57 protein-coding genes, 2 tRNA genes and 1 riboswitch (1 of these 60 running past the window's edge) are annotated in these 57,671 nt (G+C 39.9%); of the genes, 19 read left to right on the top strand and 40 right to left on the bottom strand.

What is annotated here, in order from left to right; all coding sequences use genetic code 11:
- Positions 1 to 180 carry the 3' end of a chemotaxis protein CheX gene (locus tag P20480_RS07760; protein ID WP_006792077.1) on the top strand. The gene continues 288 nt to the left of window position 1, outside the view, so 180 of the gene's 468 nt are visible here — the last part of the coding sequence; its start codon lies off the left edge, out of view; it ends in the stop codon at positions 178 to 180.
- The gene (locus P20480_RS07765) at positions 177 to 605 is read left to right on the top strand and encodes a secondary thiamine-phosphate synthase enzyme YjbQ (protein WP_008130265.1); all 429 of its coding nucleotides are present in this window, start codon (positions 177 to 179) and stop codon (positions 603 to 605) included. Before P20480_RS07760 ends, P20480_RS07765 begins: the two co-directional genes overlap by 4 nt.
- A gap of 222 nt (positions 606 to 827) precedes the next feature.
- On the opposite strand, the gene P20480_RS07770 is transcribed toward P20480_RS07765, so the two are convergent.
- From P20480_RS07770 to orn, 3 genes are all read right to left on the bottom strand, one after another.
- Positions 828 to 903, bottom strand: a tRNA-Gly gene (locus tag P20480_RS07770).
- A gap of 38 nt (positions 904 to 941) precedes the next feature.
- Positions 942 to 1,017 (bottom strand) — tRNA-Gly (locus P20480_RS07775).
- Positions 1,018 to 1,185: 168 nt separating this feature from the next.
- Entirely contained in the window at positions 1,186 to 1,731 is a 546-nt protein-coding gene (gene orn / locus P20480_RS07780) for an oligoribonuclease (protein ID WP_008130263.1), read from the bottom strand.
- 162 nt (positions 1,732 to 1,893) lie between these two features.
- Between orn and rsgA the strand changes: the two genes are divergently transcribed.
- Together rsgA and asd are read left to right on the top strand one after the other, a co-directional pair.
- Positions 1,894 to 2,952, top strand: coding sequence for a small ribosomal subunit biogenesis GTPase RsgA (gene rsgA / locus P20480_RS07785; protein ID WP_008130261.1), 1,059 nt, complete (start codon positions 1,894 to 1,896; stop codon positions 2,950 to 2,952).
- A 15-nt stretch (positions 2,953 to 2,967) separates the two neighbouring features.
- Positions 2,968 to 3,846 (top strand): archaetidylserine decarboxylase, encoded by an 879-nt coding sequence (asd, locus tag P20480_RS07790; RefSeq protein ID WP_008130259.1) that lies wholly within the window; start codon positions 2,968 to 2,970, stop codon positions 3,844 to 3,846.
- 147 nt (positions 3,847 to 3,993) lie between these two features.
- Here asd and P20480_RS07795 read toward each other — a convergent pair whose 3' ends face one another.
- The 8 genes from P20480_RS07795 to P20480_RS07835 all read right to left on the bottom strand — a co-directional run bounded on the left by P20480_RS07795 (position 3,994) and on the right by P20480_RS07835 (position 11,610).
- Positions 3,994 to 4,743 (bottom strand): HesA/MoeB/ThiF family protein, encoded by a 750-nt coding sequence (locus P20480_RS07795; protein ID WP_008130255.1) that lies wholly within the window; start codon positions 4,741 to 4,743, stop codon positions 3,994 to 3,996.
- Positions 4,736 to 6,262, bottom strand: a complete 1,527-nt coding sequence (thiE, locus tag P20480_RS07800) for a thiamine phosphate synthase (protein WP_008130253.1) — start codon at positions 6,260 to 6,262, stop codon at positions 4,736 to 4,738. The genes P20480_RS07795 and thiE overlap by 8 nt, the downstream gene beginning before the upstream one ends.
- A 13-nt stretch (positions 6,263 to 6,275) precedes the next feature.
- Positions 6,276 to 7,067 (bottom strand): thiazole synthase, encoded by a 792-nt coding sequence (locus P20480_RS07805; RefSeq protein WP_008130252.1) that lies wholly within the window; start codon positions 7,065 to 7,067, stop codon positions 6,276 to 6,278.
- Positions 7,068 to 7,071: 4 nt separating this feature from the next.
- Positions 7,072 to 7,266 carry a sulfur carrier protein ThiS gene (gene thiS / locus P20480_RS07810; protein ID WP_008130250.1) on the bottom strand — a complete coding sequence of 65 codons (195 nt, stop codon included), beginning with the start codon at positions 7,264 to 7,266 and terminating at the stop codon, positions 7,072 to 7,074.
- Positions 7,267 to 8,274, bottom strand: coding sequence for an FAD-dependent oxidoreductase (locus P20480_RS07815; protein WP_008130248.1), 1,008 nt, complete (start codon positions 8,272 to 8,274; stop codon positions 7,267 to 7,269).
- Between the two features lie 105 nt (positions 8,275 to 8,379).
- Positions 8,380 to 10,332, bottom strand: coding sequence for a phosphomethylpyrimidine synthase ThiC (thiC, locus tag P20480_RS07820; RefSeq protein ID WP_008130246.1), 1,953 nt, complete (start codon positions 10,330 to 10,332; stop codon positions 8,380 to 8,382).
- A gap of 144 nt (positions 10,333 to 10,476) precedes the next feature.
- Positions 10,477 to 10,585: riboswitch (TPP riboswitch) on the bottom strand.
- Between the two features lie 100 nt (positions 10,586 to 10,685).
- Positions 10,686 to 11,084, bottom strand: coding sequence for an META domain-containing protein (locus tag P20480_RS07830; protein ID WP_033025531.1), 399 nt, complete (start codon positions 11,082 to 11,084; stop codon positions 10,686 to 10,688).
- 121 nt (positions 11,085 to 11,205) lie between these two features.
- Positions 11,206 to 11,610: an acyl-CoA thioesterase gene (locus P20480_RS07835; RefSeq protein WP_008130241.1), complete on the bottom strand. Its 405-nt coding sequence runs from the start codon at positions 11,608 to 11,610 to the stop codon at positions 11,206 to 11,208.
- 147 nt (positions 11,611 to 11,757) lie between these two features.
- Here P20480_RS07835 and P20480_RS07840 point away from each other — a divergent pair, with 147 nt between their 5' ends.
- Complete coding sequence (locus P20480_RS07840) at positions 11,758 to 13,857, top strand: TonB-dependent receptor (protein WP_008130239.1); 2,100 nt, start codon at positions 11,758 to 11,760, stop codon at positions 13,855 to 13,857.
- A gap of 189 nt (positions 13,858 to 14,046) precedes the next feature.
- Here P20480_RS07840 and epmA read toward each other — a convergent pair whose 3' ends face one another.
- Together epmA and efp are read right to left on the bottom strand one after the other, a co-directional pair.
- The gene (gene epmA, locus P20480_RS07845) at positions 14,047 to 15,021 is read right to left on the bottom strand and encodes an elongation factor P--(R)-beta-lysine ligase (RefSeq protein WP_008130237.1); all 975 of its coding nucleotides are present in this window, start codon (positions 15,019 to 15,021) and stop codon (positions 14,047 to 14,049) included.
- A gap of 100 nt (positions 15,022 to 15,121) precedes the next feature.
- Positions 15,122 to 15,688, bottom strand: coding sequence for an elongation factor P (gene efp, locus P20480_RS07850; RefSeq protein ID WP_006792061.1), 567 nt, complete (start codon positions 15,686 to 15,688; stop codon positions 15,122 to 15,124).
- Positions 15,689 to 15,729: 41 nt separating this feature from the next.
- Between efp and epmB the strand changes: the two genes are divergently transcribed.
- Positions 15,730 to 16,743, top strand: coding sequence for an EF-P beta-lysylation protein EpmB (gene epmB, locus P20480_RS07855; protein ID WP_008130235.1), 1,014 nt, complete (start codon positions 15,730 to 15,732; stop codon positions 16,741 to 16,743).
- An 8-nt stretch (positions 16,744 to 16,751) separates the two neighbouring features.
- Here epmB and P20480_RS07860 read toward each other — a convergent pair whose 3' ends face one another.
- Positions 16,752 to 16,961, bottom strand: coding sequence for a hypothetical protein (locus tag P20480_RS07860; protein WP_006792059.1), 210 nt, complete (start codon positions 16,959 to 16,961; stop codon positions 16,752 to 16,754).
- A 71-nt stretch (positions 16,962 to 17,032) separates the two neighbouring features.
- Between P20480_RS07860 and P20480_RS07865 the strand changes: the two genes are divergently transcribed.
- On the top strand, positions 17,033 to 17,323 hold the full coding sequence (locus tag P20480_RS07865; protein WP_008130233.1) for a hypothetical protein: 291 nt from the start codon (positions 17,033 to 17,035) through the stop codon (positions 17,321 to 17,323).
- A 40-nt stretch (positions 17,324 to 17,363) separates the two neighbouring features.
- On the opposite strand, the gene P20480_RS07870 is transcribed toward P20480_RS07865, so the two are convergent.
- A complete protein-coding gene (locus P20480_RS07870) occupies positions 17,364 to 17,855 on the bottom strand; it encodes a DUF3016 domain-containing protein (protein ID WP_008130229.1) in 492 nt (163 codons plus the stop codon).
- Positions 17,856 to 18,126: 271 nt separating this feature from the next.
- Here P20480_RS07870 and galE point away from each other — a divergent pair, with 271 nt between their 5' ends.
- Positions 18,127 to 19,143 carry a UDP-glucose 4-epimerase GalE gene (gene galE, locus P20480_RS07875; protein ID WP_008130227.1) on the top strand — a complete coding sequence of 339 codons (1,017 nt, stop codon included), beginning with the start codon at positions 18,127 to 18,129 and terminating at the stop codon, positions 19,141 to 19,143.
- 44 nt (positions 19,144 to 19,187) lie between these two features.
- On the opposite strand, the gene zapE is transcribed toward galE, so the two are convergent.
- Positions 19,188 to 20,297, bottom strand: coding sequence for a cell division protein ZapE (zapE, locus tag P20480_RS07880; protein ID WP_008130225.1), 1,110 nt, complete (start codon positions 20,295 to 20,297; stop codon positions 19,188 to 19,190).
- A gap of 59 nt (positions 20,298 to 20,356) precedes the next feature.
- Here zapE and rsuA point away from each other — a divergent pair, with 59 nt between their 5' ends.
- Complete coding sequence (gene rsuA / locus P20480_RS07885; RefSeq protein WP_008130223.1) at positions 20,357 to 21,055, top strand: 16S rRNA pseudouridine(516) synthase RsuA; 699 nt, start codon at positions 20,357 to 20,359, stop codon at positions 21,053 to 21,055.
- A 27-nt stretch (positions 21,056 to 21,082) separates the two neighbouring features.
- Here rsuA and P20480_RS07890 read toward each other — a convergent pair whose 3' ends face one another.
- Both P20480_RS07890 and P20480_RS07895 read right to left on the bottom strand, forming a co-directional pair.
- Positions 21,083 to 21,856 (bottom strand): YggN family protein, encoded by a 774-nt coding sequence (locus tag P20480_RS07890; protein ID WP_006792053.1) that lies wholly within the window; start codon positions 21,854 to 21,856, stop codon positions 21,083 to 21,085.
- A 147-nt stretch (positions 21,857 to 22,003) separates the two neighbouring features.
- Positions 22,004 to 24,433 (bottom strand): zinc-dependent metalloprotease, encoded by a 2,430-nt coding sequence (locus P20480_RS07895; protein WP_008130218.1) that lies wholly within the window; start codon positions 24,431 to 24,433, stop codon positions 22,004 to 22,006.
- 154 nt (positions 24,434 to 24,587) lie between these two features.
- On the opposite strand from P20480_RS07895, the gene P20480_RS07900 reads away from it, so the two are divergent.
- On the top strand, positions 24,588 to 25,556 hold the full coding sequence (locus P20480_RS07900; protein ID WP_008130217.1) for a class 1 fructose-bisphosphatase: 969 nt from the start codon (positions 24,588 to 24,590) through the stop codon (positions 25,554 to 25,556).
- A 64-nt stretch (positions 25,557 to 25,620) separates the two neighbouring features.
- On the opposite strand, the gene P20480_RS07905 is transcribed toward P20480_RS07900, so the two are convergent.
- Positions 25,621 to 25,947: a hypothetical protein gene (locus tag P20480_RS07905; protein ID WP_008130215.1), complete on the bottom strand. Its 327-nt coding sequence runs from the start codon at positions 25,945 to 25,947 to the stop codon at positions 25,621 to 25,623.
- A gap of 43 nt (positions 25,948 to 25,990) precedes the next feature.
- On the opposite strand from P20480_RS07905, the gene P20480_RS07910 reads away from it, so the two are divergent.
- Positions 25,991 to 26,350 carry a DUF5522 domain-containing protein gene (locus P20480_RS07910; RefSeq protein WP_008130212.1) on the top strand — a complete coding sequence of 120 codons (360 nt, stop codon included), beginning with the start codon at positions 25,991 to 25,993 and terminating at the stop codon, positions 26,348 to 26,350.
- A gap of 159 nt (positions 26,351 to 26,509) precedes the next feature.
- On the opposite strand, the gene P20480_RS07915 is transcribed toward P20480_RS07910, so the two are convergent.
- Positions 26,510 to 27,343, bottom strand: coding sequence for a sulfurtransferase (locus P20480_RS07915; protein WP_008130209.1), 834 nt, complete (start codon positions 27,341 to 27,343; stop codon positions 26,510 to 26,512).
- 223 nt (positions 27,344 to 27,566) lie between these two features.
- On the opposite strand from P20480_RS07915, the gene P20480_RS07920 reads away from it, so the two are divergent.
- Entirely contained in the window at positions 27,567 to 28,307 is a 741-nt protein-coding gene (locus P20480_RS07920) for a glycosyltransferase family 2 protein (protein ID WP_008130207.1), read from the top strand.
- Positions 28,308 to 28,419: 112 nt separating this feature from the next.
- On the top strand, positions 28,420 to 29,166 hold the full coding sequence (locus P20480_RS07925) for a glycosyltransferase family 25 protein (RefSeq protein ID WP_008130205.1): 747 nt from the start codon (positions 28,420 to 28,422) through the stop codon (positions 29,164 to 29,166).
- 37 nt (positions 29,167 to 29,203) lie between these two features.
- On the opposite strand, the gene P20480_RS07930 is transcribed toward P20480_RS07925, so the two are convergent.
- The 5 genes from P20480_RS07930 to P20480_RS07950 all read right to left on the bottom strand — a co-directional run bounded on the left by P20480_RS07930 (position 29,204) and on the right by P20480_RS07950 (position 34,646).
- Entirely contained in the window at positions 29,204 to 29,629 is a 426-nt protein-coding gene (locus P20480_RS07930; protein ID WP_008130204.1) for a group I truncated hemoglobin, read from the bottom strand.
- Complete coding sequence (locus tag P20480_RS07935) at positions 29,629 to 30,435, bottom strand: DUF3034 family protein (protein ID WP_008130202.1); 807 nt, start codon at positions 30,433 to 30,435, stop codon at positions 29,629 to 29,631. Before P20480_RS07935 ends, P20480_RS07930 begins: the two co-directional genes overlap by 1 nt.
- Positions 30,436 to 30,449: 14 nt before the next feature.
- Positions 30,450 to 32,765: a bifunctional diguanylate cyclase/phosphodiesterase gene (locus P20480_RS07940; RefSeq protein ID WP_008130200.1), complete on the bottom strand. Its 2,316-nt coding sequence runs from the start codon at positions 32,763 to 32,765 to the stop codon at positions 30,450 to 30,452.
- On the bottom strand, positions 32,755 to 33,420 hold the full coding sequence (locus P20480_RS07945; RefSeq protein ID WP_008130199.1) for a methylamine utilization protein: 666 nt from the start codon (positions 33,418 to 33,420) through the stop codon (positions 32,755 to 32,757). Before P20480_RS07945 ends, P20480_RS07940 begins: the two co-directional genes overlap by 11 nt.
- Before the next feature lie 122 nt (positions 33,421 to 33,542).
- On the bottom strand, positions 33,543 to 34,646 hold the full coding sequence (locus P20480_RS07950) for a phosphoribosylaminoimidazolesuccinocarboxamide synthase (protein WP_008130197.1): 1,104 nt from the start codon (positions 34,644 to 34,646) through the stop codon (positions 33,543 to 33,545).
- Between the two features lie 200 nt (positions 34,647 to 34,846).
- On the opposite strand from P20480_RS07950, the gene P20480_RS07955 reads away from it, so the two are divergent.
- From P20480_RS07955 to P20480_RS07970, 4 genes are read left to right on the top strand one after another with little or no spacing between them, the layout of a single operon-like run.
- Positions 34,847 to 35,920: a CDP-glycerol glycerophosphotransferase family protein gene (locus P20480_RS07955; protein WP_008130195.1), complete on the top strand. Its 1,074-nt coding sequence runs from the start codon at positions 34,847 to 34,849 to the stop codon at positions 35,918 to 35,920.
- An 8-nt stretch (positions 35,921 to 35,928) separates the two neighbouring features.
- Positions 35,929 to 36,615, top strand: coding sequence for an ABC transporter ATP-binding protein (locus P20480_RS07960; RefSeq protein ID WP_008130193.1), 687 nt, complete (start codon positions 35,929 to 35,931; stop codon positions 36,613 to 36,615).
- On the top strand, positions 36,612 to 37,892 hold the full coding sequence (locus tag P20480_RS07965) for an ABC transporter permease (protein WP_008130191.1): 1,281 nt from the start codon (positions 36,612 to 36,614) through the stop codon (positions 37,890 to 37,892). The genes P20480_RS07960 and P20480_RS07965 overlap by 4 nt, the downstream gene beginning before the upstream one ends.
- A gap of 14 nt (positions 37,893 to 37,906) precedes the next feature.
- Positions 37,907 to 38,407: a DUF3299 domain-containing protein gene (locus tag P20480_RS07970; RefSeq protein WP_008130189.1), complete on the top strand. Its 501-nt coding sequence runs from the start codon at positions 37,907 to 37,909 to the stop codon at positions 38,405 to 38,407.
- Between the two features lie 78 nt (positions 38,408 to 38,485).
- Here P20480_RS07970 and P20480_RS07975 read toward each other — a convergent pair whose 3' ends face one another.
- From P20480_RS07975 to P20480_RS07985, 3 genes are all read right to left on the bottom strand, one after another.
- On the bottom strand, positions 38,486 to 38,830 hold the full coding sequence (locus P20480_RS07975) for a four helix bundle protein (RefSeq protein WP_008130187.1): 345 nt from the start codon (positions 38,828 to 38,830) through the stop codon (positions 38,486 to 38,488).
- Positions 38,831 to 39,015: 185 nt separating this feature from the next.
- A complete protein-coding gene (locus tag P20480_RS07980; RefSeq protein WP_008130185.1) occupies positions 39,016 to 39,489 on the bottom strand; it encodes a peroxiredoxin in 474 nt (157 codons plus the stop codon).
- A 361-nt stretch (positions 39,490 to 39,850) separates the two neighbouring features.
- Positions 39,851 to 41,397, bottom strand: a protein-coding gene (locus P20480_RS07985) for an IS3 family transposase (RefSeq protein ID WP_086007396.1) whose coding sequence is annotated in 2 segments (ribosomal slippage) — positions 39,851 to 40,917 and positions 40,917 to 41,397 — 1,548 coding nt in all. Because the reading frame shifts where the segments join, the coding sequence is not laid out codon by codon here.
- Positions 41,398 to 41,580: 183 nt separating this feature from the next.
- Between P20480_RS07985 and P20480_RS07995 the strand changes: the two genes are divergently transcribed.
- Complete coding sequence (locus P20480_RS07995) at positions 41,581 to 41,919, top strand: helix-turn-helix transcriptional regulator (protein ID WP_008110891.1); 339 nt, start codon at positions 41,581 to 41,583, stop codon at positions 41,917 to 41,919.
- On the top strand, positions 41,909 to 43,156 hold the full coding sequence (locus tag P20480_RS08000) for a type II toxin-antitoxin system HipA family toxin (protein ID WP_008130178.1): 1,248 nt from the start codon (positions 41,909 to 41,911) through the stop codon (positions 43,154 to 43,156). The genes P20480_RS07995 and P20480_RS08000 overlap by 11 nt, the downstream gene beginning before the upstream one ends.
- A gap of 560 nt (positions 43,157 to 43,716) precedes the next feature.
- On the opposite strand, the gene rfaH is transcribed toward P20480_RS08000, so the two are convergent.
- The 12 genes from rfaH to P20480_RS08050 form a co-directional block, all read right to left on the bottom strand.
- Positions 43,717 to 44,199, bottom strand: coding sequence for a transcription/translation regulatory transformer protein RfaH (rfaH, locus tag P20480_RS08005; RefSeq protein ID WP_008130177.1), 483 nt, complete (start codon positions 44,197 to 44,199; stop codon positions 43,717 to 43,719).
- Between the two features lie 298 nt (positions 44,200 to 44,497).
- Entirely contained in the window at positions 44,498 to 45,853 is a 1,356-nt protein-coding gene (gene glmM / locus P20480_RS08010; protein ID WP_008130175.1) for a phosphoglucosamine mutase, read from the bottom strand.
- A gap of 130 nt (positions 45,854 to 45,983) precedes the next feature.
- Positions 45,984 to 47,936, bottom strand: a complete 1,953-nt coding sequence (locus tag P20480_RS08015) for a polysaccharide biosynthesis protein (RefSeq protein ID WP_008130173.1) — start codon at positions 47,934 to 47,936, stop codon at positions 45,984 to 45,986.
- Positions 47,937 to 48,047: 111 nt separating this feature from the next.
- Positions 48,048 to 49,223: a DegT/DnrJ/EryC1/StrS family aminotransferase gene (locus P20480_RS08020; protein ID WP_008130170.1), complete on the bottom strand. Its 1,176-nt coding sequence runs from the start codon at positions 49,221 to 49,223 to the stop codon at positions 48,048 to 48,050.
- 38 nt (positions 49,224 to 49,261) lie between these two features.
- Positions 49,262 to 49,879, bottom strand: a complete 618-nt coding sequence (locus tag P20480_RS08025) for an acetyltransferase (protein WP_008130169.1) — start codon at positions 49,877 to 49,879, stop codon at positions 49,262 to 49,264.
- Positions 49,872 to 50,468 carry a sugar transferase gene (locus P20480_RS08030; protein WP_008130167.1) on the bottom strand — a complete coding sequence of 199 codons (597 nt, stop codon included), beginning with the start codon at positions 50,466 to 50,468 and terminating at the stop codon, positions 49,872 to 49,874. The genes P20480_RS08025 and P20480_RS08030 overlap by 8 nt, the downstream gene beginning before the upstream one ends.
- Positions 50,465 to 51,019, bottom strand: coding sequence for a glycosyltransferase family 4 protein (locus tag P20480_RS19655; protein WP_008130166.1), 555 nt, complete (start codon positions 51,017 to 51,019; stop codon positions 50,465 to 50,467). Before P20480_RS19655 ends, P20480_RS08030 begins: the two co-directional genes overlap by 4 nt.
- 101 nt (positions 51,020 to 51,120) lie before the next feature.
- Complete coding sequence (locus tag P20480_RS19650) at positions 51,121 to 51,681, bottom strand: glycosyltransferase family 4 protein (RefSeq protein WP_202946051.1); 561 nt, start codon at positions 51,679 to 51,681, stop codon at positions 51,121 to 51,123.
- Positions 51,682 to 51,683: 2 nt separating this feature from the next.
- Positions 51,684 to 53,498, bottom strand: coding sequence for an alginate lyase family protein (locus tag P20480_RS08035; RefSeq protein ID WP_008130164.1), 1,815 nt, complete (start codon positions 53,496 to 53,498; stop codon positions 51,684 to 51,686).
- The gene (locus tag P20480_RS08040; protein WP_008130163.1) at positions 53,495 to 55,636 is read right to left on the bottom strand and encodes a bi-domain-containing oxidoreductase; all 2,142 of its coding nucleotides are present in this window, start codon (positions 55,634 to 55,636) and stop codon (positions 53,495 to 53,497) included. The genes P20480_RS08035 and P20480_RS08040 overlap by 4 nt, the downstream gene beginning before the upstream one ends.
- Positions 55,633 to 56,502, bottom strand: coding sequence for a glycosyltransferase (locus tag P20480_RS08045; RefSeq protein WP_033025523.1), 870 nt, complete (start codon positions 56,500 to 56,502; stop codon positions 55,633 to 55,635). The genes P20480_RS08040 and P20480_RS08045 overlap by 4 nt, the downstream gene beginning before the upstream one ends.
- A gap of 17 nt (positions 56,503 to 56,519) precedes the next feature.
- Complete coding sequence (locus tag P20480_RS08050) at positions 56,520 to 57,650, bottom strand: EpsG family protein (protein WP_008130159.1); 1,131 nt, start codon at positions 57,648 to 57,650, stop codon at positions 56,520 to 56,522.
- Positions 57,651 to 57,671: the final 21 nt, after the last annotated feature.

Below are 57,671 nucleotides of genomic sequence, written 5' to 3'. Positions count from 1 at the left end.
ACCGGTGGTGCAAAAAACCTGTTAGGCGAAAAAGGGTTTGATTTTGATATGGCTACACCTATTGTTGTTTCAGGTGCGGGCCATACAATAACACATAAAAGCCAAGGCAAAAAAATCATAATGCCATTTAGTAGCGACGCTGGCACAGCCAATATAGAAGTTAGTTTCGATACACTATGAGTTGGCAACAAAAAACAATTTCACTGAAACCTCGTTCTCGGGGTTTTCACTTAATTGATGATGACGTTTTAAACCAACTCCCCGAAATTACCCACTACAAAGTAGGCTTACTGCATTTATTTATTCAACACACATCAGCAAGTCTAACGATTAACGAAAATGCCGATCCTACTGTGCGTATGGATATGGAAAGTCACTTCAATAAATTTGTACCTGAGCGACAGCCCTATTATCGTCATGATTATGAAGGCGACGACGATATGCCTGCCCACATAAAAACCAGCACACTTGGTTGTGAGTTAAGTATTCCAATTTCAAATGGATACTTAGCTTTAGGAACTTGGCAGGGTATTTATTTAGGAGAGCACCGAGATGTTGGTGGCGCAAGGCGCATTATAGCAACTATTCAAGGTGAACTGCTTTAACTGAAATTTCAAAACTTCTCAGTCAAAAAGTATCCCCCTCTTGCTTCAACTATACGACCTCAGGATAAAATATCGCTTTATTAATGAAAAGCTGGCTCTGCGCAAAAGTGATAACGTCAAATAATCAAAGCCTGAATGCTGAATATTATAAATAGGAAAAATTAGGTAATAACGGTTTGAATTATGCTTTTTAATGTAGATATTTTGAAGGGATAAAAATATTGGAGCGGTACACGAGGCTCGAACTCGTGACCTCGACCTTGGCAAGGTCGCGCTCTACCAACTGAGCTAGTACCGCATTTCTAAATTTTAACTCCAATTTCTTTGGTGAGAAATTGGAGCGGCACACGAGGCTCGAACTCGTGACCTCGACCTTGGCAAGGTCGCGCTCTACCAACTGAGCTAGTGCCGCATTATGGTTAGTCAGTAATTTTCCGTTGGTGCGCGACAAGTCGCGTTCAACATTCCGGCAACTGGCTAGTGCCGCATAATCGCTCGCTCAAGCGCACTAACCCCGCAGGGGTTATCGTCTTGAGCGGGGCAGGATTCTACAATAATACGATGTGTTTGCAAGTGTTTTTTACAAATTAAAGAATTTTTCTCTGTATACCTTCAATTCCATAATCGAATCTTTAATGTCGTCTAAGGCAAGGTGAGAGCCTTTTTTATTCACTTGAGCGAGCACTTCTGGTTTCCAACGTCTAGCAAGTTCTTTAATCGTACTTACATCAAGGTTGCGGTAATGGAAAAAATCTTCGAGTTCACGCATATATTTATTCATAAAGCGTCTGTCTTGCCCAATTGAGTTACCGCACATTGGGGATGCACCGGCTGGCACCCATTGCTTTAAAAACTCTAATGTTTGCGCTACCGCATACTCTTCATCAAACGTACTTGCTTTACAACGCGCAGTTAAGCCTGATTTACCGTGCTGAGTAGTACACCACTCATCCATACCATTAAGTAATTCATCGCTTTGATGAATAGCAATAGTTGGCCCCTCGGCTAATATATTAAGGTCTGCATCAGTGACAACAGTTGCAATTTCAAGTATTTTATCGGTCGCAGGTTCAAGTCCGGTCATTTCCAGATCGAGCCAAATTAAGTTTGATTTATTAATAGTCATAATTACCTTAAACGGTGCTTTTCTTTAGATCCAACGCATTTCGATATATCATATTAGCATCAACCGTCGAGCTAAAGCTTTTTTTATACCAACTCGGTTAAGTATTATTGCGAATTGGTATTATGTTCAGAGCCGACATTTAAACAAGGTTATAGGCCAAACGTGGCAAAACAGAAAAAATTAAGTAAAGGCCAATCGCGTCAGATCAAGGCCAATCATCAAAAGCGTATTAACAGCGCAGGTTCAAAACCAGCTAAAAAAGGTGCCCAAGAGTGGCAGGCAGATAATTTAGGTCAGGTTGAAAGCGCCATTGTAATCAGTCGATTTGGTCAGCACGCTGATGTTGAAACGCAAAATGGAGACGTGCTTCGCTGTAATATACGCCGAACTGTATCTAATTTAGTATGTGGCGACGAAGTATTATTTCGTCGCGCTAAAGTAAGTGAAGGCGATTTAGCCGGAGTTATTGAAGCAACACAAGAGCGTCGCTCGCAACTTACTCGCCCCGATTTTTACGATGGGGTAAAAGTAATTGCTGCAAATATTGATCAAATACTTATGGTTTCTGCTGTATTACCTGAGTTTACCCCTAGCATTATTGATCGCTATTTAATTGCCTGTGAAGACATGGGTATTGAGCCTATTTTAATCCTCAACAAAATCGATTTAATCGACGAAGCCGGCCTAAAAGATATTCAAAACGTGCTCGATATTTATCGCAAATTAAATTATCGCGTACTGCTTGTCAGCAATATAACCGGTGAAGGAATTGATGAACTTAAAAACATGCTTGTTGGTAAAAATAATATTTTTGTAGGTCAAAGTGGCGTGGGTAAATCAACCCTAGTAAATACTGTACTGCCAAATGCCGAAATATTAACGAAAGAGGTATCCGAAAACAGTGGCTTAGGCCAACACACCACAACGGTATCACGCCTTCATCACTTACCCACTGGCGGTAACTTAATTGACTCGCCGGGTATTCGTGAATTTGGGTTGTGGCATTTAGACGTTGAGCGTGTGACTTGGTGCTTTAAAGAATTTAGAGAATTTATAGGTGGATGCCGCTTTAGAGACTGCAAACACTTAAATGACCCGGGCTGTATAATTAAAGAAGCCGTAGCCAATGGCGACATTTCGCAACTACGCTTTGACAGCTACCACCGAATTTTAGAATCAATGGCCGATGGCCGTGCCGGCGCTCGTGCGCCGCGTGTATAATTAAGGAAAAATACCGTGAGCTTAGACAAATTTAAAATCGCAATGCAGTACGCAATGCCAAAACACTTTATTTCGCGCGTTGTGGGTAAATTAGCAGCTGCAAAAGCCGGTGCGTTAACAACAACGCTTATTAAACTGTTTATCAAGCAATATAAAATAGATATGAGTGAGGCTAAATATTCAGACCCGTCTCATTACAAAACATTTAACGAGTTTTTTACTCGTCCACTCAAAGACGGCGTTCGTCCAATGGTTGAAGACGCTGATACAATAATTCATCCAGTAGATGGTGCAATTAGCCAGCTAGGCGACATAGTTGATGGGCAGCTTATTCAAGCCAAAGGCCACGACTATAGCTTGCAGGCACTTCTGGGTGGGTCTGAGGACGATACTACTGCGTTTTTAGGTGGTAAATTTGCAACTATTTATTTAGCACCGAAAGATTACCACCGTATTCATATGCCTATTGATGGCACATTAAGCAAAATGATTTACGTACCGGGCGATTTATTTTCGGTAAATCCGCTTACAGCGCAGAATGTTCCCAACTTATTTGCGCGTAACGAGCGTGTAGTGGCTATTTTTGAAACGGAAGTAGGTCCACTCGCTATGGTATTGGTAGGCGCAACTATTGTCGCTAGCATAGAAACTGTTTGGGCCGGTACTGTTACTCCACCAGCAGGTAGTGATGTATTTAGTTGGAATTACCCGACCAGCGGTGAAAACGCAATCACACTTAAGAAAGGCGAGGAGATGGGTCGCTTTAAATTAGGCTCAACGGTAGTGCTTGCATGGGGTGCTAATAAAGCAAACATACTAGACGATCAACTACCAGAAGTGGTTACTCGCTTAGGGACTGCGTTTGCAAAAATTAAAGGAAGTGAAGAGCTATAAGTTTTTAGTTTTTAGTTAAAGATTAAAAGCACCGCGTTTATGACAAATGCGGTGCTTTTTTATTGGTAGACGAAGAGCTTGCTCATGTTAGAAGCGCAGCTTCTCATGGCTTAATCCCAAGTTTAGCCCCGCGAATTACCTCTTATTTTATCCACCACACTCTTTACAGTTTAAATCTTTAACTACTTTAAAATGTTGCTGCTTTAAACTCAGCGCATCAAAGGTAATAAATGCACTCCCCTCAACATGCCCGAGTAAAAAATTAAGCGTAAGTTGTGCCTGCATAGAACCAACAATCCCTAATAAAGGGCTTATTACCCCCGCATTACTACAATTAATAGCGGGTGCTTCACTCGTTTTTGGAAATATACAGCCGTAGCAAGGGCTTTGAGTCTGTGTAAAATCAAAGCCCATTAACTGCCCGCTTGTCGCGATAGCAGCGCCAGCTATTAAACGCGTTTTATTCGCTAAGCAATACCGGTTAACTGCATAGCGCGTGGTAAAATTATCTGAGCAATCAAGTACTACATCGGCATTGCTTAAAAGCTCAGCGCAATTCTCCTCATCAAGCTTTTTACTGTGCGTCACTATGTGTATTTGATTATTGAGGCTCGTTAACACTTTACCAGCGGCCGCTACCTTGCTTTGCCCTAAATGATTAACTTTATAAAGCACTTGGCGTTGTAGGTTTGAAAGCTCAACGGCATCATCGTCTATTAAAATAAGCGTTCCAATACCTGCCGCCGCTAAATACAAAAGTGCAGGACTGCCTAAACCACCTGCACCGACTACAGCAACAGTGGCAGACTTTAGTGCTAACTGCCCTTCAAGCCCCACTTCTTTTAATAATAAGTGGCGGCTATAACGCAGGGTTTCTTTATCGCTGAGCTTATCCATTTGGCTGGTTTATAGCGCTTTGTAGCGAGCTAATAGCTGCAATATAGTCATCCGCTTCACTAATGGCCCTTACTACCGCAACACTACCGACGCCTGTATTAGCAACTTCATTTGCGCGGGTTAAATCTATTCCGCCAATGGCAACCGTTGGGTAACTTTGCATTAATGGTACACACTTTTTAAGTTTATCGAGCCCTTGTATTTGCCCTGTCATATCTTTGGTCGTGGTAGGATAAATTGCACCAAATGCCATATAACTTGGTCGGTAATTATGCGCACGCAGCATTTCATAAAAACCATGAGTCGAAAGCCCAAGCCTTAAACCCGCCTCTTTAATGGCGGCTAAATTAGCAATTTCTAAGTCTTCTTGGCCTAAATGCACGCCATAAGCACCGTGCTTTATTGCTAACTGCCAGTAATCATTTATAAATACGTGAGCGCGGTACTTTTTACCCAGTTCAACAGCCTGTTTTATGAGTTCATCAAGCTCAGTCTCAGTTTTATTTTTAACACGTAATTGCGCTGTTTTGATCCCTTGCTGTAAGCACTTTTCTAGCCAGTCATTACTATCAACAATCGCGTACAAGCCTAATTGTTTACTTTCACAAGGTGCAAAATCAGCGGCCATATTAAACTCAAGCGGCACATCAAAATCAAGTTCATCACCAAGCCAGCTACCTGGCTCTATAACTTGAGGATAGTCATCTAAATGTGTAGGAAATGATGTTTGCGCTACAGGCCCTATTCCTTCACCGTATCTAACCGACTGCTTTAAACCTTGGTTTATATAAGCTTTGGCTAAAATAAAGGCATCTTTTAGTGGGTAATCTTTTGCTAAACACGCTGCAATAACCGACGCCATACTGCACCCCGTACCATGGTTGTGTGGGGTTTGAATTTTTTTATTACCTAGCCAATATTCTTCATTATTTTGTATGCAGTAATCAATACAGTAACCACTAGGGAAATCCCAATGCCCACCTTTAATAACCACTGACTTTGCTCCCCAACTTAGCAGTTTATTTGCAGCGTCTTTAACGGCGCTTGGGCCAATTAAATATACGCCGGTTAATAATTGAGTCTCGTGCGTGTTAGGTGTTATTACATCCACCAGCGGCAATAAGCACTCTTTAATAGCGCTTACGGTATCTTCTTCGGTTAATACATCACCGCTTGAGGCAATAGCAACGGGGTCGTAAACAATCACTGGTGGAACTGGCCATTTAGCTTTGTAGTGGCTTATGTGTTCACTGATTAATTGAATTTGCTGCACATTTGCTAACATGCCAATTTTAATTACTTTGGCCTTCATGTCTTTTTCAAGTGCCAAAAGCTGTGATTCAATAATATCGGTAGACACCGCATTAATAGTTTCTACACCTAAACTATTTTGCGCCGTAAGCGCGGTAATTGCGGTACAGCCATGTACACCAAAACTTTGCATCGCCTTTATATCGGCTTGAATACCTGCGCCACCGCCAGAATCAGATCCGGCAATTGTCCACACTACGTTATTCATATATTTTATTTCCTTACTGCTGATGCCAAAACGGCATGCCCATTGTAGGAGTTGAGGGTGCTGCGAGGTCTTTTTCGGGCATTGCTTTAGCGTTATAAGCAAAGCGCCCTGCCTCAACCGCCGCCTTAAATGCAAGGCTCATAGTTTTTGAGCAACCCGCCCCAGCAATGGCTGAATTTAATAATACAGCATCATACCCTAATTCAAGCGCTTGGCAGGCATGCGACGGTAGACCTAACCCTGCATCCACGATAAGTGTTGTATTTGGTAAGCGCTCACGAATCGTTTTTAAATTGTAACTATTTAACAAGCCTTTTCCTGTGCCTATTGGTGCCCCCCATGGCATAAGCACTTCGCATCCTAGGTCATTTAAACGCTGACAAAGCACTAAATCATCGGTGCAATAAGGCAGTACTTTAAACCCATCGTTAATTAGTATTTCTGTGGCTTCAAGCAAAGCAAATGGATCAGGTTGCAAGTTATAGTCATCACCTATCAGCTCAAGCTTAATCCAATCGGTAGCAAATACTTCACGACACATTTGAGCAAGGGTTACCGCTTCTTTTACGCTGTGACACCCGGCCGTATTGGGCAATATTTTTAAACCCGTATTTTTTATCAATTGCCAAAAGTCATCACCTGCTTCTGCACTTTGCTGGCGCCTTAGTGATACCGTGACAACCCCCGCTCCGGATGCTTCAATTGATTGCGTCATAATATCTGGCGATGGATACAAAGCAGTGCCAATTAGTAATCGGCTATTAATTGCTTCACCATAAATATTTAACGTGTCTTTTACTTGCATGCGCCTACCCACCTTGAATGGGCGATAACAATTCAATGCTATCCCCTTCATTTATAACAAAACCGTTATGCTGACTTTTTGGTATAAATACGCCATTAACAGCCACCGCATAAGGTGCACTTGCTTCATACTCTTTTAATATCTCAAGTAACGCATGAGAGGTTAAATCTAAAAGCTCACCGTTTAACGTAATCTTCATTTAATACTCACCTATGTACGATAGCGCTTGTGCAACAAGAACAGGGGCTAACATATAGCCATGACGATACAAGCCATTAATGCTAATAACATTTCCTGATTTTTTTACTTGCGGTCTGTTGTCACTAAACGCAGGGCGGAGCCCTGTTTGAACCCCTAATAAACGCCCTTCTGCAAACCCACTATGCACCGTGTAAGCTGCCGACAATAGTTCTAGTGTTGAACGTACAGTGGCTGGGCCGCTGTCTTGCGATTCAATTTCAGTTGCACCAATGACATATTCATTATTAGGTTTTGGTGCAATATAAATAGGATACCGCGGATGCATTAATCGCACTGGGCGCGTTAAATTAACTTCTGGTGCATAAAGTCGCGCAACCTCACCTCTTACACCACGAAGCAGTTGCTCCTTTTTTGCCCCCAGCCCTCTGCAATCAATAATAAAATCAAACGGGCGATTATTAATTTCACCATTTTTGATAGTTACCCGCTGATTAAACACAAACTTTACTTTTCGCCTGTTAAGCATGCTGTAGCTTGCTTTATAAAAGGCTTGGTTATCTATTTGCCCTTCACAGGGTAAAAACACACCTTGGCTAAAACGATTCGCAAGTTCTGGCTCTAACTGCGCTATTTTCTGAGCATTTAAAGCCTCAGCATTGTGCCCAGCTATGGGTTTTATTCGCTGGGTAAAGCTTTGTAGGTCGCCTTTATCTTGCTGATGTGCAACCACTAATGTGCCTTGCTGCTGAAAAAACACATTGTGTTCAAGCTCTTCTATTATTTGTGGCCAGCGATTAATCGAATCCAATCCCATTTGCGCTAAATCGGCTTCACACAATACCGACTCAGCCAATGGCGCAAGCATAGCTGCTGCAACTTTGCCTGCGCTATTGAGAGCATGTTCATCATCGGCCTCAAACACACTCACATTGTGCTGCTTACTTAGCTCAAGTGCAGCAAGCCTTCCTGCTAAACCAAATCCAACAATGGCAATATGGTACTGCATAAAAAATCCTTCATTGGCTGGCCGCGAGTCACAAACTACATGCAATCTTGTGCTAAGGTAGCCACCTCATTGCACGTAGATAGATATCCGCAGCCTAAGGTCGAGTTATATCGCTTTGTGATAAATTTCAGAGCCCGTTTGCTTAAACTCCTCTGATTTAGCTTTCATTTGCGCTTCTACATCAATCATTTTAATTTCAATAGCCTCACCCGCGTTATTGGGATCAATACCACGCTCCTCTAAATCGTTAGCGTAATCGCGTACTTCTTGGCTGATTTTCATAGAGCAAAATTTAGGGCCACACATAGAGCAAAAATGAGCTACTTTGCCCGACTCTTGTGGCAGTGTTTCGTCGTGATATTCGCGGGCACGTTCAGGGTCTAAACCAATATTAAATTGGTCATGCCATCTAAACTCAAAACGCGCTTTTGACAAGGCATTATCGCGCTCTTGCGCGCCTGGGTGTCCTTTAGCTAAATCGGCGGCATGCGCTGCAATTTTGTAGGTAATTAAACCTTCTTTGACGTCTTCTTTATTGGGCAAGCCTAAATGCTCTTTTGGCGTTACATAACACAACATAGCACAGCCATACCACGCTATTTGCGCCGCTCCAATACCCGATGTAATGTGGTCGTACCCTGGTGCAATATCGGTTGTTAGTGGGCCTAGAGTATAAAATGGCGCTTCGCCACAATGTTCTAGTTGCTCATCCATATTAGCTTTGATCATATGCATTGGCACATGCCCTGGCCCTTCAATAAATACTTGTACGTCATGCTTCCATGCTATTTGTGTTAGCTCGCCTAATGTACGTAACTCACTAAATTGTGCTTCATCGTTAGCATCAGCAATAGAGCCTGGGCGAAGGCCATCGCCTAATGAAAAACACACATCGTATTGTTTTAAAATTTCACAAATATCTTCAAAGTGCGTGTATAAAAAGTTCTCTTTATGGTGCGCTAAACACCATTTGGCCATAATAGAGCCACCGCGCGATACAATACCTGTAACACGTTTTGCCGTCATAGGTACGTAGCGCAAAAGCACACCGGCATGAATAGTAAAGTAGTCAACGCCCTGCTCTGCTTGTTCAATTAAGGTATCGCGGAATATTTCCCACGTTAAGTCTTCAGCTACACCGTTTACTTTTTCAAGGGCCTGATAAATGGGCACAGTACCAATGGGTACAGGCGAGTTACGTACTACCCACTCACGTGTTTCATGAATATAGCGCCCTGTTGATAAATCCATTACGGTATCGGCGCCCCAACGAGTCGACCACACCATTTTTTCTACTTCTTCTTCAATAGATGAAGTGACCGATGAATTACCTATATTAGCGTTCACTTTAACCAAAAAGTTACGGCCAACAATCATTGGTTCGGTTTCTGGATGATTGATATTGTTAGGTAAAATTGCGCGGCCACGCGCTATTTCGTCACGTACAAATTCAGGGGTTATAAAATCGGGAATACTCGCGCCAAATGACTCGCCCTTATGCTGCGCAGCTAATAACTCTTCGCGAATCTTTGCACGCCCCATATTTTCTCGCACTGCAACGTATTCCATCTCTGGCGTTACAATACCTTGGCGAGCGTAATGCATTTGTGTGACATTTTTGCCCGCTTTACCACGGCGAATTTTTGGTAGGTGATCAAATCGAATATGATCAAGTCCATCATCAGCCATACGCTGCTGTGCAAACTGCGAGGTGACCGAATCGAGTACTTCTGTATCGTTGCGCCCTGCAATCCATTGCTCACGAAATTTTGGTAACCCTTTGCGTACATCTAATTCAAAATTTGGGTCAGTGTACGGGCCCGATGTATCGTAAACACGAAGGGGCTCATTAGATTCATACACCGGATTTTCGTCGGTGCCACCAATAAACGTATCACTGAGTGTTATTTCGCGCATACCCACACGCACGCCTGGCTGGCTACCTTCAACGTACACTTTTTGAGAATTTGGAAATGGCTGCCCTGTTAAATTATAAATATATTCAGATGCAGCTGCGCGCGTTTCGCGACGCGATGATTTATTTGTGGTGTTTGACATGACTTACCTCATAACTAAAGGGTTGTCTTGTCAGATATTCCAAAAGGAATAGAGAAAGATCGTAAAGTAGCTTCATGCCACTTTGCAGCCTATAAAAATGGGTATCGCTTTATTGCACGCATAAAAAAAGACGCACAAGCGTCCCGTTTAAGGCAGCTTGTTCCCTACGCAGGTATTAACCTGATCAGGTTCACGGATCCCGCTTTCGCGATCTCAGCCTAAGCAACATACTTAGGCACTCCGACAAGTATATAAATTGTTCGTTGATTTAATAAACAATCTCATTAAATCTGCGTTGAGTGTACGCCAGTTAAAAAAGACCCGCAAGGGGGCATTTTTTAAAACTCTAAAATTTATTTAGCAACAAATACAAACTTTTGCTCGCCTTGCATAACTAATTTTTGACCTTGCATGCTAAGCGTTGCACCTTGCTTTAACGTTTTTAAAAACTGCTGTTCAAACTTATCTGTTTTTTCGCCGCAAGATTTTCGGGTCATTCCAACTTTTTGCACACTAAGGCTACTTTCGTTAAGTTCACCCTCACCAAAAAATCGGTTACATCCTGCAAATCCATTTACTTGAAGCGCTTCTATAAAGCTAACGGAGGCCGTGTATTGTTCCTCTAAGGCTAAATCATCAATTGTCGATAACTGCCATTGTGTGTACTTTAGCTGCTCACTGGTAACGGTCCCTGTTGATGCGCAACCAACACATAAACCGATTAAAAGCATCGGTATTGCTGCTAATTTCATACTGCTACTAACTCATTGTCTAATTAATGTCATAATAACAATATTTATGCGATTTATCCGTTAAATTTGCATGTTTTAAATGTAATTTTTTGTTCATAAAACGTTATTTATAGAATATGAGTTAGCTTAAATCATTATTGTTGAATAGGGTTTGCATTTCGGGTGGTAAAAAAGGACGCCCTTTTTCGTTCACCGCAGTACCTATTACTTTTGCTTTAAGCATCACTTGCTGGTCGTGTTTACGTACAATAGTTTGCTCAAACGCAAACTTTAATCGACTTAGACGAACGGGCTTTACAGACACATAAAACTCATCTTCTGGCACCAATGAGTGCTTGTAATCAACTTCACTACGAATCACAACTAAATTAACTTTTTGCTTAGCAAGTAATGCAAAGTCAACACCGTTCGAAAATAGGAATTCATGGCGGGCATGTTCTAAATAATTAAAATAAACACTGTTATTAACGATCCCTTGTAAATCGCATTCGTAATGACGTACTTTAAAATCAACTTTAAAAGTCATATTAGTAATCCTAGTTTTTTTACGTATAATCGCTGCGTTATAACACAGGTATAAAAATAATTACTAGGGTCAGTTTGTCTTTTAAGATTAATACTAAAAGGTCAACAGACCCCAGCATAAGCCCCTAAAATGGAGTTAAGTAACAAAATGAACTTACGTTTGTCTTTAATCACTACCGCACTTTTGCCGCTAATGAGTGCCCCTTTTTCAGCTAATGCTGATGATAGCGACATAGAAAAAATAGTGGTCACCGGTGACTTTCAACGAGAAACTATTCAAACTTTAAGTGCCAGTGCAAGTTTACTCAGTGAAGAAGAAATAAGCCTACGTGGTGCAAGTTACTTAGACGAAATATTAGGCAGTGCCGCTAACGTAAACTTCACTGCGGGTGCGTCTCGTGGGCGTTTTATACAAATTCGCGGCGTGGGTTTACGCTCACAATTTGTTGACCCTATTAACCCTTCGGTTGGTTTAGTTATTGACGGCATTAACTACTCCGGCCTTGGTGGCAGTTCATTATTATTTGATATTGACCAAGTAGAAATTTACCGTGGACCACAAGGAACACGCTTTGGTGCAGATGGCATGGCCGGTATGATCCAAATGCAATCAGCTAAAGCAACTAGCGATCCGAGTTTAAAACTGCACTTAGGTGCTGGCACATACAACAGCCATGAAACAGGCCTTGCAGCAAGCACTGGTTTGACCGACGATACAACGGCTCGTGTTAGTTACTTTCGCAGAAAATCTGACGGCTACGTAGACAACTTATACCTGAACGAGTCAACACAAAATCAAGACGAGCAAGTTGCACGCTTTAAGTTAAACTCTCAGCTTACTGAAAACCTAAACACTGAGTTAAATTTTCATTATATTGATATAAACAATGGTTACGATGCCTTTACGCTCGACAACAGCCGCGACAGCGTTGCGGATGAACCAGGTCAAGATAACCAAAAAAGTTACGCGGTAGGTATTGCTAACACTTACACGGGTTTCGATAAATTTGATGTAAGCCTTAATGTTTCAGCAATCGATAGCGAGTTACTTTATAGCTACGATGAAGACTGGGTTTGTAATGATATTAACGAGCCGCAACTTTGTGCTGCAGGCTTACACCCTTGGGGTTACAGCTCTACTGATATTTACAATCGCGATCGCGATGATCAATCAGCTAACTTACAGTTTAACGATAAAACCGATAACTGGGTTGCGGGTCTTTATTATCAAAACCGCGATGTTGATTTAGAGCGCCAATACACATGGCTTGCAAGCCCATTTGCCTCTACTTATGAAACCAGCAATATTGCATTGTATGGTCAAGTAGCAACCCCTATTGGCCCAAAAACCACTTTAATAACAGGCCTACGTGTTGAGCAATACCAAGGTGATTACACCGACAGTAACGGTTTTATACAAGAAACCGACGATGTTATGCTCGGTGGTAAAGTCGCGCTTGAGTATCAAGTAATAGATCGCACTATGATCTACGCAAGTATTACGCGCGGTTACAAAGCCGGTGGTATTAACTCTGAAGCGCTTGCAAAAGCAAAAGATGAAGGCTTAAACCTAGACGCTAACTTTTTTCAACAACACACCAGCTTCGACCCTGAATACTTATGGAGCGGTGAGTTTGGCGTTAAAGGATCATCACTCGATGACGCTTTAACACTTCGCCTAGCGGCATTTTATATGCACCGCGACGACATACAGTTAAAAGCATGGCAAGTTGAAGGCCAGCAGTTTACAGGCTACGTTGATAACGCAAGCTCTGGTAGTAACTACGGCCTTGAAATTGAAGGTAACTACCGACTCACCGACAACCTATTATTAACCGGTAGCGCTGGTTACTTAGACACAGAAATAGATAACTTTGTAACGCAATCTGGTTTAAACCAAGATGGCCGTGAACAAGCACAATCGCCTAAGTACCAATATGCATTTACTGCACGCTACAATTTTACCAACGCTTTTTATGCCATGGTGGGTATTGAAGGGAAAGACGATTACTATTTCTCAGACAGCCATAACTCTAAAGCGCCTAACAGCAACTTAGTTAACTTAAGCTTTGGTTACGACGCTGACATGTGGTCAGTTCGTGCATGGGCACGCAACGTGTTTGATGAAGCTGTGCCGACGCGTGGCTTTGAGTTCGGGAACGACCCACTTGATGGCTACGAAACGCATACCTACACACAATTAGGTGAGCCAAGAGTAGCAGGTATAACATTTACGTTAGAGCTGTAAGTTGTCAGTTAAAGATTAGAAAACACCGCGCTTAATTAAAGCGCGGTGTTTTTATTTAAGACATCAAGCTTGCTCACGTGAGAAGCAACGCCTCTAATGACTTTAATTTAAGTACAATCGATATAATCAAACAACCTTTCAAAACCTTGCTTTAACGCGCCAGCAAGCTGTGCGCTTACAGGGCAAGTATCAGGCTCTATCTACATCAAAGGCAATTACATCTTTAATTTTGTCTTTGTTAGTTGCTAGCATTACCAGCCTATCAATCCCCAATGCTACACCTGAACATTGCGGTAAACCGTGTTCCAATGCAGCAATTAAGCGCGAATCCATCGGAACTTGTTTTAAACCGTGCGCTTCACGATACTGGTTATCTTCATCAAAGCGTTTAGCTTGTTCAATTGCGTTGGTTAGCTCGTTAAAGCCATTCGCAAGCTCCATATTTTTATAATAGAGTTCAAAACGACCAGCGACTCGCTCATCGTGTTCACAAATTTGCGCTAATGCCGCTTGTGAGGCAGGAAAGTGATAGACAAAACAGGGTTTAGTTTGCCCAATGCTCGGTTCTACTTTCATACAAAATAACAGCTGTAGCAAGGTATCTTTATGAGTTTCGTTTTTAGCTATGTCAGCAAAGCCGTGCTCACAAGCATGCGCCTTTAGTTGATCTAAAGATGCTGTCAGTGGATCCAGGCCTAATACTTGTTTAAATGCATCCTGATAAGTAATACGCGTTGCTGACTCCACATTAAGTACGCACTGCATTAGCTCATCCATTTCATCCATCAATGCAAATTCGTCAAACCCAGGACGATACCACTCAAGCATCGTGAACTCAGGGTTATGATGACTGCCCGCCTCTTCATTTCTAAATGCTTTGCAAAGCTGAAAAATAGAACCTGAACCGGCCGCTAACAAGCGTTTCATTGCAAACTCGGGGGATGTTTGTAAATAAAGAGGCAAACCACCAGCATGCCCGGGGCCCATAAATGAAGTATTAAAACTTGCCAAGTGAACATCAGTGACACTAGCAGCACTTAAGCTCGGTGTTTCTACTTCCATTACATCTCGTACGTAAAAAAATTCACGAATTGTGCGTAAAATTTCTGCGCGTTGTTTTAATGTTTTTATATTTGCGCTGGGCGCCCAAAGTGTTGCTGACATATTTTCTCCAAAAAAAATCCCAGCATAGGCTGGGATTTATACCAATTCGCTTAGGTCGTGTTGCTCTTTGCGAATTGGTATTATTAAGCTACGTTAAATATTACTTAACACGGCCTACGTACTCACCACTGCGTGTGTCTACTTTAATTACTTCGCCAATTTGAACGAATAATGGAACACGAACTACTGCACCCGTGCTAAGCGTTGCTGGTTTACCACCCGTGCCCGCTGTATCACCTTTTAGGCCAGGATCTGTTTCAGTGATCTCAAGCTCTACAAAGTTTGGTGGAGTAACTGCAATTGGGCTGCCATTCCATAGTGTGATAGTACATACATCGTTTTCAACTAACCATTTGCCAGCATCGCCTAAAGCTTTCTCGTCAGCAGCAATTTGCTCAAATGTTTCGTTATTCATGAAATGCCAAAATTCACCGTCTGTGTAAAGATACGCTAAGTCCGTATCCATAACATCAGCACCTTCAACCGATTCACCTGATTTAAAGGTTTTTTCAAGTACCTTGCCAGAAATAAGCTTGCGGATACGAACACGGTTAAACGCTTGGCCTTTACCAGGTTTTACCATTTCATTTTCTAAGATACTGCAAGGCTCGCCGTCCATCATAATTTTTAGGCCGCCCTTGAACTCGTTGGTGCTATAATTCGCCATCGTTTCCTCTATTTTAATTTTTTCGAGTAATCTACGTACCAATGATACAAAGAAATGAAGCAAATTTGCATAAAAACTGGCAAAAAGAATTAGCAAATGTAGTTACCTGTCCAAAAACCTTGCTTGAAATGGTTGGTTTATCGAGCCAAGTCCATGAAAACGACCTAAAAGCTCGCAGTTTATTTCCGGTACGGGTGCCAGTGCCCTTTATAAAAAAAATGCGCAAAGGTGATGCAAACGATCCTCTATTGCTGCAAGTTATGCCTCGTCATCAAGAGTTTTTAAAAAAATCGGGGTTTAATAAAGATCCCTTGCTTGAGCAAGACAACGATCAACCCGGGATTTTACATAAGTATAAATCGCGTGTTTTAGTTATGTTTAAAACCGGTTGCGCGGTAAATTGTCGGTATTGTTTTAGACGTCATTTTCCATATCAAGAAAACCAACTTAATAAAAAAAGCCTGCTAGATGCTCTTTGCTATATAAAATCAGATACCAATATAAACGAAGTGATCTTAAGTGGTGGCGACCCGCTTATGGCCAAAGACGATGCCATTAGTTGGTTTTTAGATGAGCTTGAAAAATTACCACAAATAAAACGTATGCGAATACACAGCCGTTTGCCTGTGGTAATACCTGCGAGAATTACCGACGAGCTATGTGCCCGCTTACAAAAATCACCGCTAAAAATTGTATTTATAAACCATATAAATCACGCCAACGAAATAGATGATGAGTTTAAAGACGCAATGCAAAAGCTTAAACATGCAGGCGTTATGCTATTAAATCAAGCGGTTATTTTAAAAGACGTGAACGATACGGTTGACGCACAAATAAATTTAAGTGAAGCGTTATTTGATGCCGACGTGCTGCCGTATTATTTGTATTTGCTAGATAAAGTTGAAGGCGCAAGTCACTTTGATATTAACGAAGAGCAAGCAATAAAAATAATGGCAGAGCTTTTAAAAGCTCTGCCCGGATTTTTAGTGCCTAAACTAGTAAGAGAAATAGGCGGTCAAAAAAGTAAGACCCCTATCGACCTCAAACTTATTTAGGGCGACATTTAAACGTATACGTTTATGTTATTACCAAGTGTTGCAGTCACCGATTTAGCCGGTGTTTGCGCACTTGATGATTGCGCAGCACCTTCAATTAGTGCAAGCGCAGCTGCGCCGTCTGCCTGTTGCTGTTTTTTAGCCAAAGAAGCGCTGTAAACTTCACCACTTTCGCTAGCCCCTGACATAACGGGTAAACTTGAACCTGATATATTCATATTACTAACCTGACTTTTAAATGTAATCCACGTATTATATCGGCCATGCAGTACAAAGCTTTAGGAAAACCATGGATTCTATAATTGAACAACTCAACGCTAACTTAAAAATTGTTTATCGTCAGGCACTTGATGCCGACAAAAAACTAGACGAATTACAACAACAAGGCCATGGTAAATTTAAAGCCTTATTTGGAAAAGACGCTGGTTTTGACTTTGAAGCAAAGCGTTTCAAACCCTATGTACTAGACGTTGCAGCCGACGTAGAAAGTTTATCAACCGATGGCTTTAACGAAGAAAAGTTAAAAACAACCGTCATTAAATTACAACAGTTACTCACTTTACTTGCCACGTTTAAATAACCAAAGTTAATCACTTGCCGCTCTTAAGCGGCAAATTAACTCAATCAATACTTGTTAATACTTGTTCGCCAAACCACTGTGTGAGTAATCTTTTTTCGTGGTCAAATGACTCCTCTCGGCCTCTTCTTATTCTATCCATAAAGCCCATGTCTTTGAGTTCAACATCATTTGCTTCACTTATTACATCCCCTTCTTTATTAACTAACGAATAGTTCAGGTTAATACGTGGGAAAAAAATAGGTTCAACAACGCGAATTTCACTTGTGCCACTAAAACGTACATCACCAGCTAAATCAATATCTGTAATTTCGACATTTAGCTTATAATCTTTTGGCAGTTGCTCAGCAAGCTTGGAGAAATGTTTTTCAAACTGCTTCGTAATTTGCTTATGGTAAGACGCTTTAGTTTGGTTTGATGCACGCACATCGCGATAGTCTTTAAAGTCATGCCACTTAACTGCAGACTCGCCAGCATGTGTAAATAGTGGCAATACAACACACAGTGCCATCGAAATTTTTGTAACTGAGTTCATAGCTATCTCCAAAAAGTAATCCATAACACAATGTATATGGTGTGACTTTGTTGCTTACCTTAATTAAATAATCCTAACAGATATATATTAACTATAACTTAATCATAGTTGTTAAATGTAATTATAAACGAACAAAATGTAATCTGATGTACCTTTTAAAACTACTTTAAACCATCTTATTTGCAAACTAAAAATTAAATATAAAGCATGTAAACTATGCCATTTTATGTTGAAATTAAAACAACTGAATAAAGAACCCTACGGAGCTTTCATGACTATTTTAGTAACCGGTGGCGCAGGCTATATTGGCTCGCATACCGTTTTAGAACTTTTGCAACAAGGAAGTGATGTTGTTGTTATCGATAATTTAGCAAATTCATCGCAAGAGTCCCTGGCTCGCGTTAAACAAATTACGGACAAAGAAGTAACTTTTTATCAAGGTGACATACTCGATAAAGCTTTTTTAGATTCAGTATTTGCAAAGCATACGGTTAACAGTGTTATTCATTTTGCAGGCTTAAAGTCGGTTGGCGAATCGGTTGCTAAACCAGTAGAGTATTACCAAAATAATGTGCAAGGCACGTTAACCTTAGTTGATGCTATGCGAGATGCGGGCGTATTTAAATTAGTATTTAGCTCATCAGCCACCGTTTACGGCGACCCGGCAAGTTTACCTATTAAAGAAGACTTTCCTGTTGGTGGCACAACTAACCCATACGGTACCTCAAAATTGATGGTAGAAATGATGCTCCAGGATATTGCTAAATCTGACGAGCGCTTTGCGTTTGCTATTTTGCGTTACTTTAATCCAGTAGGTGCTCACGAATCGGGCCTAATTGGTGAAGATCCTAATGGCATTCCTAATAATTTATTACCATTCATTGCTCAGGTAGCAGTGGGCAAACTCAAGCAGTTAGCCGTATTTGGTGATGATTACGACACCATTGATGGCACAGGCGTACGCGACTACATTCACGTTGTAGATTTAGCCATTGGCCACTTAAAAGCGCTTGATAAAATAGCTACAAATACGGGTGCACTTGTATATAACCTTGGCACTGGTAATGGCTATTCTGTTCTGCAAATGGTTAATGCATTTATTAAAGCAAGTAACCAAGCAGTACCATACCAAGTATCACCTCGTCGCCCTGGCGATATTGCTGCATGTTACGCCGCACCAGAAAAAGCCCTTAATGAGCTGGGCTGGGAAGCTAAACGCGGAATTGATGCCATGATGCAAGATACATGGCGCTGGCAGTCAAACAATCCAAATGGCTACAGTAAGTAAAGTAATTAGATATGCGCTTAGCCATAAACCGTTAAGCGCGTTTTTTACCAATTTTGCATTTCTACTAGCCGCGATTGCGTTCGCGCATATTCAAAGCTTAGCTTTTTACCCACATATAAATGCTCTATATTTACCTGAGCATTTATAATCAGTAATTTTTGACAGTCATAAAATTCATCCACTAATGCAATAAAGCGCCGAGCCTCGTCGTCTAAAGTGTGCTCTTCAAGCGTTTGCTTTTCCCGCTGGTAGCTATCTTCTATTCCATGCACAATCGTTTTACCCGTTGCGGTTTCACCCATTTTAGGCACATTATTAACGTACAATACATCAAACTGGGATGCTAAAAACATATAGTCGTTTGCACTACGTGGGCCTGAACATAAAGCCATAAAATCAATGATTACGGCTCTAGGCGCTTTTAATTGGTAGCTAAGTTTACGGCCGTGAATCGTAATTACATCTGAAAAAGTAACCTGTGAATTCGCTTGCACAAAAATAGCTTTAAAATCATCACTCGGTAAGTTGATATAATAGTGGCGGTTATTTTTACCGTATCTAAAGCGATGATCCTCCTCACCGGCCACATTGACTATGTGGCAGTGGTTGTTAATTAAATCGATAGTAGGTAAAAATCGCGTGCGTTGCAGGCCGTTGCTATAAAGCAGTTCTGGTTTTGCATTAGAGGTAGCCACCAGCACTAAACCTTGCTCAAACATCGCTTTAAACAATCTAGCCATAATCATGGCATCGCCAATGTCGCTGACAAAAAACTCATCAAAACATAATACTTTAATGTTTTTAGCCCATTTTTTCGCTATCAATGTAAGCGGATTAGCGTGGCCTTGTAGCTCAGCTAATTGGCTATGAACATGTGCTATAAAATGATGAAAGTGAAGTCGCTGTTTTTTTACCACTGGCACATTGTTATAAAATAAATCCATTAACATTGATTTACCGCGCCCTACCGGCCCATACAAATAAACTCCGTTTATATTTGGTGTTTTTTGCCACCATTTTACCGGTGTCTGAAGTTGTAGGCTTAAGGTATTTAATGCCATAACCGCACGTTGCTGGGCAGCATCGTACGTCAGCTCACCAGAGGCCACTTTGGCCTTATATAGGTTTAAAATTAGTGTGCTGTGCACTGTCATGGTATTTCACTATCGGCTATAATCGCGCCCATTGTAGCCGACTAAAAATGTGAACCAAAATGAAATTCCCTTGCCGTTTAGATAAATTTATTAGCCATTTAGCAGAAGTACCGCGCACGCAAGCTCGCGCCAGTATTAAGCGTAAAGAAGTAAGCGTAAATGGTGAGGTGATCACAGCACATAACTTTCAGTTAGCAAAAGAAGATGCCGTATTACATAACGGTGAGCCATTAGTATTTTTAGGTAAACGTTACTTTATGCTAAATAAGCCTGTTGGTTATGTGTGCGCAAATAGTGACGACTTACACAAAACAGTTTTTGACTTACTTGATGAGCCAAATATGAGTGACTTTCACGTAGCAGGTCGATTAGATATAGACACAACAGGCTTAGTTATTATCACTAACGATGGCGACTGGTCACATAAAATTACCTCACCACGCAGTAATAAATTTAAAACATACCTAGTTGAAACCCAAGAACCAATTACCGACGAAGCGCTTGAGCAATTACGCGAAGGCGTTATGCTACACAATGAAAAAGATGCCACCCGCCCTGCTATTGCTGAGCGCTTAGCTAACTACGGTTTACGCTTATCAATTAGTGAAGGAAAGTACCATCAGGTAAAGCGCATGCTTTACGCCGTTGATAACAAAGTGGTTGAATTACACCGTGAGCAAATTGCGGGTATTAAGTTAGATGAAAACTTAGCGCCAGGCGAATACCGCTTGTTAACCGAGAATGAGATAAAACTATAGGACGGTCTGATCACTAACCACTTTCCCTTACGATTTAATTTGCACTAAATCAAAGTCTGCCATGCCCGGTACAATCGCTTGTAAGCGAGATTCGGTGACATCTAAGGTGTTGAGGTATTCGCAATATTCTGACGCTTTTAGCTCTAATTGGTCTGCTTTTTTTTGCAATGACTTATCAATCTCTTTCGTGATGATATCCATGCGTTGACCCATATCGTTAATGCGATCCTCAATATTGCCTTCACGCGATTTAAACGCATCCCCTAAAGACACTAAAATAGCACCTAACGAGCCATGAACCGCCGAGTGGATTTTTTGGCTTATTTCTTTTGTAAAAAAGTCATCAATTTGAGAAAGTGATTGAGGAGCTATAAAAAAAAAGTCGTCGCCTCGCTTAAACTTATCCATCAACGCGCGTTCTACGTATTGCAGTTGGGTTTTAAGTACTTCAGGCTCTTTATCCGACATGCCCTCAACCACCTGCTCAATAGCACTCAGCCCTAAATTAACACCGTCGGTGGCTAAATTTACAAGCTCAGGTACTGTTTGGCGAATGCCTTGGCTAAATTGCTCCAGTACTTTGCTTTCATCTTCACCTAAATCGACCCAATAGCCACGAATAAAGAGCTGGGTATTGTTGTTAATTTGTACTCGTGTTTGGCCTTTATCAACAATTCGTATTACGTCATCGGTAATAATTAGACCATGTCTGAGTTCAACATCACACGGTTTTTGAGCAAAGGCAGCGGTACTTGAAAGTGCAATGGACAGCGATAAAATCGCACGAGATAAAAACGCCATATACACCTCAAAAAGACAAAAAATGGAAGGCAAGTAGGTTAACAAAAAACCAATTTTATGCAAGAAAAAACAGCGCTTGATACTATCGAAGCGCTGCTTATAAAGGCGTTTAAAGCCCAGGGCGTGTTAACCTGCGCCCTTATAAAATTAAATGGGTGAACCTGGCGGTATAGGCAGAACCTTAAAGTTATTAGGCCACTCTCCATTGGCTAAAAAGTGTTTTACCTGCACTGCTAGGTATTGCTTAAATGCGCTTTCACCGATGCTTGTATTACTCAGCATAGTGTTTTGATTAAAGTCGTCACTTAGCTTAACTAAGTAATAACGAAGTTGCGCTTGTACCTCTGGGCTTACATTATTATTTGCCACTAAGTCAGCAAACGTTTTTGCTGTTAAAAACTGTATACGCTGGGTTATTTTGCCTTTCATTGTGTCGGGCGACGATACATTATAAACATGGCTATATAACTGCTTTAATAACGCATCTAAACTGTAAAATTGGTTATTACGGGCTTGTTGTTGCGCTAAACGATTTAAGCGATGTGGATTAAGCAACAACGATAAACTATGCTGCACTGCAACCTCTGGTAAAGCCATTGCATCGAGCGTTAAACCTGTACGCCCCACTACGCTTTCGCGCGATTTAGACTCACCATATGCTTTTGGCGGAATTAACGATAATACCGATTCAGGTATAACTAAATTTTTGGCTGTAAGCGTTGCTAAAATGGCATTAACTGCATCTTGTTGCACTTGCTTATCAACAACCTGAGCGCCTTGGACAGGCTCATCACCGCGCGTTTCATATTCGTAATTTACACCTGCAATTAACTTAACCACAGACTCAACTTGAAAACGATGAAATAAATAAAGTGGCACAAGCTTTTCTTCTAACTGAGATAGCGCAACACCGGACTTAATATTATTAATACCAAATTGCGAAAGTGCCTTTTTACGCACATCTAAAACACGTAAAAGCTCTTCTGATGGGTTAGCGCCGTTATCCCATAAGTGAGCAGTTGGATGAGCGCCCCCTTTAGCTCGCGCGTCAGAATCTGAAATAAACGCTAACCCTTTGGCTTTATTATCTTTTAAAATTGCGGCCAGCTCTGCGCTTTCATCTTGATTGGTAAAGTCGCTATAACCGTATTTAATTACCTGGGTATCCCATACGCCCATACCTGTTGCATAGCCTCGTGTTACATCAAGCTTGCCTTGTTCATTAAAGCTCAATAATGGGTGCGGGTAATCCATTACTGAGGCTCTATCACTTACTGATGCCGCAAAGTTATGGGCAATACCTAATGTATGGCCAATTTCATGGGCGCTTAACTGGCGGATACGATCAAGCGCCATAGCGTGTAAGTTTTTAGCAACTTCATCTCCTTTAAAATAAGGAGCAGCCAGCGCTTCTGCAATTAATATATCTTGGCGAACACGAAGCGAACCCAACGTCACATGGCCTTTTAATATTTCACCGGTGCGCGGATCAATAACTGAGCTTCCGTATGACCAGCCACGTGTTGCTCTATGCACCCATTGAATCACGTTGTAACGAATATCCATGGGATCAACATTGGTTGGTAATACTTTAACAATAAACGCGTTTTTATAACCTGCAGCGCTAAATGCATCATTCCACCACTTACCGCCTTCAAGTAAGGCGCTTTTAACTGGCTCTGGTACACCGGGATCTAAATAATAAACAATAGGCTCAACCGGCTCGCTAATAGGTAAGCTCGGATCTTTTTTTGCTAAACGGTGACGCGGTATATAACGAACATACATCGACTCGCCTAAAGGCGCTGCGTAATCTTTGTGTTCAATGCTCCAAAAGCCCGATTGCGGGTTAAATTTACGTGGTGTGTAATTCTCATCTGGTAATTGAATAAGTGAATGGTGCATATGCACGGTAACAGTGTATGGGTTGGCGCTAACTTGGCGTACAAACTTACCCGGCTTTGTGCCTTTAAATGTAAGCACGGCTTCCAGTTCGGTGTTTTTTACAAAGGCTTTTGAACGCGCCATGTAAACCGCACTTCGTGATTCATCAAGGTTAAAATTACCCTGCTTACGGGCAGCTAATGTACGGCTTACTCCATGTACATCGCTCAATAAATAAGGCGTGTAGTCAATAAGTGCCGTGCTTTTGTCTTCTGCAACCACTTTAAAGCCCGCCAATATGCTTGATGAAAATGCCTCTTTGATACTTTGCTGCTCGGCTTTGTTATTAGTGTTAGCACGGTAGTAAGTATTTACAGCACGCAGCATGACTTTATCGCCAAAGCGCTCAAACTGTACCAAATGCGTGTTGCCAAGCTGGCCTCGATCAAGTCCAATATCGTTTGACCCAACCCCGTATGGCAAACTTTGTTGTAATAAAAACTGCTGCTCAAACTTATCTACTTTTAAATACACTTTGCCGTTTTGAGTATCGTAATAAAACGAGTAGTACCCCGGAAAGTGGTTCATTTGTGTAGTAAATTCATCAATTGACTTAATTGCTGCGTGCGCTTGAGTTATGATAGAGCACAACACAGTAAAGAATATGTAACTTAGTAGTGGTATTTTTTTCATAATCTTATCTTTGTTATTGGCGTTTTAGGTACGATTAGGTGCCCCCATTATAGGGCGGTATTTAAACAATACAGATATTTAAGACGAATTTCAGCGCTCTAAACTAATCTCTCTCACATTATGATTAGTTTTAACACGTTATCAGGAAAATAGAATGCGTAGACTCCCTCCAGTATTGCTAGAAGACGGTTGCCCAAGAGAACTATTATCATTAATCCGAACTATTTTAGCGGCATGTAAAGAAATATCTTTTCGTGTTGGCCAAGGCGCACTTTCAGGCGTATTAGGCTCAACACTTGATGAAAACATTCAAGGCGAAACTCAAAAAAAGCTCGATGTATTATCTAATCAGCTATTAAAAGATATTTTACTGGAGTCGGGCACAGTTAAAGCCATTGCCTCTGAAGAAGAAGACTACACCGTTGCAGGAAACCCAGACGCTAAATATATTGTAGCATTTGACCCACTTGATGGTTCGTCAAACACCGATATTAACTCGCTGGTAGGGACTATATTTTCAATTATGGAAGCGCCTGAAGGCTCAGATGCAGCAGACGAAAGTATTTTTATGCAACCTGGCCACAAGCAAGTTGCAGCAGGTTATGTACTTTACGGCCCATCAACAATGTTGGCGCTTAGTACAGGTAAAGGCACACGTATGTTCACCCTTGATAAAACCCAAGGTAGCTTTTTACTAACAGAAGACTTTGCCACTATACCTGCAGATACAAACGAGTTTGCGATTAATGCGTCTAATCAGCGTCATTGGCAACCCGCTATGCAAAATTACATAAATGATTTGTTAGAAGGCGATACCGGCCCGCGCGCTAAAAACTTTAATATGCGCTGGATTGCGGCCATGGTAGGCGATGTTCATCGCGTACTAAGCCGAGGCGGTGTATTTACTTACCCAACTGATACTAAAGATCCTAAGAAACCCAATAAACTGCGCCTACTTTACGAAGCAAACCCAATGGCTATGCTAGTAGAACAAGCCGGCGGCATTGCCTCAACAGGCTCTGAACGTATTATGGATATTCAGCCAGACGCTATCCACCAGCGTGTAGCGGTTATTTTAGGATCTAAAAACGAAGTAGAAACCTGCTTGGGATATCACAAGTAACCACGTTGTCAAAAAATACTAAAACCGCATTTAATTTAAATGCGGTTTTAAGTTAACCTAAACTTTAACCCTTTAACAATGCCAGTATTTTTTCAAGCTTTTGGTGATCAAGCTCGCCCATTTGCTCGCTATTACTAAGCGCATAAATAACGCCCTCGTGTTGAGCGCAATCAACGTCTTTTCGTGACTCAATAACGTTAGCCCAAAGCTCTAAGTCATCTAAATTTATTTCACCACTCAAACAGCGTTTAATTACACCAACTAATACGTCAGTTTTTAATGTATATAAGGGCGCTTGACCATATGCAGGCGTTGACACAATAACCGATATTGCATTGTCTCTTTGTGCCGAAAACGTAATAAATTCTGCTAAGGCTTTTTGTATATTCATAATATTTGTTATTCTTGGCGCTCTACTGTTGATAAGAACTAAAATGACTCAAACAAACTGCAGCCAATGTAATACAGTGCTTAACTGTAATGTAAATAATATAACCGCATGTTGGTGTAACCAGTTACCCGCTATTTTACCCCTAGACGCAACAGCAACAAGCTGTTTGTGCCAAACCTGTACACTCAATAAAATTAATCACTACCTTGAAGAGCTTTATACTCAGCCAATAAAAAGCCAAATAGAGTTTGCAAAAGCATTTAGAGGAAACGATAACTTAATTGAAGAGCTCGACTACACTATGCACAATGGCTACATGGTATTTAGTAAGTGGTTTTTTTTAAAGCGAGGAACCTGCTGTAAAAATGGCTGTAAAAACTGCCCTTATGGTTTTAGAAAGTAAAAGCTACTTAATAAAAATGCGAGAAAATATTCGTTTTTACCTTCTCATTTTCTTCTCTTTTACTTCTCCTTGTGAGTAAAATTTTTAAGTACCGTTATTCATAAAGAGGTTTAGAGGCGCTGCGCTTTAACATGAGCAAACTTTAAACTCATAACTCACCTACTTTTCTCCAGTAACAATAGGCAACGAGTTACTTGCGCCCCACTCACTCCAAGAAGCGTCATAAACACTTAAGTTTTTATAACCACATTCATCAGCAAATAAAGCTAAAATACACGCTGTAATACCTGATCCACAGCTAAATTGAATATACTCTGCAGTACCTACAGCGTTCTCAAATTTTATCTTTATTTCTTCAAAAGCTTTAGCCTCGCCATCGGTTAATAAATCTAAAAAAGGCAATGAACGGCTTTGTGGTATATGCCCACCTCGCATGCCTTTTCGAGGTTCGCTCTCTTCACCAGTAAAGCGTTTATAGGCACGCGCATCTAACAATATAGTATTCACATCATCTATGGCTGCTAATACTTGCTGGCGGTCAATAAAGTAATTTGGATTATAACTTGCTTCAAAATTACCACACGTTAAAGCCTCACTATAACCTTGCTGCACTGCATAGCGGCACGCTAACCACTTTTTAAGGCCGCCATTTAAAACCTTTACATTGTGATGCCCCATGGCTTTTAGCATCCACCACGCCCTTGCAGCACTAAATAAGCCAGCATCTTCGTATACCACAATAAACGAATCATGGTTTACACCCGCATGCTGCATAACCTGTGTAAACTGCTGTGCATTACACATTGTGCTTGATAGCGGGTTTGATTTATCTGCTAGCTCATTTTTTATGTCAAACCGCTTTGCATTGGGTAGCATAGCTTCAGGCATATAAGTTCTTAAAACCCCGGGGCGAAGCATACCCGCATCAAAAATAACTAAGTTAGTTTGTTCTAAACGTATCTTAAGCCACTTTGCATCAACAAGATATTTCATAAAAAATTCCCTGTAGTATAAAACAATATAATCAAAAAATTTGATTAAATAATACTAAGTAATTAGGCAATATTAACTCTAGCATTTATTATTTTAAAAATAGCTATAAAAACAGCTATAAAAATGGTCTTAAAAGTAATACTTTGGAATACTATAGTTACTAATATGTAGATGGATTTATGTTTGGGTCTATCGTCAATAACTTAATTATGAGAAGAATATTTTGAAACTATCTGTTTGTATTATTTGTAAGAATGAGGCAAGTACAATTGCCCGCTGTTTAGAATCAGTTAAATGGGCTGACGAGATTATTCTGCTTGACTCCGGCAGCACAGATAATACACTCGAAATTGCAAAAAAATACACCGATAAGATATTTATTAGAGAGGATTGGCAAGGGTTTGGCGAGCAACGTCGAAGAGCTGAACAGTTAGCTAGTAACGACTGGATTTTTGCTATTGACTGCGATGAAGAAGTTAGTGAAACATTAAAAAATGAGATACTTAATACTTTACCTAGGTGTAGTGAAGAAAATGTATTAAGAATAAATCGGCTAACATATTTTTGTGGCCAGTTTATTTATCATAGTGGCTGGCACCCTGATCATATTGCCCGTATTTATAACAAGAAAAAAACCAGTTACAACAAAAATTTAGTGCATGAATCTGTTGTAATAAAAGACTGTGAGCTAATTACATTAAAAGAAAACATTTTACACTTCCAACACCAAGATATTTTTACATATCTTAATAAAAGAAACCACTACGCTAACATAGGCGCAAAGCAAATAATTCAAAAAGGAAAAAAAACCTCATTATCAAAAGCTACAGGCTCTGCCATATTTGCTTTTATTCGACATTATTTTTTAAGGCTAGGTTTTTTAGATGGAAGAGCAGGTTTCGTTATAGCTGTTATCCAAACCCAATACAGTTTTAACAAGTACCTTTTCTCAGTTTATAAATAATATATAGCTTCGATAGAGTAAAATTATTGAGTCTCATTACATAAACTGGATTTTTTAAATAAATCTATTTCGCTTAAAGACTATTAAGCTACAACAATAAAGTAATTAAAAAATGAAAACTTCGATATTTATTATCAATATGAAACCTTGTGAATCCCGTTGGTATGAAGTTCAAAAGCGACTTAAAGATCTTAATATAAGTGCAGAACGCTTTGAAGCTACTATTGGTAAAAATCTTGGTGAGCAAGAGTTTCTCAACTGGTATTGCCCGAAAAAGAATAAAAACTCATATCATCGCAACTTAACCCTAGGAGAAATAGGTTGTTACATTAGCCATATGCGAGTCTGGGAGCATATAGTTACACATTCGATACCTATATGCGTAATACTTGAGGACGACATTATAATTAAATCGCATTTAACTAATACGATTGAATCAGCAGAAAAATTAAAAAATTGGGATCTTATAAAACTTTCTGATAGCCGAGATTTACCATTTATTAATACACAATCCCTTGAAAGTGAATTTGTTTTAGGGAATTACTTTAAAATCCCAAATGGAGCTCAAGGATATATATTATCTTTAGAGGGGGCTAAGAAACTTCTGCACAGAAAGCCATTTTTTAGACCTGTTGATGTTGATATGCAATTTCATAGTGAAGTTGGGCTCAATATCGTAGGTATTAAGCCATATCCAATTGCCACTGATAGCCAATTTGAAAGTGAAATAGCAAAGGCAAATTCAGGTAGGCATTCTAATAAGAGTACATTTATTAGAAATTTAAAACACAGATTAAATTTACATATGCAACGCAAAAAAATATCAGCTAATCTGTCAATGATAACTAGAAAGCTATAATTGTGGTTCTATATATTTGCTGCATGACTGCGACCTACTATATATTAATAATGTCGCCTCTTAATGGCGCCATTTTTGACAAAATTTTATTTTGAATAGGATGAGATATGTTTTGCTCATTCATGGCATTCACTAATAAATCAACAACATGATTAAAATCTTTTTCTGTTATATTCATGCCGGTGTGTATGTCTACCATTGAATCACCTGCGTAGCTGTATTTACACGGACCATCGGTAAGCATGCACATATGCAAAATAAAACCTTGGCGAAAATGTGCTATGTTTGTGTGCTCAAAGTAGTGAAATACCTGCTCGTCATTGCCTATTTGGTTAATAAAGCTATCAATTAGTTTTTCTATGCCGGCGTTACCGCCAATTTGGTAATATAAAGTAGGCGCTGCTTTATTCGCACAGCCCATTAAAATACCTACACATAAAAACCCAACTGCAATTAACTTCATTACCAATACCCTGTTACCGATAAGTACCAACCCGTTTGACTGTCTGCCCCAGCAATACGCCCTAAATCTAAATATGCGGCAGTTACACTCACGTTTTTATTAGGCATCCAGGCAACAAAAACGTCTTTCCAGTCTTGCTCACCCAAGTTTAAGTTATTCGCTTTTTGACGATACTCAATACCGATTGCCAATTCACGACTTAAAAATACAGCGGTGCTACCTTCAAATAAAAACGCGCTGTCAGCATTGCCGCCACCATAACCGAGTAGTCCCAGTTCATTGGCTTCACTATAGCGTGTTGTTACATTCCAAAACCAGTTATAACCTGCAAATGCACCTAAGTGAAGCTTACTGGCAGCCAAGTAATAATCTGTACCGCTGGTATCCTCTGCGCCAACAAGTTTGGCTACGGTGCCGTCATCTAGCGATTTATGCTGTATACCTAAACTTAATTGCGGCCATTGGCTGTAAACAATATCACCATATAAACGTATTTTTGCACTAGTAATCGATTGCTCTATTTCGGTGTTAAGTGCTGGCACGTCAAACTCTTGTTTTGCGTAACTTAGCTCCACCCGATTAAATAAGTTTAACTGCGCACCACATACATTTAATGCGTAATCACTCACATCAGCTCGGCTACAAAAACCATTTACCGAAAATTCATCTTCGCTCGCATAACCCGCAAGCTGAGCCCAAGGCACTATACCGCCACCGCCGCTACCTTCAACTTGAGATACACCAGGTGTTGCTAGTAACTTTCCGCTACTGTTGGCAACCGTTGGCAACCGTTGGCAATAAAACACTGACAAATAAATACTTAATTTTTACCATAGTATTCTTCCAGCCATTGTTCTAATAAATCAGCTTTTAAAGGCCGGCTAAGGTAGTAACCTTGTGCATGGTCGCACTGCATTGTTTCAAGTAAAGCTAACGACTCTTCGGTTTCGACCCCTTCAGCCACCACCGAAAAACCTAACTGATGCCCAAGCGTAATTGACGACTGCACTATAAATTGATCTTTTTGAGAAGCATCTAGTTTTAAAATAAAACATTTATCAAGCTTAAGCTCATCAATAGGCAACATTTTTAAACGCCCCAGCGATGTTTGCCCTACCCCATAATCGTCAAGCGATATTTTAACGCCAATTTGTTTTAAATCTTTAAGCGCTTTTATGCCCTTTTCTTCGTTTTCTATCATGTCGCGCTCGGTTAATTCAATGGTGATTAACCTTGCATCAACATTATGTTTTTTTAGCGTAGCGACTAACGCGGCATGAAAGCCCGGATACGCAATATCTTGTGCCGATACATTAATAGCGGCTTGAAGCTCAATGCCCTTCGACTTCCAATCGGCAACTTGCGCAACAACGGTATTTATTACCCACGCCGTTAGTTCAACAATTAGCCCCGAGCGCTCAGCTAAATCAATAAATAACTCAGGATTAACCCAGCTGCCATCTTTACGCTGCCAACGAATAAGCGACTCAACTTTATCTATTTTTTGAGTTTGCATATGCAGCTTAGGCTGGTAGGTCATAAACAGCTGACCATCGTCGTCGCTAATAGCTTGCTTTAATTCATCAAGCATAATTAAACGATCTAAGTGGGCCTCGTCCTCGCCATCTTGGTAATAATGTATATGGTTTTGGTTATTGGCCGCATTTTCTACGGCAATAAGCACTCGCCTTACTAAGTCGTCACTGGCAGTACCTTGCGATGGGTACTGCAATACACCGGTACTAAACTGTAAGTTAATTTTTAGCTTTTGAATGGTATAACACTCTTGGAGCCTAGCAATTAATCCCTCTATGCCGCACTTTTTCTCGCTAACCGCACTGCTTGGAAATACCGTTAAAAACTCATCTCCCCCAATACGCGCATGAATCCCACCAAACTCATCCGAAAACTCACTTATTCTGCATGCCACGGTTTTTATACATTCATCGCCAATGCGCGGGCCAAGCTTATCGTTTATATGGCGCAACCCTTTTATATCTATAGCTACAAGCGTATATTGAGTTAATTCGCTTAATTCTTTGTCCAACACTTCTAACATCGCAGAGCGATTATAAAAGCCGGTTAAAGTATCGTGTCGCGCCTGAAAACTAATTTGTTGTTCACGCTTGTTGATGTCGTTACCCATGTTGTCGAACGCATTAACTAAGGTCGTTATTTCTGTGCTTTGTTTTTTACCTTTAAACTCAAAATTATAATTACCTTGCGCAAACTGCTTAGCAATTACAACTAGCTGAGAAAGCGGCGTTGTTAAGTTATTTGCTAATAAGCTACTTGTTATTACACCTACAAACATCGTTAAGATAGACAAAATAATAAGGGTAAAAAATAGCTTTTCAAAATCGCTATAACTTTGTGTTAAATCGGCGCTTAATAAAATAATAATTGGGTGTGTTGCCAAAGAGGCTAAATTAATATCTCGGTTTCGGTAAACCGGGTACTCGCCAAATATTCGTGAGGTGGTGGCCGAGTTAAAATAACTCACCGGTTCAAAAGGCGTTGGGCGCTCATCTAACGAGCTAATAACTAGGTTGTCGGCACTGCCTACAAAGCTTACATCCATGCCCGTTAAGCTTTTAAGCTCGCTTGCAACACTGTGGTCTATTTTAAAGCCCACTAAACTGTAAGCTATGGTTCTTGGGGCTTTTACAGGTAATAAAATAACCTGGTAAAGCTCATTGTTTAACACTACAAATGTGGATTGCTCTTGTGCGTTAAATAGCTCTGCGAGTAAAGGTCGCAAGTCGTCTTCAAAGGCACCTTGCTCTAAATTTGACGAAATTAGCTGACCCGATAAATCTATAAGCAACATTAATTGCGCGTCTATCCGTTGGCTGTGATTATACAAAACACTGCTTATGGTACCCGCATCGCGCGTGGCAACCGCTTGTTTAAAACCAAAATCGGCAGTTAATACTTTAGCTGCTGTTAACAATAGGCTTTCTTTTGAGGTTAAATATTGCTTATAAACGTTTTGCGCAACACTTATGTCTTGGTCTACTTTTTGTTTCTGAAACTGACTTGTTGACCACCAAAAACTAGCAACACTCACCAGCGTTGTTAATAACACCAGCCCTACGCAGAGTGAGGTAATTCGGTTTTTTAAACTATGAGTCATTACCAGCCTTAAATTTGCTACCAAAGGTGTTTCTTGGTGCTGGTGTAGATGTGTTTACCGTTATGGTGTGTTTGCTTTTAGCGCTTACTGTTATAATTTTTTTATTCTCCAAAGGTGCTGTTTGCAAAGCGTGCCATACGCTTAATTCAATCGGTAATAGGTTATTTGGCAAGGTTACTTTGCCTTGCTTATTTGTTTTATAAACATGTTTGCTACCTGCCACATATATGTAGCCAACCATGGAGTCGTGAATATTACACCCCAAAACAACGACCCCTTGATTATCAAAAGTAATAGGTGCTTTTGGTTGCCCTGAATATAACTTTAGCTGAAAAGGCTTAGCTTGCGAAAAAGAATACACATGGTGGCGAATATTATCGCTATTTAGAAAGTCAACTTGCTGCCCTTTTTGCACAACTAATAGCTCTGGCAAAAACTGTTTATGAACTTGGTCCATAGTGGCTACAGGAAGATTTGGCTTGGCTAATTGCTCGGCGTTAAAGTGAAGCTCAATAACAGCATTTGCTAGTTTGCCACCGTGTTGATCTTCTACTACCAACTCCAGTGCAGCGGCGTTAGAAAAGTAACCAAAAAACAAACCCATGATTAAAAAACGGCAACTTTTAGTTATTTTTTGCAAACAACGTTCAAACATAACAACACCTAACTATTAACGTTAGGTTAAGGTAATTAATTACAGGGGTTAATTGCAAGGAATATAGCCCAGTAACTAAAAATAAAAAGTTAGCCACTGGGTTTTTTAGTTCTTTAGTATGGCTATTTTACAATTAAGCCATAATCAGCGTCTAAAATAGAAATGACTTCTCGACGCGGATCCTCAGGAATAGTAATTGCTTCACCAACTATTTTGCTGGCAATACCCACATAAGTATTAGACACTTCAAGCATGACTGATTCGGGTAAAATATACTCTTTTGCTAATTTTTCACGCTCAGCCATGCGATCTTTGTTTAGTAATACGTCGCTTTCTGGCACGTTATTAATTAACAATTGGCGAAAGCCTTCTTTAGAGTTTTCAACAATTTTACCATCTCGATACGCAGCGCCATCCCATATACGCGATGAATCTGGTGTACCCACTTCGTCGATATAAATAAGCTGTTGTGCACCATTTAGGTCTTCTACATAACCAAATTCAAACTTGGTATCTACAAAAATTTGGTCAAGCTTGGCAAGCTCTTTACTAATTAAGCCAAAGCCTTCTACTAACAGCTTTTCGTATTTTGCAACGTCGTCTTCCGACTTAAAATTAAATACGTCTAGGTTATTTGTTATGTTCTCGCGGGTAATATTTACATCGTCTACTGGCGGTATGTCGGCAACGCCTTCAATAATCCCCTTGGTTGATGGCGTAATAAGCACATTATCGAGTTTTTGATTCGCGTTTAACCTTTCAGGTAAATCTATACCGCAAAAGTTACGTGTCCCTTTAGCGTAATCACGCCACATGCTACCCGTAATATATTGGCGCGCTATCGCCTCTACCTTAACTGTGCTTGCTTTACGAACTATCCATACATATGGGTGCGGAATATCCACAATATGATTGCCAGCTAGGCCTGCTTCGTCAAATAATTTAAACCAGTAGGATGCAACGGTGTTAAGTGCTATTCCCTTACCCGGCACTCCATTTAAGCCATTTTCGCCTTGCCAAATACAATCAAACGCTGAAATGCGGTCCGAAATCACCATAATAGCCAGCTCAGTACCTGCGGGTACTTTGTAGCCTTTATCTTTAATTAATCGCGCACTGTCTTCGTCTGTTAGCCAATAAACTGAACGCACTTTACCACTGTGTACTTCACCTTTGGTGCGGATGGGTAAATCATCGTTTACGTCTAAAACTTTATAGCTAGTCATGCTATCTCCGGGGTTAGGGATGCTCTATGAGCAAAGTATGGTATGGGGTTATGTGCGGTATGATAATCCAGCCAACTTCAAAGCTCAATCTTGGGCTTGAAACTAAATAACCTGAACTTTGGTTAAGAGATTTAGCAAGAATATTTATATGGTTGTCACAATCGGGTAAACTGGCTGGGCTATTGAGTCGAGGAGCTAGCTTGAACTACTTAACCACCACCAAAAATAAAAAATACTTAATGTATATATCTCAAAATTATTCATACGCAATTTTGAGGCCTATTCAGGCGGCCATATTAGCGAATGGTGGTCAGGTACGCTGGTTTTTACAAGGTAGCTCTGTAAACCCTGACTTTTTAACACCCGATGAAATACGTCTGAATTCAATAGACGACATTCACAACTGGAAACCCGATGCTACGTTTGCACCGGCTAATTTAATTCCTACGTTTTTTCCGGGTATTAAAGTGGGTGTATTTCATGGTTTTGATGCCGGAAAACTTGATAAAAAAGGGAACAACGACCACCTAAAAGCAAGGGGCTGCTTTGATCTTTACTGTACACAAGGTCCTAATACCACAGTGCCATTTAAAGCCTTACAAAAAAAGCTTGGATATTTTAAAGTAACTGAAACTGGCTGGCCAACGCTCGACCGCTTGTTTACTGGCGAATTACACACCCCATATACCAGCAAAGCCGACACTCGCCCTACACTTTTAATTTGTTCTACTTTTTCAAAACGTTTATCACTTGCACCTAAACTTTACGAGCAAATAAAGCACTTTAGCGAAACAGGAAAGTGGCGCATATTAATGCAGTTTCATCCTAAAATGCCTATTGAGCTTGTTAATAAATACAAAGCGTTAAGTAATCAAAACTTAACCTTTATTGAAACCGACGACGTAGTACCCTTATTAAAGTCGGCCGATGTAATGCTGTGTGATACCTCGTCGGTGCTTTTAATGTTTATAGTGCAACGAAAGCCTGTTGTGACCTTTTGTAATAATGCCCCAGACAAGCACTTACTAAACGTAACAGATCCAAATAAGCTCGAAGACGCGATAGACCTTGCATTCACCTACCCTAAAACATTGATGCAAAATATAGAAAGCTACTGCCAACAGCTGCACCCATACACAGACGGTAAATCAAGTGAGCGAGTAGTGGCTGCAACGAATGAGTTTTTACTTAGTGACGAAAAGCTAAAACCTAAACCGTTTAATATTATTAGGCAGTTTAAAACGCGCAAAAACCTTAATTATTGGAAGTGGTAAACCAAACAATGATAAGCCTTAATAACGTTACTTTTAAATGGCATAAAAACGATAAAACGCCCACGCTAACTATTAGCAAACTTAACATTGAAAAAGGCCAACATGTTTTTTTACATGGCCCAAGTGGTTCGGGCAAATCAACGTTACTTGCCTTACTTGCCGGTATAAATACAGCTACCAGCGGCAATGTCACGTTATTAAACCACACCTTAAATACACTAAGTAACACTCAACGAGATGTATTTAGAGCTGACCACATTGGTATTATTTTTCAAAACTTCAACTTACTTCCTTACCTATCGCCTATTGAAAACGTGATACTGGGCTGCCAATTTTCAAAAAAACGCCAACAAAAAGCATTAAGCCACTCTGCCACGTTAAATAATGAGGCTACACGGCTATTAGACTCACTGGGGTTAACCGAGCAATACCATAATAAAAATGTGGCAGAATTAAGCATTGGCCAACAACAACGCGTGGCCGCCGCACGCGCATTTATTGGTAACCCTGAAATTATAATTGCCGACGAGCCAACCTCAGCCCTTGATACACAAAACCGCGAAAGCTTTATTAACTTATTGTTTGAACAAGCGAGTAAAACAAACAGCACATTAATATTTGTAAGCCACGACGAAAATTTAAAGCCGCTGTTTAATCGCTCAATCGACTTAATAAGTTTGCAGGAGGCATTATGATCCTTACAAAGCTTGCTTTTAAAAGCCTATTAAATAGACGGGCAAGTGTTGTTTTAACACTGTTTACCATTGCCGTTAGCGTTATGTTATTGCTAAGTATTGAACGTGTGAGAGTTGATGCTAAAAGCAGCTTTAGCAATACCATTTCGGGTACCGATTTAATTGTAGGAGCCCGCACCGGCGATATTCAATTACTGCTTTCATCGGTGTTTAGAATTGGCCACACCAATAATGGCGTGAGCTGGCAAAGCTACAAATACATAACAAGCCAACGCGGCGTAAAGTGGAGCATTCCTATTAGCCTTGGCGACAGCCACAAAGGCCAAGCCGTGTTAGGCACAACCCCCGATTACTTTACCCATTACCGCTTTGCTAAAAAACAACATTTGAGTTTTAGTGCAGGTAATCCTTTTAGCACTATTCACGGCGTGGTATTGGGCAATGAGGTAGCTACAAAACTAGGCTATAAGCTGGGCGATAGCATTGTAATATCCCACGGTATGGGTAATACCAGTTTTCATCATCACAACGATAACCCATTTGAAGTAGTCGGCATTTTAGACCCGACGGGTACCCCGGTCGACAAAACACTGCATATACCGCTTGCCGCTATTGATTTAATTCACGGCGGTAACGCAAGTCATGAGCACGATGAACATGATGAACACGATGAACACGATGAACACGATGAACACGATGAACATGACAACCTAACTGGTCACCCTAAACAAATCACTGCATTTTTAATGGGGTTTGATTCGCCTTTATATACACTACAAATTAGGCGCAATATAAATCAGTACAAGCCCGAGGCTCTATTAGCCATTATGCCTACCGTCACGCTAAAAGACTTATGGGAAATGCTCGCCATTGTTGAAAAAATATTGCTGCTTTTTTCATTTGTTGTCGTGCTAATAAGCCTGCTAGGTATGTTAACCACGTTACTTGCAAACCTTAATCAACGTCGCCGTGAGCTTGCTATATTACGCTCTGTTGGTGCAAGGCCATGGCAGCTATTTACACTTATAAGTATGGAGTCATTGCTTACAACATTTTTAGGCTGTGTGCTTGGGTGCGCATTATTTTACGCCACCTTATTTTTAGGAGCCGACTACCTACAAAGCCATGCGGGTATTAGTGTAAATATAGCTATGCTTTCACGCTATGAACTCACCCTCATAGGCGTTATTATGGCGGCGGGTTTTATTATTGGTTTAATACCAGCAACTCGTGCTTATTTTTACTCACTCAGCGACGGCATGAGCATAAAAACATAATGTTTAGGAATTTTATGACACTTTTTAAAACAGCTTTAAATGCTTTTTGCATATTAAGCTTAGCTATTATTAGTTTTTCAAGTAATGCTAATCCACCTAAAGAAATTTTTTGGGAAGACTTAATTCCAAAAGGCCATGTGCAAATAGATACCCAAGCACAAGCAAACCACGAAGGCAGCGATCAAAACTGGGTACAGCCCGACTTAGACGCCCCTGTAGTAAAAGAACTAAACGGGCAATCTGTCAGCTTACCCGGCTTTGTTGTACCGCTAGAGGGCGATAGCGAAGTAATCACCGAATTTTTATTAGTACCGTATTTTGGTGCCTGCATACACGTACCACCACCGCCACCTAACCAGCTTGTACACGTTACTATAAAAGGCGGCGTACCAATCGAAAGCCTTTACGATGCAATTGTAGTCACAGGTATTATTACAACAGAAACCTGGTCAGGTGAATTAGCACAGGTAGGTTACAAAATGAAAGCCGTAGGCGTAGCGCCGTTTGAGCTTTGAAAAAGTGTTCAGTTTTCAGTTTTCAGCTTTCAGCTTTCAGCTTTCAGCGCGGAGAATGAATAGCTAAACACTCTAAAGTTAGCTGTTATCAAACTTATTTTTAAGGCTTGTTAACATAGCAGCTAATTCTTTTGTTTCTATTATCCATTGTTGGCTTGTTGACTTATTTAAGTAACCTATTTCTGTGCCTATGTATATCTGTGTTCTAGCTTCTGCAAGAGAAGCCCTAGCTATATCTATAAATCTACTTTTCTCTTTATAGCTTTCTCTACACACACCTTCTGCAATGTTGCTCGGCACTGAAAGGCCTGAGCGTGTTAACTGATCTCTGAACCCATAGTCTTTTATATCTGCTGTAGACCTGTAAATATCTACGCTAAGACGTGCAGATCGTTTCCATACATCTAAATTTTCAAAATTCATTAGTGTTACTTTTATTTATATCATTTTTACTAGCTTAGTTTTAAATATACAAATAACAACTAGCTAACTAAACTAGCCAAAAAATACAATATTCATTAATAACTAAAATCTTCAGTCTAATCACTAATGTCTAAAAGCTTCTATCTGATAACTAAGTACTAACCACTGACAAACTAAATGCGGCCTTAAAGCTCTTCTAAAACATACTCTGCACGACTTACTTTAAAATCTTTGCCTTCTTCTACAAATAACCCAGTAACAACCGCGTTGTTTACAATCATCGCGTAACGAGATGAACGCATACCACCAAAGCCAGCGGTGTCTTTTTCAAGTCCGAGTGCTTTGGTAAAGCTTGCATCACCATCGGCTAGCATTAAAATTTCTTCAGCGTTTTGCGAGTCGCCCCATGCTTTCATTACAAAGGCATCGTTTACCGAAACACAATAAATAGCATCAACACCTTTTGCTTTAATTTTATCAGCAAGGGTAATAAATTCAGGTAAATGCGCATTTGAACACGTTGGCGTAAACGCCCCAGGCACAGCAAATAACACCACTTTTTTATCATCAAATAATTCTTTGTTAGTCAGTGTTTGCATACCTTCGCTTGTTAACTGCGTAAGTGTTACCTGTGGTACGTTTTGGCCTTGTTCAATCATGATAAATCCTTAAAATATAAATAACGAATAGCCCATAGCATAGTGGACTTTGCTAATAGGCGCAGCTTTATTATCAATAAGCATAAATACAAATTTTTCACACAATATACGTTAAGGTACAAGTTGGAATGCTCATCTACTAATGCAAACTTACAGTAGCACAGCGAATTTAATGTAGGCGCTTTGCTTGCTAACGTACTTTGTTTATAGATAGTTAAATAAACAACCTTTTACGTGAGCAAGCTTCACACCTTCGTTGAAATAACTCTAAAAATTAATTACCACCGAGAACACTGAGGCGCTGCGCGCTTCACAGAGAAGAGCGGAGTTTTTCAAGTTAGTTGTCGCCTCAAGTTAAATTTTATGCCGCCCGCATTTCTTCTTTTTTCTCAGGATTTAAATTTACTTCATTTATCATTGACCAATCTCGTGACTTTCCTGACCAGCGACTTGGGTTATTCAATTTAGCAGCGTCGTTTACCTGCTGACGCTTGGCTAATATTTCTTTGTCTAAACCTGAATGACGTTGGTTTGGCGTCACAAATTTTATACCACTGTGTAGATGCTCATTATTGTACCAATCAACGAACCCACTTACCCATTCTCTTGCTGCGCTTATATCTTCAAATGCCTTTTCTGGGTATTCTGGGCGATACTTTAACGTTTTAAATAGCGACTCAGAATACGGATTGTCATTACTTACTGATGGTCGACTAAATGATGGTACAATGCCTAACTCCTGTAATGTTGCCAACAATGTCGCGCCTTTCATTGGGCTACCATTATCTGAGTGCAACGTGACTTGCTCGCGCTTTATTTGCTCTCTACTGCAAATATCCTTCATTAAGTCTGCGGCTAATTCACTTAATTGTGTGTCGTAAACCTGCCAACCAACAACCTTTCGGCTAAAAATGTCCATCACTAAATATAAGTAGAAAAACTGCCCTTTTACGCTCGTTGGTAAATAGGTGATATCCCAAGTATATACTTCATTTGCACGCACGGCCTTGAATGCTCTTGGCTTTTTCATTGGCTTAGTTGGTTTCACTTTTTCTCGATGCGTTAATAAGTTATGTGCCTTCATAACCCGATAAAACGAACTTTCAGACGCTATCCATATGCCGTTATCAAGCAGTTTAGGGACTATTTTACTGGCCGGTAAATGCCCATATTCGGGTGAATTAACTGTATTAATAATGCGCTGCCGCTCTAACTCTGTGAGACGATTTGGCGCCCGTTTTTCCGTACTCGTTCGCTTGTCAGTCATATCATCTGCTTCAATCCAGCGCTGAACTGTTCTTAGTGTCAGCCCAAGTAACTCACATGCTTTTTCTTTCCTTGCCCCTGCATCCTGTGCGTTAGTAATAAGCGTTATTAATTCATGTCGCTCAGTTGGTGTTGTTAATCGTCCTCGCTGAAACCCCAGAGTGCATCCGCTTTTTTTTTGAGAACAAGCAGAGCGGCTGTTTCAGCTAAAGCTTTATCTTTACGATTCAGTTCTTTTTGCAGCTGTTTTATCTCTTGCTTGAGCTGTTTACTGTCTGATTTTACCGTTTTATTTGAAGGCGATGTAGCAAAGTCCTTCTTCCACTGTTGAATATGATGTGGGTAAAGCCCTTTATTACGGCAGTATTCATTCATCGCAGCCTCTTCTAAACTTCCACACTCAATAATCGCGTTGAGTCTTTCTTCTAAACTCCAATCTTGTGGTCGTTTTTCTGCTGTCATTTGGCTACCCGTCTGGTGTGTTTCAAGTTGATGTTTTTTTGCTAGCGCTATCCAACGTTGAAGCGTTGAATAACCGACACCTAAATCATCTGCAATATCTTCTAGGCGGACATCATCACACTGAGATAATGCTTTTTCAACCGCTTGAACTTTAAATTCTTGTGTAAATCGACGTCTCATTTTATCTGCCTCTACTAAATATTAGAGGCGACAACTATCCTGACACAGGGGGCTGCCCACAGCTCGTCGCCGAAGCCCGTAACCCGAGTACAGTATAAAATAGCAACACTTAAGTTGCTAAAAACAACAATAGCAACTAATATGTTTCTATAAATTTAAAAAGCAACTTATTAGTTTCCTTAAATGAACCTTCTACAGCAAATAAAAAACCGTCGTCTTGCTCTAAAAATAAAACAAAATGAAATGCCCATGCGCATTGGTATTTCTAGGCAACAATACCAGCGACTTGAAGCAAAAGGCAATCCCAGATTAGATACGCTAACATTAGTAGCTCAAGGGCTTAATAGTGAAATAATGTTAATACCGAAAGAAAAAATGAGTGTGGTATTAGCAGCCCTCAAAAACAGTGATGGCAACATACCAACCGAACACCAAAAGCCTAATCAAAGCCTACAAAAAATAACTGTATCTGAAGATCCATGGAAAGGATTACTAGAGGATGAGGATGAACATGGAAATTAATGTTTTAAAGTTAACACTGCATGGCCATGTAGTAGGCTTTCTTGCTGGGGGTAAAAATAGCTTAAACATATTCCACTTCGATGAAAGCTTTCGTTTAAATAAAACGAGGCCAACATTTAGCTTAACTACACATCCAAACTTCCCACGAGCTGAAAAAATGATGTCAGAACCTTGGGTAACAAACCAACGCGTTCACCCCATACTATCAAACCTACTACCAGAAGGTTCATTACGCGAACTAATAGCTCAAGGCCTTAAAACTCATGTAGATAATGAGTTTCACATCCTTTCGTACCTCGGAATGGACTTACCAGGTGCTTTAGTTGCTGAACCAATGAAGCCTGAGGATGTTCCAATTAGCCTATTTAATAGTCATGGCCAAGTAACTGCGGTAAATTTTGACAAGTTAAATCAAGAGAATAAATTTTCTTTGGCTGGTGTCCAAATGAAATTTTCTATGAAAGAAAAAGACGGCCGATATAATTTAGCACGTGATAATGTGTTAGGTGATTGGATCATAAAAACCCCCTCAACTAAACATAAAGATGTGCCTACTAATGAGTTTACATCCATGACTTTAGCGTCAATGGTAGGTGTGGATATTCCGGATATAAAACTAGTTAATATTGAACAATTAGATAATTTACCTCAAATTAATTTACCTGATGAAAAACTAGCGTTTGCAATAAAGCGATTCGATAGGCAAAGCAATCAACGAATTCACATGGAAGATTTTGCACAAGTACTCGTTAAGTACCCACACGATAAATACAATTCAGGAAACTATGAGCAAATAGCAAGGATCTTATATCAGTTTTCAGAGGATGGACTCGCTGATGTGCAACAGCTAGCAAGACGTTTACTTGCTAATATTCTGCTAGCTAATGGTGACGCTCACCTAAAAAATTGGAGTTTATTATATTCAGACCAAACAACGCCAAGGCTATCACCTGCTTATGATATAGTTACAACCAGTGTTTACATTGCAAATGAGCAACATTTTGCACTCAACCTCGCGAAAACAAAAGCATGGTACGATATCTCTTATAAACATTTTGAATACTGGTCTAAAAAAGCAGACACTCCTTGGCGAGCTATAAAACCTCATTTAGATGATGTAATTAATAAAGCGCGTACACAATGGCCAGATGCGATTAAGAATTTACCAATGAGTAAAGCACATAAACAACAACTTAAAACTCATTGGCAACGCCTTCATGAAGATTTTAGGTTCTAGGTTCTAGGTTCTAGGTTCTAGGTTCTAGGTATTTAAAAACCTTGCAACTAATATCGCAAGATTTTTTATGCATGTAGCAGCGGGTTCACCCCACGTCGATTTTAGGTTCTAGGCTTGAGGTTCGGTGTTTAGCTCTAGGCTCGTAACCCGTTGCTCAGTGCTCGAAGCCCGCTGCCCGTCGCCCGCACCCCGTCGCTCGATGCCCATCGCCCGGAGCTCGTTACCATAAACTTTAACACCGTGTTTGGCTTAATCTATACCTAGAACCTAGAGCCTAGCACCTATCACTTTTACCTAGGGTCTGTTGACCTTTGCGGATTAAAATTTGTTCAAACTAGGGGCGGTTTAATCGCGGCGCGAGGTTTGTAACCTAGTGGGCTAAGTAAAAACCGAGCAACAAAGAGTAAATCGCCCCTAGGCAGAACCCTTCGGGCAGCGCCTGTTTGGCATTGATGCTGCGTTATCGCCTATTTATGGGGAATAACCACACCACATAGGCTCTGCATTGCCTAAATACCAAACAGACTGCTGCAAATTTAACCTTGAAAGGTCAACAGACCCTAAGATTCAATATCTTTATTATCTACGCTCATTTCTATTTGTTTATTCAGTAAGTTAATTAATAAAATGCTGCGCATATCGCCGTCGGGCTCTTTGTATATGGCTTGAATACTTTTATAAGAATCGTTATTAACGCTCACTAAATCACCCGCTTTTGGCATTGTTGACTCAACGGTTTGTGAACATTCACTTTGCAATTGCTCAATTAAAGCTGCGGGAACTATTTGATAACTCGCACCATAAGACACAAATCCACCAATTCCACGGGTATTTTTTACAGCAGAAAAGTTACCACTTTTTAAGTCAAGGCGAACAAATAAGTAATTAGGAAACAGCGCTAATTGCTTAACTGTGCGACGACCTTTAATGAGCTTTTCTGTTGTTAATTTGGGGTAAAATGCCTCAATCCCTTGGTTGGTTAAATTAGCTTTTGCCCTTTCCTCTTGGCGGGGCTTACACATAACTAAATACCAATTTTCCATACTATATCCCGTAACCTTAGCCTAACGTGCAATCGTCAACATTTATCTAACCCAATTCACTATTGTAAACTACTCACGGAATTGATGCGAGGCAGATAGTTAGGTTCAAGGCTCGAGGCTCGAAGCCCATTGCCCGCTATTCGCTACCGTGAACTACCCATCGACGCCGCTTCGCGTCGATCAATGCGTTTTCTCGGAAAATTTCGATAAATTTTAACACCGTGCTTGGTTTAATCTTTTGCTGATCGCTGACAGCTAATATCTGCTCTTTAACCTTTTACCTATGTATTTAACCAAATCAAAGTAGTTTATTAATTGCAGCAGCTATATGCTCAGCCTGAGTTTGTGATGCAACAGAGTCTGTTGATTCAACCATGACTCTAATAAGTGGCTCAGTACCAGATTTACGCAGTAAAACACGGCCAGTATCGGCAAGTACGGTTTCTGCTTCGACTACTGCTTGTTTAACCCCATCGGTATTGAGTATTTCATCGGCATTATTTTGTGTTAAACGCACATTTAACAGTACCTGTGGTAGCTTTTGCATACCAGCAACATATTCTCTTAACGACTGTTTTTGCTGAATAAGTGCTGTTAATACTAACAAAGAAGCGACAATACCATCACCTGTGGTGGCGTAATCTAAATGTAAAATGTGGCCTGAGCCTTCACCACCTAGTTTCCAACCTGTGTTTTTTAGTTGCTCAACTACATAGCGGTCACCCACTTTGGCGCGTTTAAATGGAATATCCATATCGTTAAGTGCTAGCTCTAATCCAAGGTTAGACATTAACGTACCCACAACGCCACCGTGCATGTTACCTTGCAGTTTTGCTGCTTTTGCTAAAATATAAAGTATTTGGTCGCCATCAACTACGCTACCTAAATCGTCTACTAGCATTAATCTGTCGGCATCACCGTCGAGCGCAATGCCTAAATCGGCTTTGTATTCTAATACAGCAGCTTGCAGGCTATCTAGGTGTGTTGCACCGCACTGCTCGTTAATGTTTAAACCATTCGGTTTATCATTAATGCTAATAACTTCAGCACCTAGCTCTGCATATACATTGGGTGCAATATGGTAAGCAGCACCGTTTGCGCTATCTACAACAATTTTTAAGCCTTCAAGGGTTAACTCTTTAGGAAATATTGCCTTACAAAATTCAATGTACCGGCCTGCGGCGTCATTAATTCGCCTAGCTTTGCCTAAACGCTCTGAGCTTACACATTGCATTGCATTATTATTTAATGCTTGCTCAAGTAAGGCTTCTATTTCAAGTTCTTGTTCGTCATTTAGTTTAGTACCAAAGTTATTAAAAAACTTAATGCCGTTATCATAAAATGGGTTATGCGATGCACTAATTACTACACCTGCATCGGCTCTAAATGTTGATGCTAAGTATGCAACAGCGGGAGTTGGCATTGGCCCAACAAAAGCTACATTTACACCCGCGGCAGAAAGCCCAGCCTCTATTGCCGACTCAAACATATAACCGCTATTACGTGTATCTTTACCTATTAAAATTTCTTTGGTACCGCTTGAAGCCAATACAGTACCCGCAGCCCAACCTAGTTTCATTGCAAAATCGGGAGTAATAGGAAAAGTACCTACCTTTCCTCTAACTCCATCTGTACCAAAATACTTACGTGGCATAACTGCTCCTTTATAACTGATCTATTACAATAATTGAGAATAACTGGCTTATTTTATTATCTTAAAATATGTAACCTAATAAAAAAACGCGAGTTAAACTCGCGTTTCAAAATATTTATTATTACCACTCTTAGCTCGTTTTTAGGCTTACTACTTTTTCATCACTATCGGATGGAAGTTGTTTTTTTGCATTCCATACTAAATCACAAATACCGTCGGTAGGGTTAAAACCTGTAGGTACATCAAGCAATAACTGCCTAATAGCTTGGTGATCAAAGTTATGGCATGCAATATCTAACGCCTCTATAAATACATTAAGCTCACTTAATGGCAGCATAACCTCGTTGGCAGTCATTATTCGTTCGTGCGTTGTTTCACCTACGTTGTCGCCAATTAAAAGCTCTTCAAAAAGCTTTTCGCCTGGGCGAAGGCCCGTGCATTTAATTTCAATATCACCATGAGGGTTAGTATCTGTTTTAACACTTAAACCCGAAAGCCTAACCATTTTAGAGGCTAGGTCTTTAATTTTAACAGGGTCACCCATATCGAGCACAAACACATCGCCACCTTTACCCATTGCACCCGCTTGTATAACAAGCTGAGCTGCTTCGGGTATGGTCATAAAAAACCGCGTTATATCGGGGTGTGTTAACGTTATTGGCCCGCCTTCTTTAATTTGCCTACGAAATAACGGCACTACCGAACCACTCGACCCCAATACATTACCAAAGCGCACCATACAAAAACGTGTTTTATGCTTACTACCTTGCTCTTGCGCTAAGCCCTGCAGTACAAGCTCGGCCATACGTTTTGTGGCCCCCATAACATTAGTTGGGCGTACTGCTTTGTCGGTAGAAATAAGCACAAAGTTTTCAACCCCAGCATTTACAGCGGCTTTTGCTGTGTAATAGGTACCAAATACGTTATTGCGAACCCCTTCTACTACGTTATGCTCAACTAAAGGCACGTGTTTATAGGCGGCAGCGTGGTAAACGGTTTGCACACCAAAGGCCATCATTACTGTTTCTATGCGGTTAATACGCTGAACAGACCCCATAATTGGCACAAGCTCTATTTCAAGATTGTTATTTATTATGTACTCGCATAGCTCTTTTTCTATTGCGTATAATGCAAATTCACTTTGCTCAAATAAAATAAGCTTTGTGGGTTTTTGTTTAATTATTTGCCTACAAAGCTCTGATCCAATAGAACCACCCGCACCGGTAACCATAACTACCTTACTGGCAATATTAGCTGCCATTAAATCTGGTTTAGGGGTAACTGGATCACGGCCTAGCAAGTCTTCAACACCAACATCACTAATTTCAGAAAGCTTAGCCTTCCCCTCAACCACATCGGCCATACCGGGGATAGAAAGCACCTTAATTGCTAAGGGTTCTAACTGGGCAAGTATTTCTTTGCGCCGTGCACGGGTTTCGCTAGGTAATGCCAATAACACTTTACTGGCTTTACGTTTATTTATTAACTCATAAATACCTTTAAACTCAACAACAGGTATGCCTTGTATAATTGAGCCATGCTTGGTTACATCGTCATCAATAAATGCACTTACAAAATACTCAGGCCCTGCGCCTAGAGCAGTTGCTAATTGTCGGCCTGCCGACCCAGCACCATAAATAATTACCGATTCTTTTTTACTGGTTGTCATTTTACCAATAAGTGCACGCACAAACACCCGAGCACCACCAACTGTTAGTAAACACAACCATGCAAATATAAACGGCATAGTACGGGGTATATCAACACCCATAAAAAAGGCAAGCAGCACCAAGCTAACCGTTGTAATAACCGTACCTAACACTATTGCCCAAATGGCTTGCGAGTTCATGTACCTAAGTACAGCACGGTATAAGCCTAAGCTTATAAATGCATACAAACTAACCGGCGTAAGTAATGCAAGTAACACCCAATTTTGAGCTTGTTTTAGCGGTTCTAAGCTATCGAGCCTTACAATTAGTGCAAGCCAAAAGGCTAAAACTATAAATAACGAGTCAATGCACAGTGTTATTATGCGCTTTTTAGCGCGTGACGCATTTAAAATAGAGCGAATGAGGGTATCCACAATCAGTTCCTTTTAATACTTCAATTAAGGACTTGAGGTTAAATAAAAACGCTAAAAATACACTACATTTTTATTACGTAAAATTTTATGCCTCATTTTTTATATATTTAGCTACCTACCAGCTAACGTAAACACTTCTTTCATTACCTGAGTTGTTTTAGCTATTTCTGCCTCTGTAAGCGTTGGATGTACCAAAAACATTATTGATGTTTCACCTAGCTCTACGGCATTAGGTAAACGTTTTGTTGGCCGCCACGGCGTGTTATCAAACGCTTTCTCTAGGTAAACCTCAGAGCAACTGCCCTGAAAACATGGCACACCACGCTCAACAATGGTGTTTACAATACGGTCACGATCCCAACCTTCAGCTAAGTACTCAGGTTTAATAAACATATAGTGTTTATATTCAGCGTGTTCACTGTATTCAGGAACCTCGACTAAACGAACACAATTAAAGCTGCTAGCGGCTTTGTCTAACTGTGTACCATATGCTTGGCGTTTTGCAGTCCAATCGCTCATTCTTGTTAACTGTATACGGCCAATTGCAGCTTGCATTTCGGTCATACGCCAGTTGGTGCCAAAGCTTTCGTGTAGCCATCTAAACCCTGGTGGGTGTTCGCGGTTATAAATTGCATCATAGCTTTTACCATGATCTTTATAGCTCCACATGGTTGACCATAGCTCTTTAGAGTTAGTGGTTACCATGCCTCCTTCACCGCCAGTGGTCATAATTTTATCTTGGCAAAAACTCCACGCGCCCACATGGCCAATACTACCTACAGACTTACCTTTATATTTAGCACCATGTGCTTGGGCGCAGTCTTCAATTACATAAAAACCATGCTCTTTGCTAAGCGCCATTATTTCGTCCATTTCAGCAGGCATACCCGCTAAATGCACAACAATCACCGCTTTAGTTTTAGGTGTTAGTACGGCTTTAATACTTTCCGCAGTAATCGCTTGGCTGTTTAGGTCTACATCAGCAAATACAGGTGCAGCGCCAGCAGTAACTATACTCGAGGCAGACGCTAAAAAAGTACGAGGTGTAGTAATAACCTCATCACCCGCACCTACATTTAACGCTTTTAAGGCAATATCTAACGCAAGTGTACCGTTACCCAAAGCAACGGCAAATTGGCTATCAGCCCAGCTAGCAAACTCTTTTTCAAATTCACGGCCTTCAGTGCCCGTCCAATAATTTACTTTATTAGATAAAATAACGCGGCTTACGCCATCAGCCTCTTGTTGTGTAAAGCTAGGCCAAGGAGAAAAAGGGGTATTTAACATGATTTTCCTATTAATTTCATATAGAAATAGAGTCTTATTTATTGCGGCACTGCAGGAGAGCCAAATGCAGTAACATTATCAGGTATATTTTTTACAACAGTACTACCTGCACCAATCATACAGTTATCACCAATAACTATTAATTGCCTAACTTGGCTACCAATACCAACCCAACTTTTACTGCCCACAGTAACACCACCGGCTAAAGCTGTGTTAGGGCAAATATGGGTAAAATCACCAATATTACAGTCGTGCTCAACAACTGCAGAGGTGTTGATAATACAACCCAGCCCAACTTTGGCAAATGCATTAATAACAGCACCGGCAAACACAACGGTGCCCTTAGCAATTGTAGCGTACTGGCTTATAGTTGCAGTGGGATGAATTAACGTTATGAGATTAAAATTATTTTGTTGTAGTAACTGTGTTTTTTGTAGGCGAATATCGTTATTACCAATAGCTACAACAACATCGATTGGCGTAGTATTTAAGTCAATTAAATCAGCGCATGTACCATGGATTGCCCAATGCTCAATATGTGTTTTACTTGGGTGGGCATCATCATAAAATTTAACTATAAAACCAAGCTGCTCGGCAATATCGGCAATCACCTTACCATGGCCGCTAGCACCCACTATCGCTAACTGTTTAGTCATTATTAGAGCCTTTAAATGGCTCAATAGTTACATGCCCGTCAGCGCTTATTCCTTCACGGACAAATACTTTCTTTACGGTAAGTAATAAAATTTTAATATCGAGTAAAAAGCTTTGGTTATCAACATACCATACATCTAGCTTAAACTTTTGCTCCCAGCTAATAGCATTACGCCCATTCACTTGAGCCCAGCCAGTTATACCTGGGCGCACATCATGGCGGCGCGCTTGCACAGCATTATAAAGCGGTAAATATTGCACAAGTAACGGCCTTGGCCCTACTAAGCTCATATCGCCTTTTAATACATTAAATAACCCAGGTAACTCATCTAAACTGGTAGAGCGTAAAAAAGCACCAAATGGAGTCATTCGTTCATTATCAGGCAGTAAATTACCTTGCTTATCTTTACCATCGAGCATAGTTCTAAACTTCATCATTTTAAAAATTTTACCATGTAAACCTGGGCGGTCTTGGGTAAATAAAATAGGTGAACCCAGTTTAAAACGTATAAGTACAGCAACTACAATTACTACAGGTAATAAAGTAAGTAATGCAAAAAGAGCAACTAAAAAATCAAAGATGCGTTTCATTTTTTAACTCCAGTTACCCAGGTTACCCATTTATCCGCAAGGTTGTGTCGATTGAAGTCTCGCTTAGCTAAAGCCAAAGCATTATCACCCATTTCGGGAAGCAGCTCTTTATTATCAGCCGCATTTATTAATGCATCAGCAAATGCTTGTGTGTTATCAGGCTCAATAGCATAGCCACAATTATTATCGTTAATCATCCCAGCTAACCAACCTGGGTAATTATTAAGAACAGGTAAGCCCGCAGAAATATAATCAAAGAATTTGTTAGGTGATGTGCCATAATAAAAAGCAGGAATATTAGCCAATAACTGCAAGCCAATATCAGCACCTTTCATCAGCTCAGCTAATTTGCTTTTATTAACAGGGGGGTGAAATATTACATTATCCAACCCTTCTTTCTTAGCTCTTGCCTGTAAACTTTCCTTCAACTTACCTTGGCCAACTAGAACGAGTTTAATATCTTGACGGCCGCGTTTTTTTAATTCAACAGCGGCATCTAAAGCAGCATCTAAGCCATTTGCTTGTCCATGAGTACCGGTAAAAACAGCCATTAAATCAGTATCAGTAACACCATCAGGCCGCCAAGGATGAACATTGTCAGCAAATATTGTTAAATCACAGCCATTAGGGACTATTTCAACTTTACTGGCTTTTACACCACGTTTTTAATGCCCTCAACAATCCCTGGTGACAAACCAATACAACGATGTGCTGAACGGTAAGAGCACCATTCTAAAGCAGACATAGCAGCTAACACTAGCGGGTTTGTGATTACCCCCATCTCTTTTGGTAACTCAGGCCATAAATCACGAACTTCAAATACAAAAGGCTTGCCTCTAAGCCAGCGCGCTAATATTCCAGGTATACCAGCAGTTAAAGGCGTTGTTGTTGCAAAAACCACATCGTATTTATGCGTTAACGCAATCCCAATACTTTTTAAAGCAAACTTTAAAAAAGTACCAGCTCGCTTTATTAACCCATCAGCATTTGAATAAGCCAAATCAAATTCTATGATATGAATACCATCAACCACACCTTCCCTGCGCCCTTTAATAAAATCTAGGGTTAAGCCAGTTTCACCTCCTCCATAACTACCACAAACCATAGTAACTTGGTGCCCATGCTTCAGTAAACGCTGTGCCATTTCATATGACCGTATACCTGTAGAACCACTAGGAGTGGAAAAGTGCTGGTGAAAATATAAAACATTCATAATTAAAACTTTACTTCCGTGGTAAGTATTCCAGGTTTATTAACTTCGATTTCGAGTACTGGAATTTCAGATTCTTGATAATAATAGCGAGATTCATAACCTGTGGTTAATTCAATACGCTTTATATTGATATCTGCTGAAAAACTAATTGTGCACAACTCACTTACAACACTATCACCAACTAACTGCCAATCAGCAGGAGCAAGCCGAAAGCGTAGTATTGCCTGATGTTTAAAGCCATTAATAATATCTTGTATTATTAGTAAATTAGGCTGCAACTTTATGGTTCTAATATGCTCACAACCAAAGCGGTCTTTATAGCCAGCAGTAACCGTTTGGCATTCATTGCCCACAGTAAGCTCTTTTTTAGTAGAGGTTTTTAACCAGTCCCCCAATAAAAAACGGCTTAAGCGTGGCATTTGGTCATGCGAGTCAAATTCAATCGTATTATGGCTTTTTACACCACCATAGTAATCAATGTATTTTTCCCCAGCATTGTAGCTAAATGTGCCACCGTCGCGAAATATATTTTGGCCATTTAGCCAAAAATCGATATGTAAAGCATCACATTGGCTTGGTCTAAACTTAAACATAGGGTAGTTAAAATAAAGCACTGCATTTGTGCAAGCTAGATAAGTGTAGCCACCATTAATAAAATCTTTTGGCGCTTTACCTACTATTGATTGCTCAGGTATGTTTAACTCTAACCAGTTAAGTGGGATGTTAAAATCTCCAGAAAACTCATATGCAACTTTATTATTAAACACTACACTTGCAAGCTGAACGCTCGGCCTAAAATCCCTGTAGTCAGTGCCCGTTAAGGGGATCAAACGTGCCCCGTCATTAGCGCCCATGTTTGGCGCGTCCCCAGTTTTAGGGTCTGTAAAATAGAACAACCAATTAGTAGCTGCGGCTAACTTTATATATAGCCGCTTACTAAAACAAGAGAGATCATGCTTTTTCCGCCAAACCTCTGCCAAGCTATATGTATCTAACATTACACGATGATAAGTTACTGAGTACTGGCTAAAACTCCCATCTTCTTCAATTAATTTTTGGGCTCTATTTTCTAGCCACTTTAATCCTTGCTTTTGCCATTTGACACCATCATTATCTCCATTTTGTGCAAGCCATGAGCCACCAATGTAAAGTGCTGCTGCTTCTGATGTACCATGGTTATTGTCTTGCGCAACCGCATACATGATTGTGGGTGATATTCGCTTTAAGTGCGCTTTTATAAAGCTCAGTAATGCAGGAGTGGTATTGTGAGTTTGTTTTAGTATTAGCGCAGCCAATGCCAAATGCATCACCCTTATTGATGCCTCTTGCCCACACTTCCAATTAACGCTGTTATAGGTAGGGTTTTTATCTACCCAATCAATTAACCATGAGTTTATTTTTGTTAATGCGTTATCATCACCCGTAGCTACATGTTGAGCGAAACTAACAACCCAATCAAAACGCGATGCTTCCCACACACCTTTGATATCACCTAACTGGTTATTAAAATCACCAATTAAATACCAAGGCTTATCAGCAGGTGCTAATTCATCATTTAAACAACTTTGGTGCCAATTAGGGATCGCTTCATTAGCTCTCTCAATACCAAAATAAGTATGTGTATCACTCCATTGAGTATTACACTGGATATTAACAGTAGAGCCTATATAGGGAGCAAAAAAATCCCCTTGCTTAACTTCACTGGTAATACTTTTTACTTTATTCAGCCCTGTTTTTATCCCTAGCTGATAAGCAAATACTCGGATCAAGTTTGGTAAACCTAATCCGAGTGCTGTTTTGACTTTAGCTAAGCTCATTTTTGTAAACGCAACTGCTCAGCAATATCAATCGTGATTTTAGCAACTTCAAACAATTCATCAGCAGGGATAGGTGCTGCCGTACCTTGCTTAACAGAATTTATAAAAGCAGCAGAGCAAGCCGTTTGACCTTTATCTTGCTTCCATAAATTAAGCTTTTTAAAGCCTTTCCAGCCAAACCCTTTTAATTTAATAAAGTTATCTAACTGCAATGTACCGCCAGCTGCAAATACCTCTACCCGCTCTTTAGGGAAACTAGCAGCACCATTAGCTAAGTAGTGAATAGTGCCAAATGACCCATCAGCAAAGCCGAGTATAATAGCCGCTTTATCTTCAGTAACTTCCACTGAGTCGATATCACCCATTCTACGAGCTTGAACACTTACAATTTCACTATCAGCTAAATAACGCATTAAATCTATAAAGTGGCAAGCTTCACCAATGATACGACCACCACCTACACTGTTATCTTGTGTCCAATGGTCTGCTGGGATATTTCCTGCATTCATAGTCATAATAAATGATTTAGGCTCTTTAATTGGAGCAAGTAACTCTTTCATTTTTTGAATTTGCGGAGAAAAACGGCGATTAAAACCGACCATTAACTTAGGTGCTTTCTCTGCTTTAATAGCTTCATCATAAGCAGCTTTTACATCAGCAAGCTCTTCGTGAGTTATAGCTAATGGCTTTTCTACAAATGCATTTTTACCGGCTTTGAGCGCTTGTTGAACAAAATAAGCGTGACTATTATGTCGAGTCACAATAGCAATTGTATTAATACTAGGGTTATCAATCATGTTTTGCGTATCAGTGGTTGCCTCAGCAAAGCCCGCTTTTTCACCGTGAATTACGCCATTAATCCCACCAGAGGTAGAAATACTATGAAATTGCGCACCGGCTTCTTTAAAAGCTGGGATCAGCATACGCGATGCATAATTACCTGCACCAATAAAACCAACTACAGGCTCATCTGCTTTATAATTTGGTGCTGTATTTAATTTAATTACTTTTTCATGACGGCTTGCTACTTCAGATTCAAACTGCAACAAAATACCTAAAGCACTTTTGTCAGTTGTTAATAAATCATAAGCATCGCTTGAGTTTTCAAATTTGAATCTATGTGTAATTAATGGCTTAACATTAATTTGACCACCAGACATCATATCAAGTATTGCTTCAAAATTACGCTGCTCGGTCCAACGTACAAATGCTAGCGGGTAATCGTTACCTTGCTCTTCATAACTTGGATCATAACGACCAGGGCCATAAGAACATGAAACCTGAAAAGTTAATTCTTTTTCATAAAAGTCAGCACGGCTTAATTCAAGGCCAATTACACCCACTAAAATAATGCGCCCGCGTTTACGGCTCATTCTAGCCGCTTGTGTCACAGGGTCATTTGACTTAGTTGATGCGGTAATAATAACGCCATCAACACCAACGCCACGGCTAAATGCCATACCTGCAGCCACTGGATCTTCGCCTTTACCAGGGTTACAAATTTCAGCACCAAACTGCTTAGCTAAATCAAGCTTTGATTGGTCAAAATCAATTGCTAAAACTCTACAGCCTTGCGCCCGTAGCATTTGCACTGTTAATAAACCAATTAAGCCAACACCGGTAACTACAAAACATTCGCCCATTGTTGGGTTAGCTAAGCGAATGCCTTGCAAACCAATACTGGCAACAACAGTAAACGAGGCTTCTTCATCGGTAACATTATCAGGTATTTTAGCAACTAAGTTTTTAGCAACACGTACCACATCAGCATGCGGGCCATTAGATACCACTCTATCACCAATTTTAAAATCGTCAGCTCCCTTTCCCACACTCTCAACTATACCAACATTGCAGTAACCTAAAGGTAAAGGCTGAGCGAGCTTAGATTTAACGGCATCAATAGTTGTCATCAAACCATCTGTTTGTACTTTTTCAAGTACCATTTTAACTTTATCTGGTTGCGCACGTGCTTTATCAATGAGATTAGCTTTGCCGAAATCAACCAACATGCGTTCAGTGCCAGCGGAGATTAATGTAGTAGTAGTATTAATCACTACATTGTTTTTTGTGGTTTGTGGCGCAGGAGCTTCAACTATGGCAGAGCCCCCCTTAGCCATGTCTTGCAGTATTTGTTTCATAGTAATTTTTCTACACATTCTTTAAGTGAATTTATATTTCCATATTCATATATATGACAGCCAAATGGACGAACAATAGCATCTGATGCAATGACTGGTGCACCAAAGTAAATAGCTTCTCTAATTGTTACACTATCTCCATCTGTGGGTGTTAATCTTAAACAAATAGGCTGTGCCTTAATCAAAGGCCAAATATCATACTGTCCTTTTAATATATATAATCGTTGAGAATTTTCGAATTTTTCAATTATTGCACTATATTTGTCATCAAACATTCCCTTTTCATAAACCCCAATAACAATCAACAATTTAAAATCGTCAATTATATTTAATAAATCTAGGCTAGTTTTAATTCCGTATAAATCATTATTTTTGTACGGCACCATTTTCCATGCAGAATTAATAACTAATTTACCATTTTCGATAAATTTTTTTAAGCTATCAGGATAAGTACTGAATATTGTTTTTTCGTCAACTAAAGGTGGTGGTACAAAAGGACTAGTTAAAATAACTTCAAAATGCTTAGGATAAAACGAAGTCAACATCTCATTTACAACTTTTACTGCTTTGCACTTTTCCAACATAAATAAAAGCAATTTTTTCTTTTTCCCAGAAAAGTGCCTTGATGCATTATGATCAATAAAAATAGAACTTTTCATTCTCCCAGTTACAAAAACTAAAAATACAATTAGCAAATTTAATGAATTAACCTCTAAATCTCTATTTCCTAGAAATAAATATTTAAAAAGGAAAAAACGATCCCCAAAATCTAATTCTTTGACATCGACACCATTACTTCTTAAATACTCAATGCGGCGTTTGCAATAAACACTTACACCACCTATTGGAGGGGGCATTCGACCCATTATACAAATCTTATTAATCAAGCAACCATTCTCCACCATGTTGAATACTCATATATATTTCCACTGTTGATCATATAATTAAGTAATAATAGTGAATATACAAAACTTACTAATATTACAAAGATTAAGATTATAGTCTTAGTCGCAAAACGCTTTATGCAACTAACATAATTAACAATTAACAACGCAAATAAAAAATCTGAAAATATGTATAATCTATTAGCTAAAATAGGAAAACTAATAAAGACAAAACAAAAAACAGATGATACTAAAAATAATGTATATAAAGCACCCTGATACTTGACGAATTTATAATTATCGAATTTATTATATTTATTCGAATAAAAGTACTTTCTATGTAGAATAAATACAATGATCATACTAGCAAAATACCGAAATAAAACATGCCAACTGATTCTGGCCTCTACATTTTCTAAGTACGTTTTTAGTTTAATAGCAAAATACCCCCCGCCACCAAAATCAAAGTTGGATGTTATTAAATAGGTGATATCAATATAAGGCGAAAGACAAAGAAAACAAATACCGACAATAAATAGAGGGGTCTCAATTCTATACCGTTCTGCTATTTTAGCTAACGGTAATATAATAAAAAACAATAATGAAGTAATATGGATAGAACTTGCTATAGCTAAAAAAAGCATAGCTTTATACATTTTACTATGAAGGTAAAATAATATTGAAAAATATATAAAACTTAGAGCTAAAGCCCATCTAATTTGAATAAATTCCGAATTATAGTAAACAAAAGAAAAGTAAATAAATAAGCTAATAATTGAAATTTTGGACAGTTTAGAAAAAATATAAGCCTTACTTATAAGGCTAACTGCAGATAAAACAAACAAAAATAAATAACTTTCGATTCCTGCTAGCTTAAAAATGAAATTAATTAAAGCATAACCATATTCAACAGGAATTGTTTTTACCTGCGTCCAATCTTCAATAAAACTAGGTGTTATATCATACAACCAAACATAGGATTGATAATCTTCACCACTATAAAATCTCAACCCTGTAAATAAGACTAAAATAAACCCAAAAACAAATAATGAAATTCTATTGACCGATTTACTTGAGACAGTAGAGAGAATTGCTATCGAAAAAAACAAAGACCAAACAATTAGGTACATAACTATCACACTAGGTTAGAA

The sequence above is a fragment of the Pseudoalteromonas sp. BSi20480 genome (assembly GCF_000241365.1).
GTDB classification, from domain to species: Bacteria; Pseudomonadota; Gammaproteobacteria; order Enterobacterales; family Alteromonadaceae; genus Pseudoalteromonas; species Pseudoalteromonas marina.
This window is presented reverse-complemented; position numbering and strand designations above follow the sequence as displayed.

Coding starts and splice junctions, on each gene's coding strand:
- P20480_RS19655 (WP_008130166.1), bottom strand. CDS start 51,019: ATGGCTGTTTTTACCGGTACTCATGGACAAGCAAATGGCTTAGATGCT.
- P20480_RS08040 (WP_008130163.1), bottom strand. CDS start 55,636: ATGAAACAAATACTGCAAGACATGGCTAAGGGGGGCTCTGCCATAGTT.
- epmA (WP_008130237.1), bottom strand. CDS start 15,021: ATGTCAGCAACACTTTGGGCGCCCAGCGCAAATATAAAAACATTAAAA.
- P20480_RS07975 (WP_008130187.1), bottom strand. CDS start 38,830: ATGAATTTTGAAAATTTAGATGTATGGAAACGATCTGCACGTCTTAGC.
- P20480_RS07980 (WP_008130185.1), bottom strand. CDS start 39,489: ATGATTGAACAAGGCCAAAACGTACCACAGGTAACACTTACGCAGTTA.
- orn (WP_008130263.1), bottom strand. CDS start 1,731: ATGACTATTAATAAATCAAACTTAATTTGGCTCGATCTGGAAATGACC.
- zapE (WP_008130225.1), bottom strand. CDS start 20,297: ATGACAGTGCACAGCACACTAATTTTAAACCTATATAAGGCCAAAGTG.
- P20480_RS07915 (WP_008130209.1), bottom strand. CDS start 27,343: ATGAAATATCTTGTTGATGCAAAGTGGCTTAAGATACGTTTAGAACAA.
- rsuA (WP_008130223.1), top strand. CDS start 20,357: ATGAAATTCCCTTGCCGTTTAGATAAATTTATTAGCCATTTAGCAGAA.
- P20480_RS07830 (WP_033025531.1), bottom strand. CDS start 11,084: ATGAAATTAGCAGCAATACCGATGCTTTTAATCGGTTTATGTGTTGGT.
- P20480_RS08045 (WP_033025523.1), bottom strand. CDS start 56,502: ATGGGTCGAATGCCCCCTCCAATAGGTGGTGTAAGTGTTTATTGCAAA.
- galE (WP_008130227.1), top strand. CDS start 18,127: ATGACTATTTTAGTAACCGGTGGCGCAGGCTATATTGGCTCGCATACC.
- P20480_RS08025 (WP_008130169.1), bottom strand. CDS start 49,879: ATGACTAAACAGTTAGCGATAGTGGGTGCTAGCGGCCATGGTAAGGTG.
- P20480_RS07840 (WP_008130239.1), top strand. CDS start 11,758: ATGAACTTACGTTTGTCTTTAATCACTACCGCACTTTTGCCGCTAATG.
- P20480_RS07970 (WP_008130189.1), top strand. CDS start 37,907: ATGACACTTTTTAAAACAGCTTTAAATGCTTTTTGCATATTAAGCTTA.
- efp (WP_006792061.1), bottom strand. CDS start 15,688: ATGGCGAATTATAGCACCAACGAGTTCAAGGGCGGCCTAAAAATTATG.
- P20480_RS07795 (WP_008130255.1), bottom strand. CDS start 4,743: ATGGATAAGCTCAGCGATAAAGAAACCCTGCGTTATAGCCGCCACTTA.
- P20480_RS07905 (WP_008130215.1), bottom strand. CDS start 25,947: ATGAATATACAAAAAGCCTTAGCAGAATTTATTACGTTTTCGGCACAA.
- P20480_RS07965 (WP_008130191.1), top strand. CDS start 36,612: ATGATCCTTACAAAGCTTGCTTTTAAAAGCCTATTAAATAGACGGGCA.
- P20480_RS07940 (WP_008130200.1), bottom strand. CDS start 32,765: ATGACTCATAGTTTAAAAAACCGAATTACCTCACTCTGCGTAGGGCTG.
- P20480_RS07910 (WP_008130212.1), top strand. CDS start 25,991: ATGACTCAAACAAACTGCAGCCAATGTAATACAGTGCTTAACTGTAAT.
- P20480_RS07960 (WP_008130193.1), top strand. CDS start 35,929: ATGATAAGCCTTAATAACGTTACTTTTAAATGGCATAAAAACGATAAA.
- rfaH (WP_008130177.1), bottom strand. CDS start 44,199: ATGGAAAATTGGTATTTAGTTATGTGTAAGCCCCGCCAAGAGGAAAGG.
- thiS (WP_008130250.1), bottom strand. CDS start 7,266: ATGAAGATTACGTTAAACGGTGAGCTTTTAGATTTAACCTCTCATGCG.
- P20480_RS07895 (WP_008130218.1), bottom strand. CDS start 24,433: ATGAAAAAAATACCACTACTAAGTTACATATTCTTTACTGTGTTGTGC.
- glmM (WP_008130175.1), bottom strand. CDS start 45,853: ATGCCACGTAAGTATTTTGGTACAGATGGAGTTAGAGGAAAGGTAGGT.
- epmB (WP_008130235.1), top strand. CDS start 15,730: ATGATACAAAGAAATGAAGCAAATTTGCATAAAAACTGGCAAAAAGAA.
- P20480_RS07950 (WP_008130197.1), bottom strand. CDS start 34,646: ATGACTAGCTATAAAGTTTTAGACGTAAACGATGATTTACCCATCCGC.
- P20480_RS07865 (WP_008130233.1), top strand. CDS start 17,033: ATGGATTCTATAATTGAACAACTCAACGCTAACTTAAAAATTGTTTAT.
- P20480_RS08050 (WP_008130159.1), bottom strand. CDS start 57,650: ATGTACCTAATTGTTTGGTCTTTGTTTTTTTCGATAGCAATTCTCTCT.
- P20480_RS07995 (WP_008110891.1), top strand. CDS start 41,581: ATGAACCTTCTACAGCAAATAAAAAACCGTCGTCTTGCTCTAAAAATA.
- P20480_RS07805 (WP_008130252.1), bottom strand. CDS start 7,067: ATGCAAGTAAAAGACACGTTAAATATTTATGGTGAAGCAATTAATAGC.
- P20480_RS07890 (WP_006792053.1), bottom strand. CDS start 21,856: ATGGCGTTTTTATCTCGTGCGATTTTATCGCTGTCCATTGCACTTTCA.
- thiE (WP_008130253.1), bottom strand. CDS start 6,262: ATGAATAACGTAGTGTGGACAATTGCCGGATCTGATTCTGGCGGTGGC.
- P20480_RS07925 (WP_008130205.1), top strand. CDS start 28,420: ATGAAAACTTCGATATTTATTATCAATATGAAACCTTGTGAATCCCGT.
- P20480_RS07930 (WP_008130204.1), bottom strand. CDS start 29,629: ATGAAGTTAATTGCAGTTGGGTTTTTATGTGTAGGTATTTTAATGGGC.
- P20480_RS08020 (WP_008130170.1), bottom strand. CDS start 49,223: ATGTTAAATACCCCTTTTTCTCCTTGGCCTAGCTTTACACAACAAGAG.
- P20480_RS19650 (WP_202946051.1), bottom strand. CDS start 51,681: ATGAATGTTTTATATTTTCACCAGCACTTTTCCACTCCTAGTGGTTCT.
- thiC (WP_008130246.1), bottom strand. CDS start 10,332: ATGTCAAACACCACAAATAAATCATCGCGTCGCGAAACGCGCGCAGCT.
- P20480_RS08035 (WP_008130164.1), bottom strand. CDS start 53,498: ATGAGCTTAGCTAAAGTCAAAACAGCACTCGGATTAGGTTTACCAAAC.
- P20480_RS07835 (WP_008130241.1), bottom strand. CDS start 11,610: ATGACTTTTAAAGTTGATTTTAAAGTACGTCATTACGAATGCGATTTA.
- P20480_RS07900 (WP_008130217.1), top strand. CDS start 24,588: ATGCGTAGACTCCCTCCAGTATTGCTAGAAGACGGTTGCCCAAGAGAA.
- P20480_RS08000 (WP_008130178.1), top strand. CDS start 41,909: ATGGAAATTAATGTTTTAAAGTTAACACTGCATGGCCATGTAGTAGGC.
- P20480_RS08030 (WP_008130167.1), bottom strand. CDS start 50,468: ATGAAACGCATCTTTGATTTTTTAGTTGCTCTTTTTGCATTACTTACT.
- P20480_RS07870 (WP_008130229.1), bottom strand. CDS start 17,855: ATGAACTCAGTTACAAAAATTTCGATGGCACTGTGTGTTGTATTGCCA.
- P20480_RS07765 (WP_008130265.1), top strand. CDS start 177: ATGAGTTGGCAACAAAAAACAATTTCACTGAAACCTCGTTCTCGGGGT.
- P20480_RS07945 (WP_008130199.1), bottom strand. CDS start 33,420: ATGTTTGAACGTTGTTTGCAAAAAATAACTAAAAGTTGCCGTTTTTTA.
- P20480_RS07815 (WP_008130248.1), bottom strand. CDS start 8,274: ATGCAGTACCATATTGCCATTGTTGGATTTGGTTTAGCAGGAAGGCTT.
- P20480_RS07860 (WP_006792059.1), bottom strand. CDS start 16,961: ATGAATATATCAGGTTCAAGTTTACCCGTTATGTCAGGGGCTAGCGAA.